Raw genomic sequence first — 56,490 nt, forward strand, 5'->3', positions numbered from 1 at the left:
GACGCTGTCGCTACGCAGATAAGGCTCGGGTGAGGGGATCGTGCTGAGCTCTGTCTTGAAGGCTAAGGGCAAGGACAGCAGTGGACAGTGGTAGTCAAACGCAGGAAGGGCTTGCCCGCTCTCCACCAATTCATCAACACCTTCCAAGCCTTGTAGCAACGGCACTAGAGCAGCGGGAGACTCCATCACCACATGAGCACCCAGTGCTTTGACCAATTTGGCATAGCGGCAAAACTGGATGGTGTCACCCAAGCCTTGCTCGCTATGCAGCAGGATAGTTTGCCCCTGCAATGATTCCACCCCTAGCCACAGGGGTTGAGAACTGACTAGCGGAATACCTCGTTGTTGGCTGCCACGCCAGCCATATTCGTATAACTGCCAACCTTCGTAGAGTTTTCCAAGTAACAAAAGCGACAAGCTTTTATTCCAATAAATTTTATCGTTGTCACGGTTTAATGAGATTGCGCTGTCGTAGCTTTCAACCGCAGATAACGGCTGTGCATTGGCATGTAAAGCTAATCCGTAGTTAAAGAACGCATCAGAATTCGATTTATTTTCGATCAAAGCTTTGCCGATAAGAGAAACAGAAAGATCAGCATCGTTCCACGTCAGTGCAATGACGCCCAGCATATGTAGTGCATCAAAGTACGTAGGTTTAATTTGCAATACAGCCTCATAAATTGCTTTTGCCTGGGCTAACTGACCCTCTTTGTGAAAAGACAGTCCTTTCGTAAATAGCTGGAGGAGTTGGACTTCAGACGAATGCTCGGTTTCACCAACAACTTGCAATTCCAGCATGAAATTTTTTGCGATCTGCTGCACGCCTACACTGTTGGCCACCGGTAGTCTGGCTTGGCTCAACAACGAACGACTTACTCTTTGCAGCACTGAAGACCAAGTTCGATCAGCGTCCTGTCTGTACAACTTGACCGATCCATACCAAGGACTGTCCTCTCTGTCCAACAACCAGCGCCAATCAGGAGAATATGACAACAACACCCAAGTTGGTTTGCCCAATGCCCCTGACAAATGCGCCACGCTAGTATCCACGCTGATCACCACATCCATCAGCTCACACAATGCAGCCGTATCTGCAAAGTTCTCAAGCTCATCGCCAAAGTATTGAATGCTTGATTGCTGGAGCATTTCTTGGTCGACCTCCCGGATTTCTTTTTGCAGACACACATACTCAAAACCATCCGGCAAATACGGCAGTAATTCTTCTAGTTTGAAGCTGCGGTTGTGGTCGTTTGTGTGCCCTGTACTACCGCTCCACACCAAACCTACGCGTGGCTTGGTTTTGCGCCCCAGTTTGGCACGCCATTGTTTGACCTTGGCCTTGTCGCTACGCAGGTAAGGCTCTGATGAGGGGATCGTGCTAAGCTCTGTTTTGAAGGCCAAGGGCAAAGACAGCAATGGACAGTGATAGTCAAATGCAGGCAATGCTTGCCCCCTCGCCACCAATTCATCAACACCTTCCAAGCCTTGTAGCAACGGCACTAGAGCAGTAGGAGACTCCATCACCACATGAGCCCCGAGTGCTTTGACCAACTTGGCGTATCGGCAAAACTGGATGGTGTCACCCAAGCCTTGCTCGCTGTGCAGCAGGATGGTTTGCCCCTGCAATGACTCCACACCTAGCCACAGGGGTTGAGAGAAATTGGGAAGCTTTAGCCCTAAACCTTCATGCTTCCAACGCCATTCATACAATTTCCAACCTTCTTCGAATCGACCGGAAAGTAAAAGAGTAAATGACTTATTCCAGTAGACCCCTGCGTAGTCTGGGTTGATGCTGATCGCTTCGTCGTAACTGGCTAATGCAGCCTCAATCTGCCCAAGATCTTTCAGCACGACAGCACGGTTCGAGTAAGCCTGCACAAAATCTGGTTTAATGCTGATCGCCTTGTTGTAACTATCCAATGCGGCATCCAACTGTTTTAGCTTTGATAGCACAGAACCGCGGTTGAGATAGGCATTTGCAAAGTCTGGCTTAACGCTGATGGCCTTGTCATAACTGGCAACAGCAGTTGGCAGTTGCTTGAGCTCTTGCAACGTAAGACCTTTCTTGAAATAGGCATCTGCGTAGTCTGGCTTGGTGTTGATCGCTCGGTCATAGCTGGCTAATGCAGCCTCAAATTGTTTGAGCTCCATCTGTGCATTGCCTCTATTGAAATAGGCCTCTGCGTTGCCCGGTTTGATGCCAATGGCCTGGTCGAAGCTAGCGATAGCAGCTTCAAACTGCTTAAGTTCCATGAACGCAATTGCACGGTTCAAGTAGGCCACAGCGTAATCGGATTTGATTGCTATCGCTGCGCTACTTGAGACTATCGCTTCCTCATATTTCCCAATATCTCGCTGAGTTTTACTTTTATTGTTCAATGCACTGAAATTTTTAGGGTCTAGCTTCAAGCATTCATCGTATGCCTCAATAGCTTGCGCTTTTAGGTTCAGTCCATCCAGCCCAAGTCCTAAGTTGTAATAGGCCTCTGCTGATTTCTTGTTTTCTAAAAGCGCAGAAGATATGAGATTGACAGCTTCTCTATAATTTTCAAAATTTATCTCAGCAACACCGAGTGCATTCAATGCATCGAAGTGCTTAGGATTTTTTTTAAGCACAGCCTCATAAAGCATCTTTGCTCGCACCAACTGACCTTGTTTGTGCAAGGCCAGTCCTTGTTCAAACAATTTACCGACATCCTCTTGTCCCTGTTGACTTGGTGCTGGTAAAGAAAGCTGTTGCTTTACTCGCTTGACCAACGCACCAATCTCCAGCTCAGTCGGAAATTGACAGACGTAATCCACGTTCAAAGGGATAGACCCATTGCCTTCAGCGTATCGATCACCCACAAAGTCTTTGCGAACGGAGGTATACGGCAGCATCTTTTCTATAACTTTGCCAGCATAGACAGATCCATAGTCTTGCTGGGTGATGCGTTCATAAGTGTCAAATTGATCTTCGCAAACCACCTGAATGGCTATTTCCTCACATTGCCAGCGTGGGCACCAAAATGTGGTCCACCCTGTTTGGGAATTGTTGACAAAATCAAACATCCTCGTTGACATGAGGTAGGCGTCGCTCTCAATGTGAACGATCTTGGTGAATTGATGCGCCTTGGCGTATTGCGCAGCAAAACCAAAGCTACGAAACCAGCCGGGATGGTGCAGGTTGCTCTGTCGCCCCAAGTTGTTTGAAAAATGAAACAACACTTTTTTAGCCGACGGACGCTGCGCTGGCAACTCGGTCAAGACTTCAAAGTCTGACCACTCCGGCAAGACAGGACTGCCGTCATCCACCATCAACATTTGGTCGAATTCAAGCGACGAAGACGCAAAGTAGTCAACCCACTTTCGGTATCTTTGCTGCCAATGCTGTGGGTTGTTCGAGAAGGATGTGCAGAATATTAAGGTGCTCATATTTTAATTTTAATACCATTAAAGTATTAAAATTAAACGGAAGCACTAAATTTGATAGCTAAGCTAGTCTACCCGCCTCTATCGTGATGGCTTGGTCGCAACGCGCTGCTAGCTTGGGGTCATGGGTGACCAAGACCAAGGTGGTACCAAGTTCTTGGTTGAGGGCGAACATCAAGTCCATGATGCGTTCACCACTCGCATGGTCCAAACTGCCTGTGGGCTCATCCGCGAGCAGCAAGGTAGGCTTGACCACAAAAGCACGAGCCAAGGCCACGCGCTGTTGCTCTCCGCCAGACAGCACTTTGGGGTAATGGTTGAGGCGCTCCCCCAAACCCACACGCTCCAGCATCTCGCGTGCCGCCAGACGCGGGTTGGGTTGTCCAGCCAACTCCAAAGGCAGCATGACGTTTTCCAGCGCGGTCATGTTGCCCAGCAACTGAAAACTTTGAAACACAAAACCAATTTGGCGCGCCCGCAAGGCAGCACGGGCATCTTCGCTCAAAACAAACATGTCTTGCCCGGCCAACACCACCGTGCCTTGGCTGGGTGTATCCAAGCCCGCCATGATGGACAACAAGGTGCTTTTGCCCGAGCCTGAGGCTCCCACAATCGCCAGCGACTGGTGCGCAGCAAGTGTGAAGTTGATATCGCGGAGAATGTCCAACGTACCGGTGGCGTCTTGCACCGACTTGAAAACATGAGAGACAGAAATCAATGGCGTGGGATATGAGGTCAAGGGCGTGGTCATGAAAGGCAATGGCATGTGGAGACGACACTTTAACGTGGCGGCGCTGGGCAGCGCGCTCACAGGGCTTTTGGGCCTGCGCACAGCAGCGGCCGATCAAAAGGTGATCACCTCCACTGGGCAAGGCATGGAGGGCGAAATTTGGTCTACCGGCCCGCACCGTCGTGTGCAAACCAAAAGTGCCGTGCCCCCTCCCGGCTCAGCGCCTGCGGCAACTATTTTGGTGGTGGGTGATTCACTGAGCGCCGAATATGGCATTCCACGTGGCACCGGTTGGGTCAGCCTCTTAGCCATGAAACTGCGTACTGAACGACCCGATGTGCAGGTAGTCAACGCCAGCATCAGTGGCGACACCACAGCTGGAGGCCGCTCGCGCCTGCCCGCCGCCTTGGCGCAAGTTCGCCCCGTGTTGGTGGTGATTGAGTTAGGCGGCAACGACGCCCTGCGCGGCCTGGACCTCAACAGCAGCCAACAAAACTTGGAAGCGATGATCGAAGCCTCACGTGCCGTCAACGCGCGCGTGGTGCTGGTGGGCATGCAAGTACCGCCCAATTACGGGCCTGACTACAGCGCCAAGTTCTCAGCCATGTTTGCCAACCTGGCCAAAAAGTACCGTACGGGCTTGGTCCCGTTCTTTTTGCAAGGCATAGCCGATCGGCCTGACGCAGCGCAGCTGTTTCAGCCAGACCGCATCCACCCACGCGAAGAAGCGCATCCGCGTATGTTGGCCAATGTGTGGCCTGAAATCAAAAAACAGTTGTAAGAGAGTTCCGTGAGCGTTCAATTCATTTCGGCGCAAGACGCCATGGCCCGCATGGCCACGCCGCTGGGCGCCCCTGGGGGCTTTAGCACCATCATCGACGCGCGCAGTGAAGACGAATTTGCGCTCGACCACCTGCCCGGTGCCGTCAATTGGCCGTCTCTCAACAACGAAGAGCGCATCGTGATTGGCACCATGTACAAGCAAGTCAGTGCCTTTGAAGCGCAAAAGCACGGCGCGGCATTGGTGGCGGCCAATATTGCACGGCACATCCAACGCGAAGTGCTGCCGCTGCCGCGTACTTGGCAGCCCTTGATTTACTGCTGGCGGGGTGGCAAACGCAGCGGTTCGCTGGCCATGGTGCTGGGACAAATTGGTTTCAAGATTCACTTGATCGAAGGCGGCTACAAAGCTTTTCGCGCTGCGCTGCTGGCCTCTATTCCCGAGCTGGTGGCCCCCATTCAATGGCGCGTTGTGTGTGGGCCCACGGGATCAGGCAAAACCCGTTTGCTGCATGCCCTGGCAGCGGAGGGTGCGCAGGTGCTGGACTTGGAGGGCTTGGCCAACCATCGCAGTTCTGTGCTGGGCCATATTCCGGGCGTACCGCAACCCAGCCAAAAGCACTTTGACACCTTGGTGTGGACCGCCTTGAAAGGCTTCGACATCTCACGCCCGGTGTATGTCGAATCTGAGAGCCGTAAAGTGGGCAATCTGTCTGTGCCCGAAGTGCTGATGCTGTCCATGCGCGAAAGCCCCTGCCTGGATTTGCGTTTGAGTGATGACGAACGCGTGGCTTTGTTGATGGAGGACTATGACTTCTTCGTCAAAGACCCAGACTACTTTTGCAAACGACTCGACGCCTTGGTGGACCGGCGTGGTCGCGCCGTGGTGGAGGCCTGGAAAACACAGGTGATGGCGGGTGACAACGAGCCCGTGGTGCGCGAGCTACTCACCCTGCACTACGACCCAGGCTATGCCGAGTCCACTCGCCGCAACTTCAAACAGTTTGGGCAAGCCGCCGTGGTGCAACCTAGCGACCGCTCCATGGACGCCATGCGCGCCCTGGCACGCGACATCATGCGCCAGGGCTAAAGCGCACCGACGCACGGTAAGCATGCCAGGTGGCAAAGCCCAGCCATGGACCCACCAACAACAAGCCTGCGGCTGAGGGCCACAAAGCCAGCAACACCAACACGGTGATGAGTGCGCCCCACCACAGCATGACGCCGGTCTGGCTCAAAAACACTCGCAAGCTGGTGATGCCCGCGGTGATGGCGTCGGTGTCACGGTCCAAGATCATGGGAATGGAAACCGCCATCGTGGCAAACACCAAACCCGCAAAGAAGCCCCCCACACACAGATAGGCGACCATAAATTCCCAGTTCTGTGGGTTGAACACAGCATCGATCACACTGGCGGTGGTGGGCATGCCACCGGTGTTGAAAAACACCGCAAAGACCACCAACGACGCACGCCCCCACAACAACTCCAACACCACCACGACCATGACCAACATGCCCATGCTACGCACATGCGGCTCCCAGCAAGTGAGCGAACTGCCCAAGGTCGGACGGTGACCGCGCTCGCGGTTCATGCTCACGTCGTACAGCCCCATCGCCAAGAACGGGCCCAACAACAAACAGCCAGAGATGGCCGACAAGGTGAACTCCGGGTTGCTGCGAAACACGGCACTCACGATGAGCGCCATGAGCCAAAAACATGACCCATAAAACAAAGTCACCAGGGGCTGTGACAGCAGATCACGAAACCCCAAGCCCAACCAACGCAAAGGATCAGAAAAACGCAAATCGATCACATCGATACGTTCTGGCGGCGTTTCGGTCGGTGCAGCAGCTTCGCTTTGCTCAGGCGTATCAACAGACATGGACATGACTCCTTGTTTCAAAGACACAGGTGTTGCAAAGCTTGCGCAAGATCTTGCTGCAAGTCCCGCACATCTTCCAGACCTATGCAAAAACGCACCACACGCCCCGTTTGAAGATGCGGCGTGGCAAGTTGGCGCGCAGCGCTCAGGTGATAGGGCACCACCAAGCTCATGGGGCCGCCCCAGCTATAGCCAATTTTGAACAATTGCAGGGCATCGCAAAATGCATCTATCTGCTGCGTGGTGTAACGCGTATCCACCACCACACTGAAAATACCTGCCGCCAAACCTTGAGGCTCTTGGGGCGTCACACACAGCTGCTGCCAATGCGCATGTCCGGGTGCGCCATGAAAAGCCGGGTGCAAGACTTGAGAAAACTGGGTCTGTTGACTGCACCAATTCGCCAGGTGTCGAGCTGCTTGGTCCTGTGCCCGATAGCGCAATGCCAAGCTGGGCAAAGCGCGCAACACCAGCTCGGCATCGTTGGCCGCCACCCCCGTGCCCAAACGCATGTGGCTGAGCTTGATGGTTTTGGCCAGTGCGTCACTGCGGGTGACGATGCTGCCCATCAGCACGTCACCGCCGCCACTGGGGTATTTGGTGAGGGCATGGATGGTCAGGTCCACGCCCAAGGGTGCATCGCCCTGCCCTGATGTCAAGTCAAACGCATTGAAGGCCAAACCTGCACCCCACGTGTTGTCGAGTGCGCAACACACGCCACGGGCACGACACGCACGAACCAGTGCAGGCAGATCAGGAAACTCCATCGACACCGAGCCTGCCGCCTCCATCCACACCAAGCGCGTGCGTTCGTTGATACGCGCGGCCAAATCGGCGGGGTTCATCGCGTCGTAGAACTGATGGCTGATGCCAAAGTGCGCCAACTCGCCCTCCGCCAAGGCTTTGTTGGGACCATAAGCGTTGTCGGGGATGAGTACCTCATCGCCTGTCTTGAGCAAAGCCAAATCCACCTGAGCAATGGCTGCCAGGCCACTGGGCGTCAAGATGCAGTGCGTACCCCCCTCCAGCGTGGCTAGGCGCTCTTCGAGGGTGAACGTGGTGGGCGTGCCATGCAAGCCGTAGGTATAGCTCGATTTATTCAACCACTCGCGTGTGCGCATGGCCGCGACATTAGGAAAAATCACCGTCGATGCTTTGAACACCCCAACCTGTGGCGCATCAAATTCAGACGGCGGTTGGTAGGGGTGATGAATAAGGTCGGTGCTGCGGGTCATGGGCAGATATTAACCAGCCCTGAAACGAAAAACTCCGCCAAGGCGGAGTTCTTAAAACAAAGCAAGCAAAAGGCGAATTAAACCTTCCACTTCTCCATCAATGCTGCTGGACGCATGTTGTCATACGGCTCAAACGGCTGATGAATCCAGGGGTTGGTGGGCAGATAGTCCACCGAGTAATCGGGCGCAAACGCTGATACGCCTTTGGTCCAAATCACGGCAGTGCGCAATTCGGTGATGGGTTGGTAGTTGTTCTTGAGTTGGTCCACCACAGCTTTGAGGGTGTGACCGGTGTCGGCCAAGTCGTCAACCAACAACACCTTGCCAGCGATTTCGCCTTTGGGGGTGGTGATGAAGCGGGCAATGTCCAAGTGGCCTTGCACGGTCCCTGCATCCGCACGGTACGAGCTGGTCGACATGATGGCCAAGGGCTTGTCGAAGATGCGCGACAAGATGTCCCCTGGACGCATGCCACCACGGGCCAGGCAAAGAATGGTGTCGAACTGCCAACCCGATTGGTGGATCTTGATGGCGAGTTTTTCAATCAGGTTGTGGTACTCGTCGTACGACACGTACAGGTGTTTGCCGTCTTCGGTCAACATGTCAAAGGTCCTTTAAAAAATTAAGCAATGTAGGGGTGGGTCAGCAAGATCGTGTGGTCACGGTCTGGGCTGGTCGACACCATGTGAATCGGCACACCAGTCGTCTCGGCAATGCGGTTGAGGTAGTGCTGTGCGGCCTTGGGCAGCTTGGCGTAATCGGTCACCCCCACGGTGCTGTCGCTCCAGCCAGGAATGCTTTCATAGATGGGTTTGCAGCGTGAAATCTCATCCGCGCCCATCGGCAAGATGTCTATTCTTTGTCCATCCAACTCATAGCCCACACACAACAGCAACTCGGTCAAGCCATCCAGCACGTCGAGCTTGGTGATGCACAAACCACTCAAGCCGTTGACTTGTGCGCTGCGCTTGAGCAAGGCGGCATCGAACCAACCGCAACGGCGGCTGCGACCGGTGGTCACGCCTTTTTCAGCGCCCACGGTGCTCATGTGGTAGCCAGGGTTGCCAGGAGTTTCCCAGTCCAACTCGGTGGGGAATGGGCCACCGCCCACACGGGTGCAATAGGCTTTGGTGATGCCCAAGATGTAGTGCAGCAAACCGGGGCCAACGCCCGCACCAGCAGCGGCATTGCCGGCCACACAGTTGCTGGAGGTGACAAACGGGTAGGTGCCGTGGTCCACATCCAGCAAGGTGCCTTGCGCGCCTTCAAACAGCAAGTTGGCGCCTTGGGCATGGGCGTCGTTCAACTCACGCGACACATCGGCCACCATGGGCAAAATTTCTTTGGCGTAAGCCATGGCTTCGTTGTAGACGGTGTCGTAGTCCACCGCTGGGGCGTGCAAGATGTCTGTCAAGACATGGTTGTGCAACTCTAAGTTCTCACGCAGCTTGGTGGCAAAACGCTCAGGGTGCTTGAGGTCTTGCACGCGCAAAGCACGACGAGCGATTTTGTCTTCGTAGGCCGGGCCAATGCCGCGACCCGTGGTGCCAATCTTGGCGGTACCGGCTTTTTCTTTGGCCGCTTCGCGCGCAATGTCCAAGGCCGCGTGGTAAGGCAAGATCAAGGGGCAGGCCTCGCTGATGCGCAGGCGTGAACGCACTTCTACGCCCGCTTTTTCAAGGCCTGCAATTTCTTCCAACAGTTTGGTCGCCGACAGCACCACGCCGTTGCCGATGTAGCACTTCACACCCGGACGCATGATGCCGCTGGGGATCAGATGCAGTGCAGTTTTTACGCCATTGATGACCAAGGTGTGGCCCGCGTTGTGACCACCTTGAAAGCGCACCACACCGGTGGCGGTTTCGGTCAGCCAGTCGACCAACTTGCCCTTGCCCTCGTCGCCCCATTGGGTGCCGACGACGACCACGTTACGACCTTTGGTAGCAGCCACGGCTTGTCCTTTGCTAGTGCTCATATCAAGTTCAATTGGAATTTAAAAAATTAAAGGGCCTGAACGACCCACTGGCCATTCACATCGACCAAGACGCGGTCGCAGTCGAATTCATCGACTTCGCTTTCATGCCCAGGCATCACGCACACCACAGTGTCTCCGTGCGCGCGCAAATGAGCAATGGCTTCGCGCAAACCTTTGGCCGTGCCCCAAGGCGCACGAATGGCGGCTTTCAAGGCACGGGCAGGAACCACACTGACCAACTCTTTCAGGTCCAGGCTGAAGCCTGCTGCCGGACGCTTGCGCCCAAACACAGCACCCACTTCGTCGTAGCGACCACCGCGCACCAACGCGTCACTGGCACCCGAGACATAGATAGCAAAACGAACACCGCTGTAATAAGCGTAACCACGCAAGTCGGCCAAATCGAAGGTTGTGGGCACGTCCCCCAAATCAGCCGCCACCTGGCGCAGCTCGGTCAAAGCTTGTTGCACCTTGGGCCAGGCCGCAAAGGTTTGCTCAGCCTGTGCCAGTACCGACGCATCACCATACAAGCGCACCAGGGCCACCAAAGCAGTCTGCACAGGAGCAGGCAAGTTGGCCGTCAAGGCACGCACCGCTGGCACGTCTTTGCTGGCCAAGGCGGCATGCAAGGCGTCGCGGGCATCAGGAGTGAGCGTGACGCCTTCGAGCAAGGCGGGCACGATGCGGGCATCGCTCAAGTCCACCGAAAAGTTGTGCAGGTTCACAGCCTTGAGACTGTCCAAGGCCAGCTGCAAAACTTCCAAATCGGCCTCTAAACCTGCATGGCCATAAATTTCAGCGCCAAACTGCAAGGGTTCGCGGGTGGCAAACGGACGGTCAGGACGGGTGTGCAATACCGGACCGCAGTAGCACAAACGTGTCACACCGGCGCGATTGAGCAAGTGCGCATCGATACGCGCCACCTGAGGTGTGGTGTCGGCACGCAAGCCCAGCGTACGACCCGAGAGTTGATCCACCAGTTTGAAAGTTTGTAGATCGAGTGCCCGACCCGTGCCTGACAGCAAGGATTCGAGGTACTCCAACAAAGGCGGCATGACCAGCTCGTAGCCATAGCCACGTGCTGTGTCGAGATAAAGACGACGGAGTTCTTCGATATGCCGGGCCTCGGAAGGCAAAACATCGGCGATGTGATCCGGCAAGACCCAAGCGGACATGAGATGAGGGGGGCTGTTAAAAAAGAGATTTTACCGGGCTTATGGGGGCGTTTCCCATCAACCCAGCCACCACAAGATCAAAACACCGGTCAAGACACAGGCCAAGCCGAAGAATCGGATCTGGCCATTGTGCAAAGCCAGGATTTGCATCATTTTGTTGCGCCACCCTTCGGGCGACACAAAAGGCATCAAGCCTTCAAACACCAGCATCAGGCCAAAGGCCGTCCACAGCACGTCGCTGTTCAAGTCCATGCGTGAACCTTGTTATTTCTTGGCCGGAGCAGCCGACGAGGCACCGCTGCCACGAAAGGCCTTGAAGAAGTCGCTGGAGGGGTCGACCACCATCACATCGCTCTTCTTGCTGAAGGTGGTTTTGTAGGCTTCCAGGCTGCGGTAGAACTGCGCAAACTGTGCATCACGACCAAACGACTCGGCGTAAATTTGAGCCGCTTGGGCATCGCCCTCACCTTTGATTTTTTGTGCTTCACGGTAGGCGTTGGCCACGGTAACTTCACGTTGACGGTCGGCATCGGCACGAATTTTCTCGCCTTCAGCAGCACCCGTTGATCGCAACTCATTGGCCACACGTTTGCGCTCGGCCTCCATGCGGCGGTACACCGACTCGGTGATGGCATCGACATAGTCGGCACGGGTGATGCGCACATCCACCACGTCCACGCCCCAAGGCTTGGCCCCTTTGACGGCTGCCAGCACTTCGCGTTTGACGTCTTCCAGCAAGGCTTCGCGCTTGAGCGACAACAGCTCTTTCACGGTGCGCTTGTTGATTTCCTCTTGGAACGCGTTGCGCACCACGCGGCTGAGTTGTATGGCGCCCGCGTTTTCATCCAGACCCACGTTACGGATGTACTGTGATGGATCGGTGATGCGCCAACGGGCGTACCAGTCAATCACCACGCGTTGCTTTTCAGCGGTCAACATGGGCTCGGTGTCGGCGTTGTCCAGGGTCAACAAGCGTTTGTCGATGTAGGTGACGTTTTGAAATGGCGGTGGCAACTTGACGTTGAGTCCAGGTTCGGTGATCACATCCTTGATCTGGCCCAAGGAATACACCACACCAAACTGGCGTTGGTCGACCACAAACAACATCGAGCTGATGAGGGCCAAACCAACCAAGGCCGATGAAATATAAAAACCAATTTTGCTATTCATGTTCTTGCTCCCTGATCAACGGCCATCACGGTCACGGCTGCGGCCATCACGGGCACGCGCGTCGAGGGTGGCTGCGCTGGCCGCATTGGGCGTCGCAGGAGACGTGTTGTTCTCGGTGGTTGACACGGGGGCAGCAGGTGTTGCTCCGCCCGACGCTTGTTGAATGATTTTGTCGAGCGGCAAATACAGCAAGTTGGAACCCTGTTTGGAGTCCACCAACACCTTGGTGACGTTGCTGTAGATCTGTTGCATGGTGTCGATGTACAAGCGATCGCGTGTGACCTGCGGTGCTTTTTGGTACTCGGCATACAGCGACTTGAAACGTTGCGCGTCACCCTGTGCTTGCGCCACGATGCGAGCTTTGTAACCATCGGCCTCCTGCTTCAAGCGCGAGGCGGTACCCACGGCGCGTGGCACCACGTCGTTGGCATAGGCTTCGGCTTCGTTCTTGGCGCGTTCGCGCTCTTGGCCGGCTTTGAGCACATCGTCAAAAGCAGCTTGCACTTGTTCTGGAGGACGCACGCCACCTTGTTGCAAGTTGATGCCCACCACCTCGATGCCGACCTTGTAGTGGTCCAAGATTTGTTGCATCAAGCTGCGAATCCGCGGACCAATCTGGTCGCGCTCTTCCGACATGGCCGAGTCCATCTTCATTTTGCCCACCACTTCGCGCACCGCTGTTTCAGCAGCTTGCACCACGGTGTCGGTGGGGTTCTTAGTTTCAAACAAATAGGCCCGCGCATCGGTCAAGCGGTATTGCACGGCAAATTTGATTTCCAGAATGTTTTCGTCTTCGGTCAGCATGGCCGACTCGCGCAGCCCCGTCGACTTGATGACGTTGTCACGCCCCACATCGACCGAGCGAATCTGTGTCACAAACACCAGCTCATGGCGCTGGAATGGGTACGGCAAACGCCAGTTAAAACCCGCGCCCACTGTGGCCTTGTAACGACCGAACTGGGTGATCACCGCTTGCTGGCCTTCTTGCACAATGAAAAAACCTGTGCAAAACCAAATCACCAACAACACGGCCGCCACCACGCCCAAGCCCACACGTGCCCCCGGCAGACCAGGCCCTGTTGGCATGCCACCTTTAGGGGGCTCAGAGCCTCCTTTACCGCCACCCAACAAGCCTGAGAGTTTGCGGTTGAAGTCGCGCCACAACTCATCCAAATCAGGTGGCCCACCCGCCGTGCTGGGGCGTTGGTTACCAGGAGGTACTTGGTCCGGCGCTGGCTTGTCTTCAGGCGCACCGTTGCCACCCGAGTTAGCCCCCGTTGGCGTGTCGCGGCCCCAGCGTCCATCGTTGAGATTGAACATGCCGAGCAGGCGAGCCAGCCAGTACGGGCGGCGTTCAGCTTTGGAGTTGGAGTTCATGCGCATGGTTGTGATTGATCAGAAGTCTTGATTGTGCCTAATTGCCACCGGGTTCAATCTAAAACCGGTGGTGTCGTCAGGTCATCGGGCATGTGTTGCATAGCCTCTTGAGCCAGGTACTCACGCAAAGCCAACAGCCCCTCGCCCGTTCGGGCGCTGACAAAGAAACGAGGTACAGCTTGGCCGTCTACCGTGTAGTGGTCATGCAACTGCATAGGACGCTTGTCCTCACTGATGGCGTCGAGTTTGTTGAACACCAGGACTTGCGGCACATCGGCGGCACCGATCTCTGCCAGCACCTTGTGCACCTCGTCCATTTGTTCTGGGAAATTCGGGTTGGAGGCATCCACCACATGCATCAGCAATGTGGCATCAGCGGCTTCTTGCAGCGTGGCTTGGAACGCATCGATCAAGCCGTGCGGCAAATCACGGATGAAACCCACCGTGTCAGACAAAGACACCGAACGCCCGCCCCCTTGCTTGTCGCCCAAATAGAGCTGCCGCGTGGTGGTGTCGAGGGTGGCAAACAGCTGGTCCGCGGCATAAGCGCGTGCCTTGACCAAGGCGTTGAACAAAGTGGACTTGCCCGCGTTGGTGTAACCCACCAGAGAAATCGTGAAGGCGTCGCGCCGCTGGCGTTGCCGACGTTGTGTGCTGCGCTGGCGTTTGACTTTTTCCAAGCGCTCACGGGTGCGTTTGATGGACTCGCCGATCATGCGACGGTCTAACTCGATCTGGCTCTCGCCGGGGCCACCGCGCATGCCGATACCACCGCTTTGTCGCTCCAAGTGCGACCAGCGTCGCACCAAGCGTGTGCTGAGGTATTGCAGCTTGGCCAGCTCCACCTGCAACTTGCCCTCGTGGCTGCGCGCACGCTGAGCAAAGATTTCCAGAATGAGCAAGGTGCGGTCATTGACCGCTATCCCCATGTGACGCTCTAAGTTGCGCTGCTGGGCGGGGCTCAAAGACTGGTCGAACAAAATTTCTGTGGCCCCGTGCAACACAGCTAGAGCTTTGATTTCATCGGCCTTGCCACTGCCCACAAACAAGGCTGCATCCGGTGCTTTGCGTTTGCAAGTAACGCGTGCCACGGGCCGCAACCCAGCAGTTTGAGCCAGTAGGCCCAGTTCTTCGAGTTCGCCATCAAAATGTGGCAAACCAAAATCTACCCCAACCAAAATGGTGGGTGCGTCGTTGTTGTGGCTGGAATCGGTCAAATGGTCAGTCTAAGAGTTCAATGTCAATGATGCATAAAAAAAGGGCTGTAACAGCCCCTTTTTCAGAGTACTCAGGTTCAAACTTCGGGCGAACTGCCTGTGCCGTCGGCGGCATTGAAGTTCACCGCACGACCCGGCACGATGGTTGAAATCGCGTGCTTGTAAACCATTTGGGTGACCGTATTCCGAAGAAGTACCACGTATTGATCAAAAGATTCAATTTGGCCTTGGAGCTTGATGCCATTGACCAAGTAAATGGAAACCGGCACATGTTCGCGACGCAATATGTTGAGGAAAGGATCTTGCAACAGTTGGCCTTTGTTCTTTGAGTTGTCGGTGTTCATGTTCACGATATTCTCCGTGTTTCAGTGGTTGTAAAAGAAGCCTCACCTTACCACAGCGGCAAGACTTTCTAACTCATTCAGGCGTCCTTGTCCTTGTAGGGATTGCTGGACGTGCGCATCTGAATGCGTAAAGGCGTCCCTTCCAAAGAAAACGCTTTGCGAAAACGCCCTTCCAAGAAACGCTTGTAGGCCTCGGTCACGTGCTCCAACGAGTTGCCATGAATCACGATGACAGGTGGGTTCATGCCCCCCTGATGGGCATAGCGCATTTTGGGGCGGAACATGCCGGCACGCTGCGGGCTTTGGAACTGCACAGCCTCAAGCAGCAAGCGCGTGAGCACCGGCGTCGACATCTTGCACATGGCCGCCCGGTGCGCTTGTGCGATGGCGCCCCACAGAGGCCCCAAACCTTGGCGCTTTTTGGCCGAGATGAAATGCAAAGCAGCAAACTTTAAAAATGGCAGCCGTGTTTCAATGGAGCGTTGCAACATCTCACGCTGGTATGCGTCAACCGCATCCCATTTGTTCACCGCCAACACCACGGCCCGACCGCTCTCCAAGATGTAGCCCGCAATGTGGGCATCTTGATCGGTCACACCCTGGGTGGCATCGAGCAACAGCAACACGACATTCGCAGACTCAATGGCTTGCAAGGTCTTGACCACCGAAAACTTTTCAATGGCCTCAAACACCTTGCCCTTGCGGCGCAAGCCGGCGGTGTCGATCAATTCAAACTTCTGACCATCGCGCTCAAACGGCACACTGATGGCATCACGTGTGGTGCCGGGCAAATCAAACGCCACCAAACGCTCTTCACCCAACCAGGTGTTGATGAGGGTTGATTTGCCCACGTTGGGACGACCAGCCACGGCCAGCTTGATCGTGCCGTCGTCGACATGCTCGGCGTCTTCGTCCACATCCGGCAGATGCAAAGGCGCGAGAGCCATTTCAACCATGGAGCGAATGCCCTGACCATGTGCCGCGGACACAGGCAACACTTCGCCCAAGCCCAACTCATAAAACTCCACCAATTGCATGCCTTCGCGCATGCCCTCGGCTTTGTTCGCCACCAACAAGCAAGGTTTGCCCAAGCGGCGCAAGTACTTGGCAATGTCATGGTCTTGCGCTGACAAGCCCCCACGGGCATCCACGACAAACACCACCACATCAGCCTCAGCGACGGCTTGCTGGGTTTGGCGAGCCATTTCCTTGTAAATGCCTTCTGTGGCATCGGGCTCAAAGCCACCGGTGTCGATGACGATGAATTCAAGCTTGCCAAACTTGGCGTTGCCATAGTGGCGATCACGGGTCAGACCCGCGTAGTCAGCCACAATCGCATCACGCGATTGGGTCAGACGATTGAACAACGTGGACTTGCCAACGTTGGGGCGACCCACCAGGGCCAAAACGGGTTTCAAAACATATTCCTTAACGACCCGCGATCACGGGATTTGCAAGCCCATCACGCGACCTTCGCGTGTGACCAACACTTGAGTTGTCCCTGCCTGAACAGGTGCTGCGGCCAACTCGCTGCCATCGAGTTTGACGCGGTTGAGCAAGGCACCATCGGCCAAGGACAACAGATACAACCAGCCACCGTTGTCTGCCAGCAAGACGCCCCTAGGCGTGACCAAAGGTGCGCTCAGAACACGGTATTTCAAACGTTCGGTGTCCCACAAGCGTTCACCATTGCTACGGTTCCAAGCCTGCACCACGCCGTTTGACAAGGTGGCAATCAGCAATTTGTCGTTGCCACTGACACCACGATCTCCGTTGGAAACACGGGTCCACACAGACTGACCACGTTCGGCATTGACACACCCAATTTGTGCCTGAAAAGCGCGTGCGCACACCACATCACCCTGTCGGTCAACAGGGCTGACCAAATCCACCAAGCGCTCCATGTCGTTGGTTCCGCGTGGTGTGGCAATGGCCGATTCCCAGCGAATCGCGCCGGTGTTTGGATCTAAACCTGCCAAGCGTCCCGACAAACCCGCCAGCAGCGTATTTTTGAAGGGCACCAACACGCCCGCCTGCTTGAGCACCAACGGTTCGCCCGGGCGCTGTTGCGTCCAAAGCTGGCCACCCGTGGCACCGTCAAAAGCCAACACCGAACGATCGGCCGTCAACACAAACACACGGCCACCCGCCAGCAATGGAGGCGTGAACGACGACGAGGTCAAATTTTGGCGCCATTGCACCTGCCCATCTTTGAGAACCACCAATTGGTTGTCACGCGTGACCACGGCCACTTGTTGACCATCGCTGCCCACGCCTGCGGCAATGGCTTGGTTCAGGTTGACACGCCAAATGTCTTGGCCGGTTTGCGCAGACAACACGACCACCGTGCCTTGGCTATTGGCCAAGGCCACGCGATCTCCGCGACTGGCCACCACCAACGGAAAGTTCACTGTCCCAATCTGTGCGCTCCAGGAAGTCCGCACGTCTTGCAACACGGTCACGTTGGGAAAATCTTCGGGTTTGGGGCGAGACGTGCCGCAGGCAGCCAAGCCCATGCAAAGCCCAAACACGGCAAGCTTAGAAATCACGGACCGAAAGGTGGTGTTCACTTGTTAGGTTCCTTGGCTGATGTTTCTTCAGGATCGGCGCCCAATGCGGATAACTTGACCGCCACCAAACGGCGGTATTCAGCATTCGCATCAAAGCCTTTCCAGGCTTGTTGGTAATGTTTGATCGCGTCAGCAGGCTTGTTCTCGAGCATGTCGATGTCGCCCAAGCGATCTGCCACCAAAGGTTCAAAAGACGCAGGCACCTTGGCAGCCAGTTGTTGGCGCGCCGCATCAAACGCTTTGTCTTCGATCTGCAAGGCGGCCAGACGCAAACGGGCCAGTGCTTGATAGCCCGCGTCATCGGATTTGTCGATCACCCACGTCAGTTGCTTGCGCGCATCGGCGGGACGAGCTTTGTCTTGGTAAATGCGTGCGGCCAACAAGGCCGCTTGCTGCGCGTAGCTGGTGCTGGCAAATTTGTCTTCGATGTCTGCCACTGAACGATCCAGCAGGGCCATGTCCGCGCTGATGGCGGCGCGCTCGACGGTGTCGTACAGCGCGGCCGACTGCGCCGCTTGCTTGGTTGACCACGACTGCCAGCCCATCCATGCTGCGTAGCTGCCCAGTACAGCAATGGCCGCCCAGGTGATCAGATCGCCCCAGCGCTTCCAAAAGTGCTTGAGCTCATCGATTTGTTCTTGTTCTTCGAGGTCGAGGTGAGATGCCATGGTGGTCAGTGCTTGCTAAAAAGTTAGGCGGATTGTAGGCGTGCGCTCTCTTGAGCCAGACGTTGCGTCACCGCATTGAGCACACCCGCCAAGGGGATGGCATCTTGTGCGCCGGCTCCGTCACGCAAGGACTTGAGTGTGACCTCGCCACGGGCCAACTCATCGCCGCCAAAAATCAGTGCCAACCGCGCGCCACTGGCGTCAGCCTTCTTGAATTGCGACTTCATGCTGCCCATGCCCTCACCCGCTCCAGCATGCATTTGCGCCGACAGGCCTTGGGTACGCAAGGTTTGCAGGGTGGCAAACACCACGGGCAAAGCCGAGGCATCGGGCACGATGGCGTACACATCCGGCCCCACTGCGTCTGGCAAGGTGCCTTGCTCCTTGAGCAACTCCAACACACGCTCAACGCCCAGGGCCCAGCCCACTGCAGGCGCGGGTTTGCCGCCGACTTGTTCGATCAGGTAGTCGTAACGGCCGCCACCGCAAATGGTGCCTTGTGATCCCAAACGGTCGGTCACAAACTCAAACACCGTGAGGTTGTAGTAATCCATACCGCGCACCAAACGCGGGTTGATGCGGTAGCTCACGCCGCTGGCATCCAAAATCGCACGCACCGCGTTGAAGTGAGCCAGCGAGGCTTCGCCCAAAAAGTCGATCAACTTTGGCGCGGCTTCCACCACCGCTTGCATGGCCGGGTTCTTGGTGTCCAAGATGCGCAGTGGGTTGCTGTGCAAGCGGCGTTTGGCTTCTTCGTCCAGCACCTCCAGATGCTGCTCCAAATGCGCAATCAGGGCGGCGCGGTGAGCGGCACGCTCAGACGGTTGGCCTAGGCTGTTGAGCTCCAGGCGCACGTCTTGCAAGCCGAGCTCTTGCCACAAGGTGGCGGCCAACAAAATCAATTCAGCATCCACCTCGGCCCCTGGAAAACCCAAGGCTTCTGCGCCGATCTGGTGGAACTGGCGATAGCGGCCTCGTTGCGGGCGTTCGTGGCGAAACATCGGCCCCATGTAGTACAGACGCTTGCCGCCGTCGTACAGCATGTTGTGCTCCACCACCGCGCGCACCACACCGGCCGTGGCTTCAGGGCGCAAGGTGAGCTGCTCGCCATTCAAGCGGTCTTCAAAGGAGTACATCTCCTTTTCCACAATGTCAGTGACCTCACCCAGGCCACGCACAAACAAGGCCGTGGGCTCCACGATCGGGGTGCGCAGGTTACGGTATGCATGGCGCGTCATCAAGCCACGCACCTTCTCTTCCAGCCATTCCCAGTGGGCAGATGCGGGGGGCAGCAAATCGTTCATGCCTTTGACGGCGGTCAAGGCTTGCTGCTTGGCCGGTTTGGCGACGGGTGCTTGGGGTTTGTCGTTCTCTGAAGTCACAGTGTTTCCATGGCACTTTGGCGTTCAACCAAAGCGTTTTTCGATATAGGTTTCAACAATTTGGTGGAACTCGCGGGCAATGTTCTCGCCGCGCAAGGTCATGGCCTTTTCACCATCGATGAACACGGGGGCCGCCGGTGCCTCACCGCTGCCCGGCAAGCTGATGCCAATGTCAGCATGTTTGCTTTCGCCTGGGCCGTTGACGATGCAACCCATCACCGCCACCTTGAGGTTCTCTACCCCTGGGTATTGGCTGCGCCAGACGGGCATTTGGGCGCGCAAAAAGTCGTCGATTTCTTTGGCCAACTCTTGGAAGGTGGTGCTGGTGGTGCGGCCACACCCCGGACACGCGGTCACACTGGGCACAAAGGCGCGCAGCCCCAAGGCTTGCAAAATTTCGGAAGCAATCACCACCTCTTGGGTGCGCGCTTCGCCGGGTTGCGGTGTCAGAGACACGCGGATGGTGTCGCCAATGCCTTCTTGCAACAAGATCGACAAGGCGGTGGCGCTGGCCACCGTGCCACGTGTGCCCATGCCAGCTTCGGTGAGCCCCAAGTGCAGCGGGTAGTTACAACGCTGGGCCAGTTCGCGGTACACCGCGATCAGGTCTTGCACGCCACTGACTTTGCAACTGAGCAAAATTTGCTCGGGCGCCATGCCCATCGATTCGGCCAACTTGGCGGAATCAATGGCCGAGGTGATGAGGGCTTCGTACATCACCTGCTTGGCATCAAAGGGCTGCGCACGCTGGGCATTGGTATCCATCAGTTGAGCCAGTAGCTCTTGGTCCAAGCTGCCCCAGTTCACACCGATGCGCACCGCTTTGTTGTAGCGCATGGCCGCTTCGATCATTTGGCCAAACTGCTTGTCGTGTTTGTCACCTTTGCCCACGTTGCCGGGGTTGATGCGGTATTTGGACAGGGCTTGAGCACAGTCGGGGTAATCGGTTAATAGGCGGTGGCCGTTGTAATGAAAGTCGCCAATCAGCGGCACCTGAATGCCCATGCGGTCGAGCTGTTCGCGCACATGCGGCACAGCTTGCGCCGCTTCAGGGGTGTTGACCGTCAAGCGCACCATCTCCGAGCCAGCCAAAGCCAGTTCTTTGATTTGAATGGCGGTGCCAATGGCGTCCACCGTGTCGGTGTTGGTCATCGACTGCACACGCACGGGCGCATCGCCACCCACGGTGACGACATGGTCACCCCAGGCCACGCGTGCTTGCAAACTGCGACGCGGTTTGGGATGCGACAACGAAATAGCGTGCGACTCAACGGCCATTGGCAGCTCCTGAAGCAGAGGGTGCAGGCACCGCGATGGCGGCAGACTGAACGGGCGTGATCACCATGTGACCGGTATTGACTTCAGCGGGGGGAATGACATCCACCACAGGCGCAGCAACAGGGGCCACAACAGGCACATCCACGGCGGCGGCAGGCGCCACCTCTTTGGCGCCGCCCAACCAAACTTGAATGTCAGGCCAAACCGCCAGCAGCAGGGCCAGCCCCAACACGGCCACTGCAGCCCCACGCAAGGGTGAGAAAAAGCCTTGAATGGCCAAAAAACTCGACTGTGGCAGCAACGAAGGACGGTGCAGTGGGCTGTCCAAGCCACGCTCGTCTTTGACGGCCAAGCGCGACACATCATGTCCTGGCAACAACGCCAACACCGGCGCTGGATCTGATTTGAGCTGGCGGCACACCGCCAGCGCCAAAGCGCGAGCAAACACAGCATCGGGCAACAAATCCAAACGGTCGTCTTCCAAAGCTTCAAGCTTGGCCACGGGCACACGCAGGGTCGAAGCCAGGGCCTCCAGTTTCAAACCATCGGCCTCACGGTAGCTGCGCAACACAGCCCCTGCAGTTTGGGCCACAGCAGGGGCAGCCCGCTCAACAGAGACGTCTGGGGCAGGTGTGCGGGTGTCTTGGGTCATTGAACTTCAAATTTCTGTTGGGCCAAAGCTTGTGCTTCAGCCGAATGTGGGAAACGCTGCAGCAGCTGTGCAGACAATCGTTGTTGGTCTTGGGGCTGCGCCAAGGCACGGGACAAACGAATGCCTAGCCACAGACTGGCGGCACTGGCTTGCGCGCTGTTGTTGAGAGGTGCCAAGGTGGCTTGTGCTTCGCTTGGGTGGCTGACTTGCCAGTCCAAAACAGCCAGTTGGTAACGTGCGATGGGGTGGTTGGGTTCGAGCGTGAGGGCTGTGTGCAAACTATTGCGCGCTTCGCTCAAACGACCTGCGCGCTGTTGGCACAGGCCCTGTGCCATCCAAGTCTTGGCTTGCTGGCGGTACATCGGTTGCGCCAAAGCCTGGGCAAACAGGGCTTGTGCTTCGTCCAAACGGTTTTGTTGACACAAAAACCACGCTTGGTTGTGCTGCACAGCAGCCAACTCCGCAGGACGTGAGGCAGCAGAGGCCAGGCGCAGGGCTTGCGCAAAGCTTTGTTGGGCCAACTCAGGGGCGTTGTCGCGCTGGTGGATGAGACCGAGCAGGCTGTACGCCTCGGCAAACTGGGGGTCAATCTGCAAAGCCGCCCTCACCTCTTGCTGGGCAACGTCGTTTTGGCCTTGCTCGAAGTAAGCCGTGGCCAAGCTCAAGCGACGCATGGCCCGCACGCGCAAGGCATCGGGCTCGGGTGTGGTCAAAGCGTCGAGACGGTTGGACTCGGACGTGGCACAACCCGCCGTGTTGAGCAACACCAGACCTAGACAGGCCATGGCGATCCAACGCAGGCAAGCGTGCAAGCCAGACCGGTTCATGACGGCACCTGCGTGAGCGAAATCACGCGCTGTTTGGCCATGCGCGCGTCGACTTGGGTGCGGTCTTTCACATCCCCTGCCAACTGGCCACAGGCTGCATCGATGTCATCCCCACGGGTTTTACGCACCGTGGTGATGATGCCTGCCGCACTGAGTTGCTCAGCAAAGGCTTTGACCGTGGCCGCACTGGAACGCGTGAGGCCAGAGGCTGGGAACGGATTGAATGGAATCAGGTTGAACTTGCACGGCACCGGCTCGCCAGCGCCACGCTTGGGCTTGACCAAATCGATCAAGGCCTGGGCATGTTCAGGCTGGTCGTTGACGCCATCGAGCATGCAGTATTCGAAGGTGATGAAGTCGCGCGGTGCATGGGCCAAATAGCGACGGCAAGCATCCATCAGCTCATGCAAGGGGTACTTGCGATTGAGTGGCACCAAGTTGTCACGCAATGCGTCAGTGGGCGCGTGCAGCGACACAGCCAACGCCACGGGACAGTCGTCGCCCAAACGGTCCATCATGGGCACCACGCCCGAGGTGGATACGGTGACACGACGGCGCGACAAACCGTAGCCATGGTCGTCCAGCATGGTGCGCAAAGCAGGCACCAAGGCATGGTAGTTTTGCAGTGGCTCGCCCATGCCCATCATCACCACGTTAGAGATCACGCGCTCGGTGGTGTTGAATTTTTTGCGCAGGAAATGCTCAGCAAACCACAGCTGCGCAATGATTTCGCCCGCCGTCAAATTGCGGCTGAAGCCTTGGTGACCGGTGGAGCAAAAACGACAGCCCACCGCACAACCAGCCTGAGATGAGACGCACAAAGTGCCTCGGTCATCTTCTGGAATGAACACGGTTTCGACGGCGTTGCCGTCTCCCACGTCGAACAGCCACTTGATGGTGCCGTCAGCAGAGTCGTGTTGCGAAATGGGGGTCAGGGGCTGAACCTGGGCACAGGTTTTGAGCTTTTCACGCAAGGACTTGGCCAGATCGCTCATCTGGTCAAAATCTTGCGCGCCCTTTTGGTGGATCCAGCGAAACAGCTGGGTGGCGCGGAAGCGCTTTTCACCCAGGCGCTCACAAAAAACGGCCAAACCGTCGAGATCAAAGTCAAGCAGGTTGGCCGTCATGTGTGTGCTGTGATGAAGCTGCCAAAAGCAGCATCACCGTTTGCCTCTTAGTGACCGTAAACGTTCATGCCAGCGAAGAAGAAAGCGATTTCAACCGCAGCGGTTTCAGCGGCGTCAGAGCCGTGCACAGCGTTGGCATCGATGCTGTCTGCAAAGTCAGCACGGATGGTGCCAGCAGCAGCTTTCTTCGGATCGGTCGCGCCCATCAGGTCGCGGTTTTTCAAAATCGCGTTCTCACCTTGCAACACTTGGATCATGACGGGGCCAGAGACCATGAAGTCCACCAAGTCTTTGAAGAAAGGACGCTCTTTGTGCACGGCGTAAAAAGCCTCGGCTTCGCCACGTGACAGGTGGGCCATGCGAGCAGCGATCACTTTCAAGCCAGCGGCTTCGAAACGAGCGTAGATCTGGCCGATCACGTTCTTGGCCACAGCGTCAGGCTTGATGATGGAGAGGGTGCGTTCGATGGTCATTTACTTTTTTCCTATGGAGTTGTTTTAGAAACTTTGGTTCGTCAAGTGCGAAGCCCGCTATTTTAACCGTTCTGCGTTGCCCAAAGGGGTTTACCCACAGGCATGCGGGTGATCAGCGCGAACCTCGCCCGCCACGCTTGGGGCCTGAAGGCGGACGCGGTCCAGTTGCGGGTTTGCCACCTCGCACCAAACCTGCTTTGAAGGCTCGCTGGCCGGCTTGTTTGCGCTGGCGTTCCATGTCAAAACTATCGGCGCCGATGTAGCCCACCGAGGTTTTCATCGGATCGGGCTGGGCATCACGCACAGGTGCCTGCGTGTTCTTGCCGCCCCGCTTGCGTTCGGTACGCACCAGGCGCTCTGGCCCCGTATTGCGTTCTTCTGGCGCACGCGGGTAGGAAGGACGCGGCCCCACACTGTTGCCGCGACGACGGCTGCTGGCGCGCTCGGTGCGGTGGTTGTGGGCGGGCCCGCTTTCCAGCGGCGCTTGGGCACCGGCAGCTTCCATCAGGGCGCGGATGTCGCGCTCGCCCAACTCCACGAATGCGCCACGTTTCAAGCCACGTGGCAGCACCATGGCGCCGTAACGAATGCGAATCAAACGGCTGACCGCGTGGCCCACCGCTTCAAACATGCGGCGCACCTCGCGGTTGCGGCCTTCCGAAATGGTCACGCGGTACCAGCAGTTAGATCCTTCGCCGCCGCCTTCTTCGATGGAGCCAAACTGGGCCGGGCCATCGTCAAGCTGAATGCCGTCAATGAGTTGTTGCTTTTGCTCCATGCTGAGTTTGCCCAAGGAGCGCACGGCGTATTCACGTTGCAAGCCAAAGCGCGGGTGCATCAATTGGTTGGCCAACTCGCCCGAGCTGGTGAACAGCAGCAAGCCTTCGGTGTTCAAGTCCAGGCGCCCGACCGACTGCCACTTGCCTTGGTACAGGCGCGGCAAACGGCGGAACACGGTCGGACGATTTTGCGGGTCGTCATTGGTCACCACTTCGCCCGCAGGCTTGTGGTACGCAATCACACGCGGAGGCGGCGGCGCAATGCGCACTTTGAGTTGTTTGCCATTGACCTTGATTTGGTCGCCAAACTGAACTCGCTGCCCCACGTGGGCGGGCTCGTTGTTGACCAACACATGGCCTTCGGCAATGAGTTTTTCCATCTCAATGCGCGAACCCATGCCCGACTGCGCCAACACCTTGTGCAGCTTGGGCGACTCGGGTTGGGGCAGCAGCACGCGTTTGCTGGGCAGGTCGTCTTCGCGGGTGGCTTCGACGTCAAATTCGCCCGACACGACGTCGGCGAACTCGATCACCGGCTCGTGGGGCAGCGTGGCCCCGTCGTCGTGGTTTTCAGGATGCATGGGGTTCTTCTTCGCCGTCTGAGGCAGGTTCAACAGGGTCTATCGGTTCGCTGGTGACAGCGGATGAGGGGGTGTCATTGGGCAAGGCCTCAGCCAGACTGGCGTCAACCTGCGCCAGTGCGGTCTCCAGCAAGACAGGGGCTTCAACGATGACAGGGTTGTTCTGGGCATTCACCGCATCTTCAAGCGCCATCAGCATTTGAGACTCGGGCGCTTCGTCGCTCAAGCGGGCAAAGGCATTGGCCTGCGCTTGCGCGGTGTCGTAGATCGGCAGTTGATCCAGTGAAGCCAAGCCTAAGTCGTCCAGAAACTGGCGCGTGGTGGCATACAGGGAGGGACGCCCCACGGTTTCACGGTGGCCAATCACCTCCACCCAACCGCGGTCTTCGAGCTGCTTGAGCACCAAAGAGTTGATGGTCACACCCCGGATGTCTTCCATGTCACCGCGCGTCACCGGTTGACGGTAGGCAATGATGGCCAATGTTTCCATGGCGGCACGGCTGTATTTGGGGGGCTTCTCGGGGTTCAAGCGATCCAGGTACTCGCGCATCTGGGGGCGGCTTTGAAAGCGCCAACCGGTGGCCACCTCCACCAATTCCACGCCACGCTGGGCCCAGTCTTGTTGCAGGTCTTCCAACAAGGTTTTGATCGTGTCGGCACCCAGCGCGTCTTGGAACAGAACGCGCAGCTCACGCACGGGCAGCGGTTGGTGCGAACAAATCAACGCGGTCTCAAGGACACGCTTGGCATCGACGGTATTCATCGTCTGCTGTTTCCGGGGTCATGATTGAAGGATGGGCCCCGAAAATCTGTCTCGGGGCGGTGGGTGGCAATGCAACAGGGGGAGGCCCACCTGGGTTTAAGAGCAATCGCAAGTCAGAGCCAAAGGGCTCACCGCTTTCACAAGCGTGAGCCCTGATTGTACTGGCAGACGCCGAATCAGGCTTGTTCAGGACTGTGCAGCTTCATTGCAGCCAACAAAGACGTCATGTCAGTTGGCAAAGGTGCCTCAAACACCATGGGCTGGCCGGTGATGGGATGCGCAAAGCTCAAGCGAAACGCATGCAAGGCTTGGCGGGCAATGCCCATATTCATGGGCCCCGCGTACAAGGAGTCACCCAACAGGGGATGTCCAATGTGCGCCATGTGTACCCGAATTTGATGGGTGCGACCGCTGTGCAGCGTGCATTGCACCAGACATGCGTCGTCTTGCGTGTCCAGACAGTCAAACGTGGTGTGGGCTTCTTTGCCACTTTGGCGGGTCAAATCGACCACCGCCATGCGCAAGCGATTACGCGAGTCACGGCCCACCGCAGCCTCCACCTCGCGACGCTTCGCGCCATTCCAGGTGCGGTAGGCCACGGCCAAGTACTCGCGATGCACCTCGCGCGCACCGATCATGGTGACCAAGGCGTCCATGCAGCGTCGGCTGCGTGCCACCACCATCAAGCCGCTGGTGTCTTTGTCCAAGCGGTGCACGATACCTGCCCGAGGCAGCATGACCGCTTGTGGGTCCAAGGCCAACAAGCCATTGAGCAAGGTACCGCTCCAGTTACCAGGGGCGGGGTGGACCACCAAACCGGCAGGCTTGTGGATCACACGCAGGTCGTCATCCTGGTAGACCACGTTCAAATCCATGGCCTCGGGTTTGAAGGCTTGGCTTTGCGGTGTGGGACGCAAGGTGACTCGGTAGCGTTCCCCCATTCGTACGCGGGCAGAAGCCTTGCTGACCACCCGGGACTCAGGCAGCAGACTGCTGACGCAACCCTCGCTCAAGAGCTGCTGAGAAAAACTGCGTGAAAACTCAGGCAACAAGATCGCCAGCGCACGGTCTAAGCGCTCGCCGTGCAGGGTGGTCGGAATATCCAACTCACGCCATTCCACTTCGGGGCCGTCTACCACATCGACGGTGTCGTCCAGCAAAGCATCCTCCTCGGTTGGGACAAGAGAGTGCGGCTGAGCCGATAGAATGGTTTGTCTTTGCTTCAAGAAAGTAGCCTGTGGTGTTACGACTCAAATTATCGGTGGTGTGGATGGCTTTCGGCTTGGTCTGTGCCATTCTTTTGTCTGGCTGTGCCGCAGAGAAAGATGCCACCGCGAACTGGAGCGTGGACAAGCTCTACAGCGAAGCCAAAGACGAGATGGCTGCGGGTGCCTATGACAAAGCCATTGGCTACTACGAAAAACTGGAAGGCCGCGCCGCAGGCACCGCCTTGGCGCAGCAAGCACAACTCGACAAAGCATGGGCACAGTACAAAACCAGCGAGCCAGTGCAGGCCGTGGCCACGCTCGACCGCTTCATCAAACTCCACCCGGCCAGCCCAGCGCTGGACTACGCGCTCTACCTCAAGGGCGTGGTGAACTTCAATGACAACTTAGGGCTTTTCTCGTCATTGACCAACCAAGACTTGGCTGAACGCGACCCCAAGCAAGCCAAAGATTCGTTTGAAGCATTTCGCGAATTGACCACGCGCTTCCCAGACTCCAAGTACAGCCCGGACGCACGCTTGCGCATGGCCTACATCAAGAACTCGCTGGCACGCTCCAACGTGTACGTGGCGCGCTACTACTTCAAGCGTGGGGCATATGTGGCAGCCATCAACAGAGCCCAGATCACCGTCAATGAATACCGTGATGTGCCGGCGGTGGAAGAAGCCTTGTTCATCATGGTGCAGTCGTATGACCGTTTGGGTCTGGAGCAATTGCGCGACGACACCCGCCGCGTGCTCGAGACCACCTACCCTGACAGCACGCTCTTGTACCCAGAGCGCGCTGCAGCGGCTAAAAAGCCGTGGTGGAAGCTGTGGTGAGCGCGGCCAGCTTGAGCGCTTCGAGCGCTTGAGCCAAGTCAGCCTCGCTCTCCAAGCGACGCATCGGCGGCATGGCCGCCATCAAACGCTTGCCATAGCCCGTGGTGACCAAGCGGTTGTCACACAACACCAGCAAACCCTGGTCGGTTTCGCGGCGAATCAAACGTCCGGCACCCTGCTTCAAAGCCACCACCGCCTCGGGCACAAAGTAGTCGTTGAACGCGCTGCGACCTTGGGCCTCTAAACGCTTGCTGCGCGCTTCCACCAAGGGGTCGTTGGGAGGCGGGAACGGCAGCTTGTCGATCACCACCAGTTGCAGCGCATCGCCAGGCACATCAAAGCCTTCCCAAAACGTGGCCGAGGCCACCAACACGCAACCGCCCTCGCCCGCCTGTGCGCCTTCGCGAAAGCGCTCCATCAAATGACGCTTGGGCCACTCGCCTTGCACCAAGACCTCAATGCCGCTGCCATCGAGCTGCTGCTTCATCAACTCGCCAATGGCACGCAAGGCGCGCAAGGTGGTGGTCAGCACCAAGGTACGCCCCCCTATACGACGCACCGCATCACTGGCCAACTGGGCCACTTGCGCGCTGTGCGCCGGGTCATTCGGGCGCACCACGTGGCGCGGCACATACACACTGGCCTGGTTGGGGTAATCAAAGGGGCTGCTGACGCGCAACACCTTGGCCGACTCCAGACCACACGGTTCGGTGAACCACGTCAGACCTTCGTCGTCGCCCAGCGTGGCAGAAGTGAACACCCAAGCACGCGCACGCTCGTCGGTGGTGGCACCTGACGTGGATGCGTCTTGCGGTTTGGCGGACATCAGTTTGTCGCGCACGCTCTGGGCAATGTCCAATGGGGCCTCCATCAAACGCATTTGCGACGCGGTCACATCGACCCAGCGTACCGCTTCGGGCGCGCAGGGCTTCAAAAAGGCATCCACTTGTTGCGCAATGTCAGCCACACGCTCAAACATGCGCACAAAGTCGGGGGCCAACTCACTCACGGTTTCCAGGGCACGCAAGGCCTGCACACAGGCCGCACCGAGGTCTTGCAACGCCAAACTCCAGGCCTCTGGGTGAATGCCCTCGGGGGCATCGCCCGTCCAGCGCAACTTGAGTGCGCCGGGGCGCTTGCCCGCCACCAAGCGCAGTTCACGCGTGGCACGTTCCAGCAAGGAGGAAACACCTTGCCAATCGGCCAGACCTCGGGCCAACTGTAAGCCGGTGGCCAACATGTCCCGCGTCAAGTCGAGCAATTGGGCGGTGCCCAACTGGTGGCCTAAAAACTGAACCCCGGTTTCGTTGAGCTGGTGTGCCTCATCGAAGATGACCACACGCACCGTGGGCAGCAACTCGGCCATGCCGCTTTCACGCACCGCCATGTCGGCAAAAAACAAATGGTGGTTGATGACCACCACATCGGCGCCCAGGGCTTCGCGACGGGCCGCATTGACGTGACAGCTCTTGAACTTGGGGCACTGCGAGCCCAGGCAGTTGTCGCGGTTGGAGGTGATCAACGGAATCAAGGGCGAACGCTCGTCCAGCCCCGGCAGTTCGGCCAAGTCGCCGGTGGTGGTCGCGTGCGACCAGGTTTCGACTTTGGCCAACAAATGCACCGTGGTGCGGTCGGGCAGGCTGCTGCTTTGGCGCGCCATCTCCAGGCGGTGGGTACACAAATAGCTGCTGCGCCCTTTGAGCAAGGCCAAGCGCACCGGCAGATTCAAGGCTTGTACCAAGCGCGGCAAATCACGCGCAAACAATTGGTCTTGCAAAGCTTTGGTGGCGGTGGACAACAACACGCGTTCGCCACTGAGCAAGGCTGGCACCAGATAGGCAAAGGTTTTTCCCACGCCTGTGCCCGCCTCCACCACCAAGCTGCCACCGTGTGCCACCACATCGGCCACCGCCAACGCCATATCGGTTTGGCCCTGACGGGGTTGAAACTGATCCGTGGCACGGGCCAACACCCCCAGCGGTGCGAAGGCTTCTTGCACCATGTCGCGCAACGGGTTGTCCATCAGGCAGGCTCTTTGGGTTCGAGATCGCGCTCGATCTGCTGAATCTGATCGCGCAAACTCAAGCGGCGTTTTTTGAGTCGGCGCAGCATCAACTCGTCTTGCGGCACCATCTCACTCAAGCGGTCGATGCTGGCATTCAAATCGGCATGCTCCATGCGCAACTCAATGAGTTGGCGCTCGGGCGAGCGCAGGTTTTCATGACTCATCGTGAGGCCCCTGGCACAGGCAATGGGGCCGCAGGCGGTTTGTCGCGTTCACGTCGTTTCTTTTCAAGATTGTCACGGTGGGCTTGGGCCTCGCGTTGTTTGCGTTCATAAGCTTCGCGCTCGCCACCTTTGGCATCGTGCTCGGCCTGTTTTTCTACTTGACGTTGCGCACGTGCTTGCGCGTTTTGCACCGCTTGCTCGCGTTCACGTTGGGCTTGCTGTTGCTGTGCTTCGTTGTTTCTGTCAGCCATGCGCTGCGCGGCTTGCTCGGCTTTGATGCGTCGCTCCAGGTCTTTGAGCGCCAACTCTTCTTTGCGCAGCTCGACGTTGGCTTCGATGCGACGGTCACGTGCTTGCAAGCGACAACTGGTCACATTGAACTGCTGGTAGCACAGGCGCATGTCTTGGTTGTAGGTGTCCTCCAACTGCTGACGTCGCATGTCGAGTCGACTGCTTTCGGCCTGTCGTTCGGCTTCGCTGGGCCATTGCGCCTGTGCAGCGCAAGCAGCCGCCCACAGAAGCCAAAAAATCAAACCACGGGTCATGTCAGCGCCGTATCCACCGTGCGGCGCTCCAACGCCAAGAATTCGGCTGACTGCATTTCGTTCAAACGCGAGACGGTGCGCGGGAACTCGTGCGCCAGAGGACCTTCGGTGTAGAGCTGCTCGGGTGGCACCGCTGCCGACATGATGAGCTTGACACGGCGGTCGTACAGCACATCCACCAACCATGTGAAGCGTCGCGCCTCGGACGCTTTGTTCACCGGCATGAAAGGCACATCGCTGAGCATGACGGTGTGAAACTGCGTGGCAATTTCAAGGTAATCGTTTTGCGAACGTGGGCCACCACACAGGGTTTTAAAGTCGAACCACACCAAACCACCCGCGCGCCGACGTGCCTTGATTTCGCGCGACTCGATGTGCAACACCGGGTCTTCGTCAGGGCACTCCGCCAAGCGGTTGAAGGCATCGGTCATGGCCGCATCGGCCTGGGGGCCCAAAGGCGTGTGGTACAGGTCGACCTGCTCCAACACACGACGGCGGTAATCGGTGCCGTTGTCGACGTTGATCACTTCCAACTGCTGGTTCAACAAGGCGATGGCCGGCAAGATGCGGTCACGGTGCAGGCCGTTGGGATACAAATCGTCGGGTTTGAAGTTGGAGGTGGTGACAAAGCCCACCCCGTTGTCAAACAAGGCATCGAGCAGCCGATGCAAGATCATGGCGTCGGTGATTTCAGCCACATGGAATTCGTCAAAGCAAATCAGCTTGTAACGCTTGGCAATTTTTTGCCCCAAGATTTGCAAGGGATTGGCCGTGCCAGACAGTTCGCGCAACTCGCGATGAACCTCGCGCATGAACTCGTGAAAGTGCAAGCGCGTCTTGCGCTGAATCGGCACAGCATCGAAAAAACAATCCATCAAAAAGCTCTTGCCGCGTCCGACCCCGCCGTACATGTAAACACCACGTGGAATGGGCGGACGGTTCACCAACTTTTTGAGCTTGCTGGAACGTTTGGTTTTGTAGGCCGCCCACTCGGTGGCGCAACGCTCTAATTCGTCAATCGCACGCAACTGCGCAGGGTCGCTTTGAAAGCCGCGGGCTTGGAGTTCTCGTTGGTAGTTTTGATGCACTGACATAGCGGGGGTATTGTGCCTTGGACCTTGCGCGGCTCGGTACGAAGGGTTGATTGACTTGGATTTTTAAATCAAAAAACCCGCCATCTCTGGCGGGTTCCCTTACTGAACATGAGCCGATAAGGCTTAGAAGTTCAGTGTGCGCTTATCCACGGCCAAGGCCGCTTCTTTGGTAGCTTCGCTCAACGATGGGTGGGCATGGCAAATGCGCGCGATGTCTTCAGCCGAGGCCTTGAATTCCATCGCCACCACAGCCTCAGCAATCAGCTCGCTGGCCATAGGGCCCACGATGTGAACGCCCAAGATTTCGTCGGTCTTGGCATCGGCCAAGAACTTGACCATGCCCGTGGTGTCGCCCAAAGCACGGGCACGACCGTTGGCCAAGAAGGGGAAGGTGCCCGCCTTGTAGGACACGCCGTCAGCCTTGAGTTGCTGCTCGGTGCGACCGACCCATGCGATCTCAGGGCTGGTGTAGATGACCCAGGGAATGGTGTTGAAGTTGACATGGCCGTGTTGACCGGCAATGCGTTCAGCCACAGCCACGCCCTCTTCTTCGGCCTTGTGGGCCAACATGGGGCCACGCACCACGTCACCCACCGCCCACACGCCGGGCAAGTTGGTTTTGCAGTCAGCGTCGACCACGATGGCACCACGCTCGTCCACTTGCAGGCCCACGGCTTCACCGTTCAAACCCGTGGTGTTGGGCACGCGACCGATGGAGACGATCAGTTTGTCGGCATCCAGCGTGACAGCTTCGCCTTTGGCGTTGGTGTAAGCCACCGACACGCCTTTTTTGCCATTCTTGATCTCACCGACTTTGACGCCGAGTTCAATCTTCAAGCCTTGCTTGTCGAAGGCTTTTTTGGCTTCTTTGGCGATTTGTTCGTCCACAGCGCCCAAGAAGGTCGGCAGACCTTCGAGGATGGTGACGTCAGCACCCAGACGGCGCCAGACCGACCCCATCTCCAAACCAATCACGCCTGAGCCAATCAGGGCCAATTTCTTGGGCACCGCACCGATGCGCAAAGCGCCGTCGTTGGACAGCACATTCACTTCGTCAAACGGCACACCAGGCAAAGCGCGTGCGCTCGAACCCGTGGCGATGATGATGTGTTTGCCGGTGATGGACTCTTCGGTTTTGCCGGCCACTTTGATCTCGTAGCCGCCTTCGGCCTTGGCCGCAAAGCTGCCACGACCGTGGAAGAACGTGACCTTGTTCTTTTTGAACAGGTACAAGATGCCGTCGTTGTTTTGCTTCACGACATTGTCCTTGCGGGCAATCATCTTGGTCACGTCCATCTTCACGCCAGTGGCGCTGATGCCGTGCTCTTCAAAGTGGTGGTTGGCATGGTCAAAGTGCTCGCTCGATTGGAGCAAAGCCTTGGAAGGAATGCAGCCCACGTTGGTGCATGTGCCGCCAGGGGCTGGACCACCGGCTGCGTTTTGCCACTCATCGATACAAGCCACTTGAAAGCCCAGCTGGGCGGCACGGATGGCGGCGATGTAGCCACCGGGGCCAGCGCCGATGACGACCACGTCAAATTGATTACTCATATGCGTCCTTTGATGTTTCAAACAACCCGCGGAACTGGCTTGGCCAGGCCGCTGGGTTGGCCCCCTCGAGGGGGGATTCGGCGACACGCAGTGCGCCGTAAACGGGGGTGGTTAGATGTCAAACAACAGACGTGCTGGGTCTTCCAGTGCTTCTTTCATGGCGACCAAGCCCAGCACGGCTTCGCGACCGTCGATGATGCGGTGGTCATAGGACATGGCGAAGTAGTTCATGGGGCGAACCACCACTTGGCCGTTTTCCACCATGGCGCGGTCTTTGGTCGCGTGCACGCCCAAAATGGCCGATTGGGGTGGGTTGATGATCGGGGTCGACATCATGGAGCCGAAGGTGCCACCGTTGCTGATGGAGAAGGTGCCGCCGGTCATCTCTTCCATGCCCAGCTTGCCGTCTTTGGCTTTGGCACCAAATTCAGCAATCTTTTTCTCGATGTCGGCAAAGCTCATTTGGTCGGCGTTGCGCAGGATAGGCACCACCAAACCACGGGGCGAACCCACGGCGATACCGATGTCAAAGTAGCCGTGGTAGACGATGTCGTTGCCATCGACCGAGGCGTTCAACACGGGGAATTTCTTCAAGGCATGCACCGCTGCCTTGACGAAGAAGCTCATGAAGCCCAACTTGACGCCGTGTTCTTTTTCGAAACGCTCTTGCATGCGCTTGCGCATCTCCATGACCGGGGCCATGTTGATTTCGTTGAAGGTGGTCAAGATGGCGTTGGTCGACTGCGACTGCAACAAACGCTCGGCCACGCGCGCACGCAAACGTGTCATGGGCACGCGCTGCTCAGGACGATCGCCCAAGTTCACGGCAGCAGGAGCAGCCACTTGTGGCAATGCCTTGGTGGGTGCGCCCGTCGGAATGGCGCTTGGAACAGCCACGGCGGCCAACACATCACCTTTGGTGACGCGGCCATCTTTGCCGGTGCCAGACACTGAGCCAGCAGCCAGGTTGTTGTCGGCCATCAGCTTGGCAGCAGCGGGCATGGCCACGCCGGCTTTGCTGGTGGATGCAGCAGCTGTAGCGGCCACAGGTGCCGCTGCAGTTGGGGCTGCGGCAGGTGCAGCGGCGGGCGCTACAGCAGCCACTTTGCCATCGGTGTCGATGCGGGCAATCAGCTGCTCAGCAGCCACGGTGCCGCCATCGGCCACCACGATTTCAGCCAACACACCTGCGGCAGGTGCGGGCACTTCGAGCACCACTTTGTCAGTTTCGATTTCGATCAGGATTTCGTCAGCCGCAACAGAGTCACCGACTTTCTTTTTCCACTGCAACATGGTGGCCTCGGCCACGGACTCGGACAACTGCGGAACTTTGACTTCTACGATAGCCATATGAATTCTTTCTGGATTTGTTTCTTTATTCTGGAACGAGGTTTACTTGGTCAGCACGAAGCCTTTGAGCTTGCCAAACGCGCCTTCAACCAGCGCTTTTTGTTGCTCTTGATGCAGGTGTGAATAACCCACAGCAGGCGACGCCGAAGCGGCACGACCTGAGTAGCCCAGTTTTTGACCTGCGCTCATGTTCTCGTGGATGTAGTGCTGCACGAAGAACCAAGCACCTTGGTTTTGTGGCTCGTCTTGCGTCCACACCAACTCAGTGGCGTTGGGGTATTTCTTGAGTTCGGCCGCAAAGGCTTTGTGCGGGAAGGGGTAGAGCTGTTCCACGCGCAAAATCGCGACGTCGTCAGCACCCAACTCTTCGCGCTTTTTCACCAAGTCGTAGTAGACCTTGCCTGAGCAAGCCAACACGCGTTTGACCTTGTCGGCCTTGAGCGCTTTGTTCTCAGGAATCACGGTCTGGAAGCTGCCTTTGGTGAACTCAGACACAGGCGATGTGGCGTCTTTGTTACGCAGCAGCGACTTCGGTGTGAAGATGATCAAAGGCTTGCGCAAGTCGCGCACCATTTGGCGACGCAACACGTGGAAGATCTGGCTGGCCGTGGTGGGCTGCACGATCTGCATGTTGGTGTCAGCCGCCAATTGCATGAAACGCTCCAAGCGTGCCGAGCTGTGCTCTGGGCCCTGACCTTCGTAGCCGTGTGGCAGCATCAAGGTCAGGCCGTTGACGCGGCCCCACTTGACTTCGCCTGAGGCAATGAACTGGTCAATCACCACTTGGGCGCCGTTGGCGAAGTCGCCGAACTGGGCTTCCCAGATCACCATGGTGTTGGGGTCGTTGGAGGCGTAGCCGTATTCAAAGCCCAGCACAGCTTCTTCAGACAAGATCGAATCGATCACCACAAACGGGGCTTGTTTGTCAGCCACGTTTTGCAAGGCCACATAGGTGCCTGTATCCCACTTTTCACGCTTTTGGTCGTGAATCACGGCATGGCGGTGGGTGAAAGTGCCACGGCCGCAATCTTCGCCCGACAGACGCACCGGGTAGCCGCTGGCCACCAAGGAGGCGAACGCCATGTGCTCGCCCATACCCCAATCCACAGGAACTTCACCACGGCCCATCGCAGCGCGGTCGTCGTACACCTTTTTCACCAACTGGTGCGGGGTGACGGACTCAGGGATGTGTGTCACGCGCTCAGCCAAGCGTTTCCACTCGGCCATTGGGATGGCGGTGTCGCCCGCGTCGGTCCACTTCTTGCCCAAGAAAGGCGCCCAGTCCACGGTGAACTTGGTTTTGAAGTTGGTCAACACAGGGTCGGTGGTGTTCTTGCCAGCGTCCAAAGCGGCACGGTAAGTTTTGACCATCTCGTCGCCCAAACCGTCACCCAAACCTTGAGCCGCCAATTTGTCGGCAAACAGTTTGCGAGTGCCAGGGTGGGCTGTGATTTTTTTGTACATCAGCGGCTGGGTCAGCGCTGGGGTGTCTTGCTCGTTGTGGCCCAACTTGCGGAAACACACGATGTCGACCACCACGTCCTTGCGGAAGGCCATGCGGTATTCCAGCGCCAGCTGCGTGGCCAACACCACGGTCTCAGGATCGTCGGAGTTGACGTGCAAGACCGGTGCTTCGACCATCTTGACGATGTCGGTGCAGAACACGCTGGAGCGCATGTCACGGGGGTCTGATGTGGTGAAACCGATTTGGTTGTTGATGATGATGTGCACCGTGCCACCCGTGGAATAACCACGGGTTTGGGCCAATGCAAAAGTTTCTTGGTTGACACCTTGGCCGCCAAAAGCGGCATCGCCGTGGACCAACACAGGCAGCACTTGGCTACCCGTGGGGTCGTCACGACGGTCCATGCGTGCGCGCACAGAGCCTTCAACCACAGGGTTGACGATTTCCAGGTGTGAGGGGTTGAACGCCAGCGACAGGTGCACGGGACCACCCGCGGTGCTCACGTCAGAGCTGAAACCTTGGTGGTATTTCACGTCACCGGCAGGCAATTCTTCGGGTGCGGTGTGGTCGAACTCGGCAAACAGATCCGCAGGCAACTTGCCCATGGTGTTGACCAACACGTTCAAGCGGCCACGGTGGGCCATGCCGATCACCACTTCTTGTACGCCCTTGGCGCCCGCGAGTTGGATCAGTTCGTCCATGGATGCAATGAAGCTCTCGCCACCTTCGAGCGAGAAGCGCTTTTGCCCCACGTACTTGGTGTGCAAGTAGCGCTCCAAGCCTTCAGCGGCGGTCAAGCGATCGAGGATGTGCTTTTTCTTGTCGGCATTGAAGTTGGGCTTGCTGCGGATGCTTTCCAACTTTTGTTGCCACCAACGCTTTTCACCTTGGTCGGTGGCGTACATGTACTCAGCACCCAAGGTGCCGCAATAGGTTTCGCGCAGTGCATTGAGCAGCTCGCGCAAGGACATGTTGTTCTTGCCAAAAAAGGTGTTGCTGGTGTCGAACACGGTTTCTTGGTCGGCATCGGTGAAGCCGTAGAAAGAGGGATCGAGATCAGGAATGGCCGGACGCTCGGTGCGCTTCAAGGGGTCGAGGTCAGCCCAGCGTTGGCCGACGTTGCGGTAAGCGGCAATGAGTTGTTGCACAGCGGTGCGCTTGCGGCCCATTTCGGCGTCGGCACTGGCCATGACCACCTTGGTGCCGCCAGCTTTGGCGCGCTCAGCAAAGGCGTTGATGACGGGCAAGTGGGGCACGTCTTTGGCATGGGTGCCATCGACTGCGGGCACGTGCTGCAGTGCATCGAAGTATTCACGCCAAGAATCTGGGACGCTGCCGGGGTTGGCCAAGTAGTTCTCGTACATCTCTTCGACGTACGGAGCATTGCCCCCGAACAGATAGGTGTTGCCTGAATAGGCTTGGTAGACGTTTGTCTCGCTCATTGCGCTGACCTCCGTTCCCCTTCAGGGAACATTAGCTGGTTGAAAAAAACCTTCCGCGACACGGCTGAACCGATTGGCGGATGCGTTAGTGGCTGGAAGGGCCTGAAAACATCCAACATTGTGCCATCGATCCGCGGCGTGCCCGCGATCTTTATTTGTGTGGGATTCAGTCTGCTGTCAGGCTATTTGATCCTGAATTTGCTTCAAGGCCGTTGGATCATCGATGGTGGTCAGGTCACCCGGATCACGCTTTTCACACACCGCCTGAATGGCGCGACGCAGCAATTTACCGCTGCGCGTTTTGGGCAAGGCCGTGACAAACAACACCCGCGATGGACGCGCCACCGCGCCGAGTTGCGAGTCCACCACCTTCATGACCTCGCCTTCGAGCTTCAAGCGCGCAGCAGGGTCGCCCAGGGCCGAGGCGTCTTTGGCAATGGCGAAAGCCATGGCCACCTGGCCTTTGAGCTGGTCGGCCACACCGACCACCGCGACTTCGGCGATGTTGGGGTGGCTGGAAATGCTCTCTTCGATCTCACGGGTGCCTAGGCGGTGACCGGCCACGTTGATCACATCGTCGGTGCGACCCAAGATGAAGAAGTAACCATCTTCGTCCCGCACCGCCCAGTCGAAAGTGCTGTACACCAGTTTGTTGGGCACGGTGTTCCAGTAGGTGCTGACGAAACGCTTGTCGTCCCCCCATATGGTTTGCAGGTTGCCTGGGGGCAGCGGACCTTCGATGGTCAGCACGCCTTTTTGATTGGCACCGGTCAACTCCAGCCCTGTTTGGTCGTCCACCAGCTTGACGTTGTAGCCATAGACCGCTTTGCCAGGCGAGCCAAACTTGCTGGGGGCTTTTTCCACGCCATTGCAGATGGTCAGAATGGGCCAGCCAGTTTCGGTTTGCCAGTAGTTGTCGATGATGGGTTTGCCGCCCAAACCTTCGGAAATCCACTTGGCCGTGGGTTCATCCAGCGGCTCGCCTGCCAAGAACAGGGCTTGTAAGCTCGAGAGGTCGTACTTGGTGAGCAGCGCCGGGTCTTGCTTTTTGAGCACGCGAATGGCCGTGGGCGCACTGAACATGACGTTGACTTTGTACTTTTCAACCAGGCTCCACCAGATGCCCCCATCGGGACGGATGGGCAAGCCTTCGTACATGATGGTGGCCATGCCACCAATCAGTGGGCCGTAGATGATGTAGCTGTGGCCCACCACCCAACCAATGTCGCTGGTGCAAAAGAAAGTGCCACCGGGCTTGCCTTGGTAAATGTGGGGGATGCTGGCGGCCAGCGCCACGGTGTAGCCGCCCGTGTCACGTTGCACGCCTTTGGGCTTGCCCGTCGTGCCCGAGGTGTAGAGCGTGTAGCTGGGATGGGTGGACTCCACCCACTCGCAGGGCACCTGGGTGTCCATGTGCTTGGCGCGCTCGGTGGCGTAGTCCACATCGCGCCCAGCCACTGGGTTGAAGGCCGCAAGCTTGCGGTCGACCATGATGACGTGACTGGGCTTGTGCGCCGACAGCTTGATGGCCTCGTCCAACAAGGGCTTATAGGGCACGCCTTTGCCGCCACGTGAACCGGCGTCGGCGCTGATGATGACTTTGGGCGACGCATCTTCAATGCGTGTGGCCAGCGAGTGCGAGGCAAAGCCCCCAAACACCACCGAGTGGATGGCACCCATACGGGCACAAGCCAACATGGCAAACGCCGCCTCAGCGATCATGGGCATGTAAATCAGCACCCGATCGCCTTTGACCACGCCCAGGTCTTTCAAAATGGCGGCCATGCGCTGCACTTCGGCATGCAGATCGCGGTAGGTATAAATTTTTTCTTGGTCGGTCTCGGTCGACACAAAGATCAGCGCAGGCTGGTCGGCGCGGTCTTTCAGATGACGGTCCACCGCGTTGTGGCACAGGTTGGTGGTGCCGCCGACAAACCATTTGGCAAAAGGCGGGTTGCTGTAGTCGCAGATTTGCTGAGGGGGTGTTTTCCAGTCGATGTGCTGGGCCTGTTCGGACCAAAACGCATCGCGGTCCTCGATGGAACGGCGGTGAAAATCTGCGTACGCAACCATGCTCATGTCTCCTCTATGACGTCATACTGAATTCATAATTATGAGAAGACTGGACTTGCAGCAAGCTGACTTTGCGCCTGTCTGCCGCGCTGGATTATTTGATCAATGCTTGAATTTCTTTGAACGGGTCCGCTTCAGCGGTGCGCAACCACTCAAACAGCACCATCTCGGTGGTCACCAGCTCAGCGCCAGCACCAGCCAGGCGGTCAAACGCGGCATCGCGATTGCGTTCGGTGCGTGAGCCGCAGGCATCGGTCACCACCCACACCTCAAACTCTTCTTCCAACAACTCCAACGCCGTTTGCAGCAAACACACATGGGCCTCTACCCCCGCGATGACGATGCTTTGGCGGCTGGGGTCTTGTGGCACGGCTTTTTGCAAGTGCTTGGGCAAACTGCGGGCGTTGCCACCGGCAGCACGTGCAGCGGGCCGCAACACCTCCACCAAACCTTCGGCACAGGCGCTGAAACTCATCTTGGGCAAGGTGCGACGGCACAAAGCACGCAACTCGGCAGGGTTTTGACCCAGCTTTTCTGGGTTTTGCTCGGTGCCCCATGTGGGCACTTCCATCCAATGTGCAGCCTGGGCCAAGCGCATGGCATTTGCCAACACCAGGTCTCCTTCATGAATGGCTGGCATCAGGCGGGCTTGGTAGTCCACCAGCACGAGTTGAGAGTCTTGGTCATCGAGCAACATACGGGGTATTCGTTAGATTTAAAACAGCTGCAAGTATCGACGATGTTGTTGCTCGGCACCTACCCAACGCCGACACAAAAGGATTAACCCTAATGAAATCAAATACTTAGCGATAAGTTCTGGATCTTGCAAAAAACCTGAGCACGTTAGAATGGCACGATGTTCAAACGCGCCCTCCTCGTCATTTGCTGTGTTGCCAGCGCCCATGCGGCGCCCAGCAACAATGCGGCGGACGACATTGAGCGCTACCTGTCTGACCGTGGCGTGTTGGCCCAAATGGCCCAGTTGCGGGATACGGTGGGCGACAAAGCTTCTGAATTGGTGGTCAATGCCATGGGCTTTTTGGGTGTGCCCTACCGCCGTGGTGGAACAAACGCTGACACAGGATTTGATTGCAGCGGCTTTGTGCGTTCGATGTTCGAACAAAGCGTGGGCTTGGTGTTGCCCCGCCGCGCCCGCGATCAAGCGGCAGCGACTGAAAAAATCGACAGAAAAGACCTAGAACCCGGCGACCTGGTGTTCTTCAACACCATGCGCCAAAAGTTCAGCCACGTGGGCATCTATGTGGGGGACAACAAGTTCATTCACGCCCCCAAACCTGGCCAGCAAGTGCGGGTGGAAGACATGCGCCAAGCCTATTGGGAGCGCCGCTTCACCGGTGCGCGGCGTGTGGCAGGAGCTGAAAAAAACGACGCCTCCAACAACTGAGCCGTTGGCCTAGCCAGCAGCGCTGGTTTTTTTGAATACGCTGACACGCTTAAAAACGTTCGTCACTGGCCATGTAGCGCCAGGTTCCTGGCTCTAAATCGCCTAAGTTGACTCGCCCCAAACGCAGGCGTCGCAACGCCAAAATTTCAAGGCCCACCAACTCGCACAGGTACGACGCCAGTCCTAAGTGCGAGCCCTTCACCGCCAAGCGCAATTTGCTGCGCTCGGGCGATGAACTGCTCAGGCTGATCTTGGCCTGAGGCAAGCGAAGTCGCTCGTCTTTCAAAGCACGCTCGATGGGGCGCAGCATGTCGGGCGTGACCTCACCCACCACATCCACCATCAACTCGTGCTCCATGGTGGCCATGTCTTCCATCAGTTTGCGTTGGGTGCGCCAGTCTTGGGTGAACACCACCAAGCCACTCGCGCCCTGCTCCAGCGGCACACTGAATTGCAAATCTCGCAAGTGGGGTTTGAGCAGGCGCACCCCACTGCGGTCTTGCGTGCTGCGGTGCGCCGGGGTCAACACGCTGCGCAGATTCTTGGGGGCTGTTTTGTGACGCGTAGGTTTGTCTTCTTCACGGCCATCCAGCCAGTCGGCGGGTTTGTGAAGGATCAGGGTGACAGGCGTCAGGTTGAGCAAACTGGCGTTAGGGTCGATGCTGACCTGCTGGGTACTCACGCGGTGCTGCGGCTCTTGCACCACCACGCCATCCACCTTGACCCAACCGCCCTCGATGTATTGCTCGGCCTCGCGGCGAGAACAGGCACGCAGTTGCATGACGCGTTTGGACAGGCGTTCGCCGTCAGAAGATGTGGGATGCATGAAAGAGATGTTTTTAACCAAAGCACGCTGAAAGCGCAGGCCCCAATGGTAAGGTGTGCCCATGAAAACACAGATGGATCACTTGGTGGTGTTGGCCGCCAACTTGGAAATGGGCGTGCAATGGTGCGAGGCCACCTTGGGTGTGACACCCGGCCCCGGCGGCGAACACGACAAATACGGCACCCACAACCGCCTGTTCAAAATTGCCACCCCGGCTTATCCCACCGCGTATTTGGAAATCATCGCCATCAACCCGCACGCGGTGCGGCCCAAAAAAATGCAGCCGACGCGTTGGTTTGACATGGACGACGCCACCCTGCAAGCCGCCGTCAAAACCGAGCCCCGCTTGGTGCACTGGGTGGTCAACACCCCTGACATGCAAGCCGCACGCATGGCGCTGCGCATGCAAGGCATTGACCGTGGACCCGCCGTGTCGGCCAGCCGCCGCACGTCCAAAGGGGTGTTGAACTGGCAAATCAGCGTGCGTGCCGATGGCCAACGCCTGTTCGACGGCACCCTGCCCAGCCTGATTCAGTGGGGCAAGCCTGAGGCCACCGACCCGATGCGTTTGCACCCCCGCAACACCCTGCCGCGCTCAGGAGTGAGCCTGCAAAGTGTGGCCGTGACACACCCCAGCGCGGCCAAGCTGCAAGCCGCCTATGACGCGATTGGCTTAGAGGGCGTGACGGTGGCGGAAGGCCCGGCCAACTTGTTGGCCACGCTGCAAACCCCCAAAGGCCTGGTGCAGCTGCAAAGCTTGGGGGCTTGAGAGCGCTGAGCGCATTCACCCCTCATCCGGCAAGGTGGCCAACAAGGCCATGCCCGCAGCCATCACCCCAGCCGTGAGCCACAAAGCCCCACGAAACGTGCCCGTGCTTTGAGCCATCAAGCCAGCCACCACCGGGGCAATCATTTGTGCAGCACCATAACTTAGCGTGAGCCGTGCCATGGCTTTGCCCGGGTTGTGGGGGGAGCGTCGCCCCACCAGCGCCAGGGTCAGGCTGACGATGCCAATGAAGGTCGCGCCGTACCCCACCGCGCCCGCCATGGCCGCTGCCAGCGAACCCGACAGGGCGGGCAACACCACCGACACGGTTTGTAAACCCAGGGCCAACAGCAAGGCACGGGTGTCGCCGATGCGGCGTGCCACACGGTCCCACACAAACACCGCCGGCATGGCGGCCAAACCCACCAGCGCCCAGGCCCAGGGGCCTTGGCCCGCGAGCGCGGGTTCGCGCTCGACCATGGCCACGGTGAACGTGGCGCTGATGACAAAGCCCCAACCCGCCGCAAAGTAGCTGCCCAGCATGGTCCACAGCCAACGGCGCGAGACCGTGTTGACACCCTCATCGGCCTGCGCAGCGGCAACCGCCGGTGGCACGGGCGGACGCCACATCCAGGCCGGTACAAAAAACACCACGCCCAACACCGCAAACGCCACCCATTGGCGCCACCATTCGGGCCACACCTGTGCCAAGCCCCAAGCCCCCAGCGCCGACACCACAATGCCTAAGCCAATGCCCATGAAGTGCAGCCCCAACTCGGGCCGATGGCCGTGGCGCATCAACCACCCCAGCACCAAGCCAGAGCCCAGCAACATGCCCGTGGCTCCGCACAAACCACCGATGTAGCGCCACAGCGCCCAAGCGGGCATCCAAGTGGACAAGGCCATGGCCGCCGTGGTCAACAACGCCATCCACAAACCCATGCTGTAGAGGCGGTGGCGCCAGCGCACGTCGTCAATCCAGGCGGCGGCCAACGCGCCGCTCATGTAGCCCGCGTAATTGATGGCGGCCAAAGCCCCTGCCCCGGCGTCACTCAAGCCGGTTTGCGCCTGCAAACTGGGCAACAAGGGGGTGTAGGCAAAACGGGCCAAGCCAATGGTCAAAACCAAGCCACACACACCACCGGTGGTGACTTGCCAGGCTTTCAAAAGCCACCCTCCACCCAGACCTGGGCGCTGCTGCGGTTGAACTTGAACGACGCTTGCACACGCTTTTCAGCCAAGCACTCGCCCATCTCGTCATAGGCACTCAGCAGGGCGTAGGGGTGTTCGTCGTCGGGCACGATGTCAAAGCGCACCGTGAGGCGGCCCTGTGGGCTGTTCAGGTCCAGGCTCTGGTGCAAGCTGGCGTGCAGTTGCTGCTCATGGCGGCGCACAAACTCGTGCGCGGTTTTCACCAAGGTCAGAAACGCGTTGTTGTCCAGGGGCTTGGGGTTCTTTTTGTCGCGCCCCATGGTCCAGGGGCCCACCAAGGCGGCTTCAGCTTCGCCGTCTTTGAACATGGCCACGGCCCAGCCGTCGTCATCGTCGTTGTTGATGACGCGGGCGGTCCAGCCCTCGCCCTGCCAGACGCGGGCTTCTTGGATGAAGGGGATGTCTTCGGAGATGGAGGAATCTTGGGTCACAGTGATCTCGGGTGAATCAATGAATCGTGGCACATGCAGACGGTGCTTTGTGCCTCAAGGCGTGGCGGCCTGCTGCATGCGCAGTCGCCGGGCGGCGTCTTCAGCACGGGCGTCGTCGATCTCGCGCATCACAGCGCTCAGGTCGACATCGGCGGTGCTGCGGTCGAAGCGCCCTGTCAGCACAGTGTCTTGTGCCAACACACCTTGTTGGTAGAGGCTCCAAATTTCAGGGCCAAAGTCGGTGCGCAGCAACTCGGGGGCGAATTGGCCAAAGAAGTCGCGCAAATTGGCCACATCGCGCAGCAGCATGCGCTGCGCATGGTTGTTGCCCGCTGCGTCAACGGCCTGCGGCAAGTCGATGATGACGGGCACGTCTTGTCCCGCCTCATCGGCCAGCAAGATGTTGAACTCCGACAAATCCCCATGCACCACGCCCGCACACACCATGCGCACCACCTCGCCAATCAGGGTGCGGTGGTGCTGCAAGGCTTGCTCAGGTGTGAAGGCCACATCGTTGAGGCGCGGGGCAGCGTCGCCGTGGGCATCGGTGACCAGCTCCATCAACAGCACGCCTTCGTAAAAGTTGTAAGGCTGGGGCACGCGCACACCAGCACCCGCCAGTCGGTACAGCGCATCCACTTCGGCGCTTTGCCACGCGGCTTCTTGGGCTTGGCGGCCAAACTTGGTGCCTTTGGCCATGGCACGGGCCTGACGCGAGTTTTTGACTTTGCGGTTTTCGGTGTAATCCACCGCTTGGCGAAAACTGCGCTGGGTGGCCTCTTTGTAAATCTTGGCGCAACGGGTGTCGTCGCCGCAGCGCACCGCATACACCATGGCTTCTTTGCCGCTCATGAGCTGTCGCACCACGGTGTCGATCAGGCCTTCGTCAACAAGGGCTTGGAGTCTGGGGGGTGCTTTCATGCCACCATTTTGCGCGCTGCGTTGGCCGCCAACCACTCGGCCATGCGCTCGGGTTGGGTGACGGTGCGCAAGTCCATGTAGGCGTCTTGGGCTTGGGGGTAGTGCTTGCGCAAAAAGTTCAGCCACTGCTTGAAGCGCCCGGCTTGGTGGTGGCGCTGAATGCGGGTGCAGGTGATGGCCCAAAACGCCGCCAAGTGCGGCCCCAAGTCGTCCCAGCTCACGCCCACGGTCGGCGCATCGGGGTCGGTGGTACCGGCATCCCAGGCTTTGATCGCCAGGCCCAAGCCTGGGTTGGTCACGATGCCGCGCCCCACCATCAAGGCATGACAGCCCGACTCGGCGCGGGCCCGCAACGCGTCGGGCACATTCCAGATTTCACCGTTGGCCACCAGTGGGGTCTTGACCACGGCGCGGATGTCTTCAATGCGCGGCCAATACGCCGGTGGCCGATAGCCGTCGGCCTTGGTGCGCGCATGCACCACGATTTCGCTGGCCCCACCTGCCTCCAGCGCTTGGGCGCAGGCTTCGGCACGGCGGTCGTCGTCAAACCCCAGGCGCATCTTGGCCGACACCACTTGGTGCGCAGGCACGGCGCGGCGCACCGCACGCACGATCTGAAACAACACCTCGGGGTCTTGCAACAAGGCGGCACCGCCGCCATGGCGGTTGACTTGCTTGGCCGGACAGCCAAAGTTCAGGTCCACGCCATCGCAGCCCATACCCGCCACACGGGCAGCGTTGTCGGCCAGGCAGTCGGGGTCGGAGCCCAGCAACTGCGGGCGCACTGGCACACCGGCAGGTGTGCGCCCGCCGTTGGCCAACTCGGGCACCACGCGCAAAAACGTGCGCTCGGGCAACAAGGTGTTGGTGACACGGATGAACTCAGACACGCAGCGGTCAATGCCGCCCACACGGGTCAACACATCGCGCAGCACGCAGTCGAGCAGGCCCTCCATGGGGGCAAGGATGATCATTGGGGGAAAGTCTTTCGCAAGGGGGCTGGCAGTGTAGATCAGGCCACGGTAGTGGGCTGCACGCTTGCATTTCACACCCTTGTTCTTGCAGTTCGTCGCAAGAAGCTTGAGACCCGCAAAGTCTGCGGGCACAGTGGTGGCATGGGTGGGTCAACAAGGCCAGCCCACATCCAACCAGAGAGGTATGCCGCAGGTCAAATCATGAGAATCAGCCATTTGAAAAAATATCTTGCACTTGGGCTTGTCAGCCTGTGCGCGAGCACCGTCGCTTGGTCGCAAGTGGGCATGCGCGAGGTCGTGACGCAAGACATGCACATCACCTTGGTGTATCCCACGCAAACCGCCGTGAGTCGAACCACGCGCGGGCCGTTTGAAATTGAGGTCGCCTTGAATGCACCACTTGCATCGCAAGCTCGCCATGTGGTGGTCATGTCCCACGGCACTGGCGGCAGCGCTTTGAGCGACTTCACCTTGGCCGCCACACTCGCGCGTGCGGGGTTTGTGGTGGCGCAGCCCGAACACCGTGGTGACAACTACCGCGACTTCAGCAAGGCGGGGCCACCGTCTTGGCTCACGCGCCCTCAGGAAATCACGGAAACCATCGACTGGTTGGCCCAAGATAAGGCGTGGAACATGCAGCTCGACTTGCAGCATGTGGGCGTACACGGCATGTCGGCAGGCGGCGTGAGCGCCTTGGTGATGGCCGGGGCGCAGTGGCACATGATGCAGTTGATTCGACACTGCGCGCAACACCTGGACGAAGACATCGGCTTTTGCATGAACGGTTTAGCCCAGCAACCCGACAAGCAAGCGCTACGCCGCAGACAGTTTCAAACCGCCTCTCAAACCGATGACACGTGGTTGCCTGAAGATCTGAAAACACCCCATGGTGGCCGCACCTCTTCCGCGCAAAACCCCGACCCACGCCCAGACGCTCGTGTGGTGGCCGTGAGTGCTTTGGTGCCGCTGGCAGCCATATTTACACCCGAGAGCTTGGCGCGTATCCAGATTCCTGTTGGGTTGACAACGGCCGACAAAGACGAGGTGTTGCTGCCGCAATTTCATGCCCAGCATGTGTTGAAAAATTGCACCACGTGCACTGTCTTGAGCGCCAACGCCCCGGCGGGGCACTTTGACTGGCTTTCGCCTTGGCCAGCACCACTGGCACAGCAAATTGCTGCGCAGCAAATTCGCGGGGGGTTACCGCACGACAACTTCACAGAGGCACAACGACAATGGGCTTTTGATCGCATTGCCGATTTTTTCAAGAGCTCGCTCGCGCCATGACCATGCGTTTTTCTTTCTCACTGCCACCCCATCAGCGCAAACCTTTGTTGCAACGCGCGCTCATTGTCTGGGCCGTGGCGCTGGTGACCGCGTTGTTGCAATGGATAGGCGCCAATTTCGACCCTCACCGTTTGGCCATCGCCTTGGTGTACTCCTACGCCATCAGCAGCTTCATCTGGTTCTTGAACGACCCATTGCGCTACTTTTTTCTAGATAGCACTTTGGCGAAGAAGTCGAATTTTTGGTTTGCATGCGCCGCAACCTTGCTGGGTTATGTTATAGGCACGTGGGTGGGCGACGTGTACGCGGGTTGGTCCACCCTAGATTTGCTGGCCATTGCCCCAGGGAAATTTATGGGTCTATTGCTTGGCACATTGACCATTAGCCTAGGCTTTGGCTACTACTTCACGCAGCGCATCAAGGCCGAACAAATCAAGCGTGAAAGCACACAAGCGCAGCTGCGTTTGCTGCGCTCACAGCTTGAACCACACATGTTGTTCAACACATTGGCCAATTTGCGCGCATTGATTGAACACGATCGCCAACAAGCGTGTGCCATGCTCGACCACTTGACTGACTTTTTACGGTCCACATTGCAAGCCTCGCATCAAAGCCATCAACCTCTAGCGCAAGAGTTTGCCTGCCTCTCAGACTATTTGCGGTTGATGCAAATGCGCATGGGACACAGACTGAGTTTTGCAATCGACCTGCCGCCCGAATTGGCAACGCTCCAAATTCCTTCGCTCATTCTTCAACCTTTGGTTGAAAACAGCATTCGTCATGGGCTTGAGCCTCAAATCGCTGGCGGTTTTGTGCGCATCAGCACAAACCTGCAAAACAATCTGTTGTGCTTGCGCGTTCAAGACAACGGCTTGGGTTTTCAAACCCAAGCCAACACGCACGGCACATCCATCGGCTTGCACCATGTGCGAACAACGCTGCACACCCTGTACGGGGATCGCGCGCATTTGCTCATCGAATCTCCCGTTGAGGGCGGTGCTTGCGTCACGGTGCAAATCCCAATCTCAGCAGCACCATGAAGCAACCCTGCGCTATCGTCGCCGAAGACGAGCCACACTTGGCGCACAGCTTGCAGCAAGCGTTGCAACAGCTATGGCCTGAACTTCAGATCGTGGCCAACGTACGCGACGGTGTGTCTGCCCATGCACAAGCCTTGAGCCACTTGCCTGATGTTTTGTTTTTGGACATCCGCATGCCGGGCATGAACGGATTGGAAGTGGCCAATGCCTTGGCGGAGGACTGGCCAGATACGCATGCGTTGCCTCACATCGTGTTTGTGACGGCGTATGACCAATACGCATTGCAAGCGTTTGAAGCCCAAGCGCTGGACTACTTGGTCAAACCTGTGCGAACAGAGCGACTGGCACGCACCATCGAACGACTGCAACGAGCACCTGTTGCGGCAGTCAGTACCGAACAAAGCGCCCATGCTCTGCACACTTCCCTCCACCAGATCGAGCGCGCACTCACCACGCGTGACGTCCAGTTGCCCCGTTTACAAGCCATCCAAGCGTCGATCGGCACAGTGCTGCACCGTGTGGCACTGGACGACGTGTTATTTTTTGCAGCCGCCGAAAAATATGTGCGCGTGGTCACTGCTGAACGCGAATACTTGATTCGCACGCCCATCAAAACCTTGCTGCAACAGCTCGACACCTCACAGTTCTGGCAAATACACCGCAGCACTGTGGTGCAGTCGAGGGCCATTGCTTGGGCCAATCGCGACGCCAACGGCAAGATGTGGCTGCGCTTGAACCAGCACCCTGAGCCCCTAGGCGTCAGCAGACTTCACACCGACTTGTTCAAAGCCATGTGAGGCAAAACTCAGCCCATCGATTTACTGGGACAATCGACCCTTTGCAAAAATTTGCATTCCTAGTTTGTCTTTGATCCATGTCCAGCACCCTCTCTTTCCAAGTACGCCCCGCCTCCCCTCAAGACGCAGCCCACATCGCCGAACTCTACGCAGCCACAGCCAAAGAAGCGTTCCAGTCCATGCGCACCGGTTCCTCGGTGCCGCCAGTACCCGTCGTCAAAAGCACCGCCTACTGGCGTGAAGCCATTCAATACGCCGAGCCCCAAGTACAGGTGGCTTTGGCGGCTGGCGAATTGGTGGGCTTTGTGGGGTTTGACCGTTCACGCGACCCAGGCACGCCCAACACCATGGGCGAGATTTGGGACATTTACGTCAGCCCCAGCCACTGGTCGCAAGGTGTGGGTCTGGCCTTGTGGGACGCGGCACGCGAAGGCCTGCAAGAAGAAGGCTGCACCCATGTGTCCATCTGGGTGCCGATTGCCAATGACCGCGCCATGCGATTTCACGAGTTGGCTGGGTTCAAGCGCGAGATGAACAGCGCCAAAACCGTGCCCATGGGCCCCGTGAAGGTGGAAGAAATTCGCCTCAAGCAAGCGCTGTGATGGGCAAGCGGTAGAACCACGTGTCAGAACATTACGCAGCCCTGGGGCTCAAGAGCGATGCCAGCCTGGCTGACATCAAAAAAGCTTTCCGCCAAAAAGCCTCGCAATTCCACCCCGACCGCAACACGGACGAGGACGCACCCGCACGCTTTCGTGCTGCGCAAGAGGCCTACGAGGTGCTGTCCGACGACGCCAAGCGCCAAGCCTATGACGACAACCGCCGCCGCAACCTGCTGGACGACCCCGCACAGACGGCACGCGAGATCTGGCACAGCTACTTTCAGCAACTGCTCAACCGGGCTTGACCATGCACATTTCTCCCTTCTTTCAAGAGCTGCGCTCGGCCTACCAAGCTGAGTTGGACGACCTGAGTTTTGACTCGGAAGGCCAACACGTGCTGCACAAACGCTTGGCTGAAAAACGCCAGGCCATGACGTTTTTGCTGCAAATGATGGACCTCAACCCCGAGATGGTGGCGGTGGTCTTGCACCAAGCCTTTCAGTTCAACGCCCCGGCCATGATGGACCACTTGTTGAGCCGCGACGCCGACGAGCTGCTCAGTTGGGAAGAACTGTCTGACAGCTTGCACATCGCCCCCTGGGCCCAGCCCATGGTGCAAACCGCGTTGAGCGAGCCCACGGGTGCCTGGTTTTTGACGGTGGCCGCTGGTCTGGAATACATGCACCAAAAACCCATGGGCGCCGCCGCACAGACAGCCCGTACAGACGCCGACGACGATGCCACCGAGCGCGCGCACGCCGGACCAGAGGACGAAGAAGAACGCGAAGCCCGTGAGCGCGAGGAAGCTGGCAACGCCTGGATGGTGGAACAAGGCTTTGACAGCAAAGAATAAACAAGGACACACGCCATGAACGCACTCGCCCTGATTGCCAAAACCCAAAGCCTGATCGCCAGCGGCGACATCGTGGCCGCCGAAGCGGCCTTGGTGGAACTGGCCGACACCGAGGGCGACCAAGCCCTGATGGTGGTGCTGGAGCAATTGCCGCCCAAAGATATCTTGGCCGTGATTCGCGAGTACGACAACTCCAAAGAGTCGGTCATCAACCTGTTGGTCTCGCCCGAGCAGTTCGCGCGTGCCGTGGTGATTGAAAAACAATACAAAGACCTGACGCGTACCCACCTGCGCGGCATGATGAACGCCATCATCTTCCGCGAAGACGCAGACACAGTTGAGTTTTTGACTGCGATTGGCGACCTCGAAGGTGGCGCAGAAGCCCTGGCGGATTACTTCTCAGAGAAGTGGAGCCGCGTGGAGGCTTTTGCCCGCACCGGCACCTTTGAGACGGTGGAAGACGACGGCGACATCTTGTCTGAGTCCGCCCTGTTGGGCTCGGCCTACATCAAGCCTCGGGTGGAAGAAGACGAAGTGGCCGACCAAGACTGGATGCAACTGGCTTGGATATTGCGCCACAAACTGCCTGATTTGTTCATTGAGATGCTGCTGGTGCTGCGCGCCAAGGCACGCGCCCATGACCTCGGGCTGTCTGAAGAAGAAGGCTCTGACGAGGACGACAACAAGGTCGAGACCAGCGCCACCGACCGTGGCCAAGCCACGCCGGCGGCACGCGACTCGGACGAGGAGTCGGCCATTTGACGCGCAGTAGCGCACCCTACAAACGCCCTGTTGAACCCCCTGGCTGCAACCTTTCAAACCATGTCTGACACCGGTTTACCCAACCCCACCCAATCCAACACAGCCACCCACGTGGCGATGTTTGATGGCCGTGCATTTTTTGAAAAGGCCTTGGTGTTTGGGGTGCAACACGGCATCTTGGACCAAGCCCGGCTCGACGCCATCGCCACCGATGCGCCAAAAGGCATGGTGCAAATTGCGCGCTACTTTGGCAGCGAATTTTTACGCCCCGAGATTGAAAAGGCCAAAGACCGCATCGTCAATCTGGTGAGCCTGAATCTGGAGCTGCTCAGTGGCGGTGACTTGGCCCAAGCCGCTCAAGCCCTGCGCGAGCACTCGTTCATGTCGCGCTCCAAGGCGGCCTCTGACATGCTCAAAGCCCTCATCGTGATGCCCCAAAACACCCACTTCGGCATGAACGAACACGGCGGCTTTGGCGACAAACACATTCCCCAATTGGCCAAGTGGTCGCTGTGTACCTTGGCCGACTACCAAGCGGAATTGGCCAAGCGCCAACAGGTGGCCCACGTGATCGAAGCGGCCATCTGGCTGGCCGAGCCGATGGGCCTGGGTGCCGACGACCTTGAAGAAGCGGGTTGTGACGCAGAAGCCGTCATTCGCACGGCCTTGCTCGCTGTGGCGGCCCGACAGACCCAATGGCCCGACTGGGTGGCCTTTCAAAAAATCGTCGCAACCCTGCGTACCGCCAGTGCCAAGAAAAGCATCACACTCGCCGGCCCCAAGGCTCTGCCTGTGGCGTACAAGTCGGCGGTCGATACCGTGCTTGCCAACGTGCAAGCTGACTTGCCCAAAATCTTGGATGCCACCCTCACCCCCCACAAACTGTTCCAGCAAACGCCCGCTTTTGTGGGCCGCTATTTTTGGCTGGAAGACGGTTTGTCCGAGGTGGACCACTTTGACCGCCAAGCCTCTGCCGCTTGGCACAAAGCCACCGCCGGCCACAGCGACGACAGCTCCTTGCTGACCCTGTTCTTGTGCATTGCCGCAGGCAGCCCAGGCAAAACCTTGCTCACCGAAAAAACTGCGGCCACGCTGGTGCGCAAAATTCGCAAGTCGGGCATGAACCCGACCTTGGCTCAGCAGTTCATCGCAGAGCACGCCCCCGTGCAGCACCAAAGCGACTACCTGCGCATGTGGCACAGCTTTGTGGACGACGCACAGGCCACGCTCCAGAGCGACCACGACTACAAGCTGCACGATGCCCTGGCCTTGCTGCGGCGCGAGTGCAACGTGAGCGATTGAACGCAGAGCATGCCTCACGCCGTCTCACGTCTGCGCAGCGCCCGCTTGGCGCGCAGCGTCAAACCATTTTTGGCCAGAGGCGGCCCCAAGGGCGAGCGCTGCGCGGGCTGTCGCCTCATCCTCAGCCACTGCATGTGCGCGCTACGCCACAGCGTGCCCACCACGGCTGGCATGTGCCTGCTCATGGCCGACATTGAACCGCTCAAACCCAGCAACACCGGCTGGCTGATTGCCGACGTGGTGCCCGACACCTTCGCCTTTGGCTGGGCCCGCACCGAGGTGGACCCGGCCCTGTTGCAACTGCTGGCCGACCCGCAATGGCAGGCCTATGTGGTGTTTCCCGGAGAGTTTGTGGCGCCTGAACGTGTGGTGAACCAGGTGCAACACGACCACGCACGCCGCCCACTGTTCATCATGCTCGACGGAACCTGGGCCGAGGCACGCAAGATGTTCCATAAAAGCCCTTACCTCAACCAGCTCCCCGTGCTGAGCCTCAACCCAGAGCAGATGTCGCGCTACACGCTGCGCCGCTCCAAACGTGATGACCACTTTTGCACCGCAGAAGTGGGGGCCATGTGCTTGGAATTGGCCCAAGACACGCACGCCGCAGACACCTTGAATGCCTACTTGGATGTCTACACCGAGCACTACCTCAAGGCCAAACACCAACAAGCGGTGGACTTGGACGATGCTGTGCACAGGGTCTTGCGCGCCTTGCGTTAAAGCGCTGCCCAAGGGTTCAAGAGCGTGAGGCCTAAACCCTCAAAGTGTTTGACATTGCGCGTAGCCAGCACCGCACCATGCGCCAGACAGATGGCGGCTATCTGCGCATCTGCCATGGCCAATGCGAGGCCTTGGCGCTCTTGGGTTGCCACCAACTCGGCATAGATCACCGCAGACTCTAAATCGAACGGCAAGACGCGACCCATGAAGTCCTCGTCCAACATGGCAGACACCGTCTGCGCCAATTGCCGCTTGCGCGCGCCCTCCGACAAGCGTGCAATGCCATACAACAGCTCAGACACCACCACACTGTTGAGCCACAACTCCTGCGTGGCTTGTGCATTCAACCAAGTCAAGACACCCGGCTCGGGCGCTGGTCGCATCAACTCAGACACCACATTGGTGTCGAGAACGATCAAGGCGAAACCTCGGTCTTGAAGTCCTGAGCACGGGGCAAGTCACGGCGCTCAGGCAACGCCAACTCCACGCCGCCCATGAGGGCGAATCGGGCATGAATGCGGCTTCCCAAACCCTTGGTGGCGGCAGGTTGCGTCAACACATTGCGCAAGATGGTGCGAACCTCTTCCTCCATCGATCGGCCGTGTGCGGCAGCGGCATGTCGCAGTTTGTCTTTGATGGCCGGTTCGATGTTGCGGATGGTCAAGGTGCTCATGCGGGTCTCCTGATGGCTAGAAATTATATGCAAGCACTGCTAGCAATGAAAGCAAATTTCCATTGCCCAATCATGAGCTCACCTTATCGTGACCGACAATGACACCTTTTACTTTCAGTCGGCAGCGACTTTCTATGGCGATTCAATGGTTTCCCGGACACATGCACCTCACGCGCAAAGCGATTGGGGAGCGCATCAAAGACATTGACGTGGTCATTGAAATGCTCGACGCGCGGCTGCCCGGCTCTAGTGCCAACCCGATGCTGGCCGAGCTGATCAAAGGCAAACCCGCCCTCAAGGTGTTGAGCAAACAAGACCTGGCCGACCCGGCACGCACCGCCTTGTGGTTGACGCATTACAACGCCATGCCGGGCGTCAAGGCGATTGGCCTAGACACCAGCATGAGTTCGCCCGCCAAAGCCTTGGTGGACGCTTGCCAACAACTCGCGCCCCACCGCGGCGGCATGGTCAAGCCCATGCGGGTGTTGATTTGCGGCATTCCCAATGTGGGCAAATCCACCTTGATCAACACGCTCAAAGGCAAACGCGCGGCCAAGACCGGTGACGAAGCCGGTGTGACCAAGCTGGAGCAACGCATCACACTGGCCGACGACTTTTACTTGTACGACACGCCTGGCGTGCTGTGGCCACGCATCATCGTGGCGCAAAGCGGCTACAACCTAGCGGCCAGCGGTGCGATTGGCGTGAACGCCTTCGACGAAGAAGAAGTGGCGCTGGAGCTGCTGAATTACCTGATCCCTCACTACCAACAGGCGCTGCATGCGCGCTACAAGGTCAACGATGTGCCCAGCCACAGCGACGAACAGTTGCTAGAGGCAATTGGCCGCCAGCGCGGCGCGGTGCAAAGCGGTGGTCGTGTGAACACCGCCAAAGCCTCAGACATCGTGATCCACGATTTCCGCTCTGGCGCGCTGGGTCGGGTGACGCTGGAGACGCCCGAAGAGTTTGCCCAATGGCTGACTGAGGGCAAACAAGCCGATGCCGAACGTGCGGTGCGCAAAGACGGCACTGAAAAAAACAAGCCCAAGAAAAAGCCACGCCCGTGAACCAGCGCCTCGACACCCCCGACAAAGAAGCCATCGCCCTGCTCCCACCTTTTGAGCGGCTGGGGCTGGACCGCATCACCCTGGTCACCACCGGCAAGCAGGCCCAACTTGCGCACGACGCGCTGGTGACGGCCCGTGCCTGGGGCTTTGACACCGAGTCCAAACCGACCTTCAAGGTGGGTGAGGCCTCTGACGGGCCGCATGTGTTGCAACTCTCAACCGGCGAACGCGCTTGGGTGTTTCAACTGCACGAGCCCGATTGCCGTGCTGTTGCCGCCGACTTGCTGGCACGCAGCGACATTGCCAAGGCGGGTTTTGGTTTAGGCGATGACCGCAAACGCATCATCCAAAAGTTTGGTGTGGAGCCAGCGGGTGTTTTGGAACTGAACACGATTTTTCGTGTACAGGGTTACCGCAAGGAAATGGGCGTCAAAGGCGCAGTGGCGGTGCTCTTCAACCAGCGGTTTCAAAAGTCTAAAAAGGCAGCCACCAGCAACTGGGCCAACCTACGTTTGAGCGAATCGCAGCTCATCTATGCGGCCAACGATGCGTATGCGGCGTTTCGGGTGTGGGAAGCGCTGGGGCTTTGAAGACGGCGTGATGTTGCAGGACCGCCCCGAGAACTTGCTCACGCACGAGACGACGGCCATAACCGC

Annotated in this window: 57 protein-coding genes (2 of these 57 running past the window's edge); 16 read left to right on the forward strand and 41 right to left on the reverse strand. The window is 58.2% G+C overall.

All coding sequences use genetic code 11. The features are described from left to right. Positions 1-3,414 carry the 5' portion of a tetratricopeptide repeat protein gene (locus tag B9Z39_RS06180; RefSeq protein ID WP_108301068.1) on the reverse strand. Its footprint begins 2,268 nt before the window's first position, so the window shows 3,414 of its 5,682 coding nt (coding positions 1-3,414); it begins with the start codon at positions 3,412-3,414; its stop codon lies off the left edge, out of view. A 58-nt stretch (positions 3,415-3,472) separates the two neighbouring features. Continuing rightward, on the reverse strand, positions 3,473-4,162 hold the full coding sequence (locus tag B9Z39_RS06185) for an ABC transporter ATP-binding protein (protein ID WP_108301069.1): 690 nt from the start codon (positions 4,160-4,162) through the stop codon (positions 3,473-3,475). A 124-nt stretch (positions 4,163-4,286) separates the two neighbouring features. Between B9Z39_RS06185 and B9Z39_RS06190 the strand changes: the two genes are divergently transcribed. Both B9Z39_RS06190 and mnmH read left to right on the forward strand, forming a co-directional pair. Beyond that, complete coding sequence (locus tag B9Z39_RS06190) at positions 4,287-4,922, forward strand: arylesterase (RefSeq protein WP_108301223.1); 636 nt, start codon at positions 4,287-4,289, stop codon at positions 4,920-4,922. Positions 4,923-4,931: 9 nt separating this feature from the next. Next, positions 4,932-6,011 (forward strand): tRNA 2-selenouridine(34) synthase MnmH, encoded by a 1,080-nt coding sequence (gene mnmH / locus B9Z39_RS06195; RefSeq protein ID WP_108301070.1) that lies wholly within the window; start codon positions 4,932-4,934, stop codon positions 6,009-6,011. Here mnmH and B9Z39_RS06200 read toward each other — a convergent pair. From B9Z39_RS06200 to B9Z39_RS06305, 22 genes are all read right to left on the reverse strand, one after another. Then, positions 5,995-6,804, reverse strand: coding sequence for a DUF2189 domain-containing protein (locus B9Z39_RS06200; RefSeq protein ID WP_108301224.1), 810 nt, complete (start codon positions 6,802-6,804; stop codon positions 5,995-5,997). The two genes, mnmH and B9Z39_RS06200, sit on opposite strands and share 17 nt — an antisense overlap. Positions 6,805-6,821: 17 nt before the next feature. After that, positions 6,822-8,039, reverse strand: a complete 1,218-nt coding sequence (locus B9Z39_RS06205) for a PLP-dependent transferase (RefSeq protein WP_108301071.1) — start codon at positions 8,037-8,039, stop codon at positions 6,822-6,824. Positions 8,040-8,116: 77 nt separating this feature from the next. Further along, a complete protein-coding gene (locus B9Z39_RS06210; protein ID WP_100148079.1) occupies positions 8,117-8,641 on the reverse strand; it encodes a phosphoribosyltransferase in 525 nt (174 codons plus the stop codon). Between the two features lie 20 nt (positions 8,642-8,661). Then, complete coding sequence (locus B9Z39_RS06215) at positions 8,662-9,990, reverse strand: adenylosuccinate synthase (protein WP_100148092.1); 1,329 nt, start codon at positions 9,988-9,990, stop codon at positions 8,662-8,664. 50 nt (positions 9,991-10,040) lie between these two features. Continuing rightward, on the reverse strand, positions 10,041-11,189 hold the full coding sequence (locus B9Z39_RS06220) for an ATP phosphoribosyltransferase regulatory subunit (RefSeq protein ID WP_108301072.1): 1,149 nt from the start codon (positions 11,187-11,189) through the stop codon (positions 10,041-10,043). A 57-nt stretch (positions 11,190-11,246) separates the two neighbouring features. Continuing rightward, positions 11,247-11,441 (reverse strand): DUF2065 domain-containing protein, encoded by a 195-nt coding sequence (locus B9Z39_RS06225; protein WP_199173012.1) that lies wholly within the window; start codon positions 11,439-11,441, stop codon positions 11,247-11,249. A gap of 12 nt (positions 11,442-11,453) precedes the next feature. Beyond that, on the reverse strand, positions 11,454-12,359 hold the full coding sequence (gene hflC, locus B9Z39_RS06230; protein ID WP_100148077.1) for a protease modulator HflC: 906 nt from the start codon (positions 12,357-12,359) through the stop codon (positions 11,454-11,456). Between the two features lie 15 nt (positions 12,360-12,374). Next, positions 12,375-13,736 (reverse strand): FtsH protease activity modulator HflK, encoded by a 1,362-nt coding sequence (gene hflK / locus B9Z39_RS06235; RefSeq protein ID WP_108301225.1) that lies wholly within the window; start codon positions 13,734-13,736, stop codon positions 12,375-12,377. 53 nt (positions 13,737-13,789) lie between these two features. After that, positions 13,790-14,953, reverse strand: coding sequence for a GTPase HflX (hflX, locus tag B9Z39_RS06240; protein ID WP_108301073.1), 1,164 nt, complete (start codon positions 14,951-14,953; stop codon positions 13,790-13,792). A 77-nt stretch (positions 14,954-15,030) separates the two neighbouring features. Further along, a complete protein-coding gene (gene hfq, locus B9Z39_RS06245; RefSeq protein ID WP_100148075.1) occupies positions 15,031-15,297 on the reverse strand; it encodes an RNA chaperone Hfq in 267 nt (88 codons plus the stop codon). 77 nt (positions 15,298-15,374) lie between these two features. Beyond that, positions 15,375-16,715, reverse strand: a complete 1,341-nt coding sequence (gene der, locus B9Z39_RS06250) for a ribosome biogenesis GTPase Der (RefSeq protein ID WP_100148074.1) — start codon at positions 16,713-16,715, stop codon at positions 15,375-15,377. Between the two features lie 24 nt (positions 16,716-16,739). After that, entirely contained in the window at positions 16,740-17,846 is a 1,107-nt protein-coding gene (gene bamB / locus B9Z39_RS06255) for an outer membrane protein assembly factor BamB (protein WP_233248931.1), read from the reverse strand. A gap of 17 nt (positions 17,847-17,863) precedes the next feature. Continuing rightward, a complete protein-coding gene (locus tag B9Z39_RS06260) occupies positions 17,864-18,535 on the reverse strand; it encodes a tetratricopeptide repeat protein (protein ID WP_108301075.1) in 672 nt (223 codons plus the stop codon). Positions 18,536-18,558: 23 nt separating this feature from the next. After that, on the reverse strand, positions 18,559-19,839 hold the full coding sequence (gene hisS, locus B9Z39_RS06265) for a histidine--tRNA ligase (protein WP_108301226.1): 1,281 nt from the start codon (positions 19,837-19,839) through the stop codon (positions 18,559-18,561). Between the two features lie 102 nt (positions 19,840-19,941). After that, complete coding sequence (gene ispG / locus B9Z39_RS06270) at positions 19,942-21,195, reverse strand: flavodoxin-dependent (E)-4-hydroxy-3-methylbut-2-enyl-diphosphate synthase (RefSeq protein WP_100148071.1); 1,254 nt, start codon at positions 21,193-21,195, stop codon at positions 19,942-19,944. Next, complete coding sequence (locus B9Z39_RS06275; RefSeq protein WP_108301076.1) at positions 21,185-21,847, reverse strand: RodZ family helix-turn-helix domain-containing protein; 663 nt, start codon at positions 21,845-21,847, stop codon at positions 21,185-21,187. Before B9Z39_RS06275 ends, ispG begins: the two co-directional genes overlap by 11 nt. Further along, positions 21,844-22,674 carry a type IV pilus biogenesis/stability protein PilW gene (gene pilW, locus B9Z39_RS06280; protein WP_108301077.1) on the reverse strand — a complete coding sequence of 277 codons (831 nt, stop codon included), beginning with the start codon at positions 22,672-22,674 and terminating at the stop codon, positions 21,844-21,846. Before pilW ends, B9Z39_RS06275 begins: the two co-directional genes overlap by 4 nt. Next, complete coding sequence (gene rlmN / locus B9Z39_RS06285; RefSeq protein WP_108301078.1) at positions 22,671-23,801, reverse strand: 23S rRNA (adenine(2503)-C(2))-methyltransferase RlmN; 1,131 nt, start codon at positions 23,799-23,801, stop codon at positions 22,671-22,673. Before rlmN ends, pilW begins: the two co-directional genes overlap by 4 nt. Before the next feature lie 47 nt (positions 23,802-23,848). Beyond that, the gene (gene ndk, locus B9Z39_RS06290) at positions 23,849-24,274 is read right to left on the reverse strand and encodes a nucleoside-diphosphate kinase (protein WP_100148067.1); all 426 of its coding nucleotides are present in this window, start codon (positions 24,272-24,274) and stop codon (positions 23,849-23,851) included. A 112-nt stretch (positions 24,275-24,386) separates the two neighbouring features. Next, positions 24,387-25,634: a pseudouridine synthase gene (locus B9Z39_RS06295; RefSeq protein WP_108301079.1), complete on the reverse strand. Its 1,248-nt coding sequence runs from the start codon at positions 25,632-25,634 to the stop codon at positions 24,387-24,389. Then, complete coding sequence (gene scpB / locus B9Z39_RS06300) at positions 25,624-26,397, reverse strand: SMC-Scp complex subunit ScpB (protein ID WP_100148065.1); 774 nt, start codon at positions 26,395-26,397, stop codon at positions 25,624-25,626. Before scpB ends, B9Z39_RS06295 begins: the two co-directional genes overlap by 11 nt. A gap of 176 nt (positions 26,398-26,573) precedes the next feature. Beyond that, the gene (locus B9Z39_RS06305) at positions 26,574-27,557 is read right to left on the reverse strand and encodes an RluA family pseudouridine synthase (protein ID WP_233248932.1); all 984 of its coding nucleotides are present in this window, start codon (positions 27,555-27,557) and stop codon (positions 26,574-26,576) included. Positions 27,558-27,637: 80 nt separating this feature from the next. Between B9Z39_RS06305 and B9Z39_RS06310 the strand changes: the two genes are divergently transcribed. Next, positions 27,638-28,444 carry an outer membrane protein assembly factor BamD gene (locus B9Z39_RS06310; protein ID WP_233248933.1) on the forward strand — a complete coding sequence of 269 codons (807 nt, stop codon included), beginning with the start codon at positions 27,638-27,640 and terminating at the stop codon, positions 28,442-28,444. Here the strand turns inward: B9Z39_RS06310 and B9Z39_RS06315 are convergent. The 9 genes from B9Z39_RS06315 to B9Z39_RS06355 form a co-directional block, all read right to left on the reverse strand. Next, positions 28,416-30,467, reverse strand: coding sequence for an ATP-dependent DNA helicase (locus tag B9Z39_RS06315; protein WP_108301081.1), 2,052 nt, complete (start codon positions 30,465-30,467; stop codon positions 28,416-28,418). The two genes, B9Z39_RS06310 and B9Z39_RS06315, sit on opposite strands and share 29 nt — an antisense overlap. Continuing rightward, positions 30,467-30,673, reverse strand: coding sequence for a YdcH family protein (locus tag B9Z39_RS06320; protein WP_100148062.1), 207 nt, complete (start codon positions 30,671-30,673; stop codon positions 30,467-30,469). Before B9Z39_RS06320 ends, B9Z39_RS06315 begins: the two co-directional genes overlap by 1 nt. Continuing rightward, positions 30,670-31,218 carry a hypothetical protein gene (locus B9Z39_RS06325; protein ID WP_108301082.1) on the reverse strand — a complete coding sequence of 183 codons (549 nt, stop codon included), beginning with the start codon at positions 31,216-31,218 and terminating at the stop codon, positions 30,670-30,672. The genes B9Z39_RS06320 and B9Z39_RS06325 overlap by 4 nt, the downstream gene beginning before the upstream one ends. Then, positions 31,215-32,312 (reverse strand): cell division protein ZapE, encoded by a 1,098-nt coding sequence (zapE, locus tag B9Z39_RS06330; RefSeq protein ID WP_108301083.1) that lies wholly within the window; start codon positions 32,310-32,312, stop codon positions 31,215-31,217. Before zapE ends, B9Z39_RS06325 begins: the two co-directional genes overlap by 4 nt. Positions 32,313-32,435: 123 nt before the next feature. After that, the gene (gene lpdA / locus B9Z39_RS06335) at positions 32,436-33,863 is read right to left on the reverse strand and encodes a dihydrolipoyl dehydrogenase (protein ID WP_100148059.1); all 1,428 of its coding nucleotides are present in this window, start codon (positions 33,861-33,863) and stop codon (positions 32,436-32,438) included. Positions 33,864-33,974: 111 nt separating this feature from the next. Next, positions 33,975-35,213, reverse strand: a complete 1,239-nt coding sequence (gene odhB, locus B9Z39_RS06340; RefSeq protein WP_100148058.1) for a 2-oxoglutarate dehydrogenase complex dihydrolipoyllysine-residue succinyltransferase — start codon at positions 35,211-35,213, stop codon at positions 33,975-33,977. A 42-nt stretch (positions 35,214-35,255) separates the two neighbouring features. Further along, on the reverse strand, positions 35,256-38,120 hold the full coding sequence (locus tag B9Z39_RS06345; RefSeq protein WP_100148057.1) for a 2-oxoglutarate dehydrogenase E1 component: 2,865 nt from the start codon (positions 38,118-38,120) through the stop codon (positions 35,256-35,258). A gap of 177 nt (positions 38,121-38,297) precedes the next feature. After that, the gene (locus tag B9Z39_RS06350; RefSeq protein WP_108301228.1) at positions 38,298-40,193 is read right to left on the reverse strand and encodes a propionate--CoA ligase; all 1,896 of its coding nucleotides are present in this window, start codon (positions 40,191-40,193) and stop codon (positions 38,298-38,300) included. Between the two features lie 94 nt (positions 40,194-40,287). Beyond that, entirely contained in the window at positions 40,288-40,890 is a 603-nt protein-coding gene (locus tag B9Z39_RS06355; protein WP_108301084.1) for an isochorismatase family protein, read from the reverse strand. Positions 40,891-41,049: 159 nt separating this feature from the next. Here B9Z39_RS06355 and B9Z39_RS06360 point away from each other — a divergent pair, with 159 nt between their 5' ends. Further along, positions 41,050-41,598, forward strand: a complete 549-nt coding sequence (locus tag B9Z39_RS06360) for a C40 family peptidase (protein WP_108301085.1) — start codon at positions 41,050-41,052, stop codon at positions 41,596-41,598. Positions 41,599-41,647: 49 nt separating this feature from the next. On the opposite strand, the gene B9Z39_RS06365 is transcribed toward B9Z39_RS06360, so the two are convergent. Beyond that, entirely contained in the window at positions 41,648-42,424 is a 777-nt protein-coding gene (locus B9Z39_RS06365) for an RNA pseudouridine synthase (RefSeq protein WP_108301229.1), read from the reverse strand. A 61-nt stretch (positions 42,425-42,485) separates the two neighbouring features. Between B9Z39_RS06365 and B9Z39_RS06370 the strand changes: the two genes are divergently transcribed. Further along, the gene (locus B9Z39_RS06370) at positions 42,486-43,193 is read left to right on the forward strand and encodes a VOC family protein (protein WP_108301086.1); all 708 of its coding nucleotides are present in this window, start codon (positions 42,486-42,488) and stop codon (positions 43,191-43,193) included. 15 nt (positions 43,194-43,208) lie between these two features. On the opposite strand, the gene B9Z39_RS06375 is transcribed toward B9Z39_RS06370, so the two are convergent. The 4 genes from B9Z39_RS06375 to B9Z39_RS06390 are packed head-to-tail and all read right to left on the reverse strand — an operon-like array spanning position 43,209 to position 46,728. Further along, complete coding sequence (locus B9Z39_RS06375) at positions 43,209-44,357, reverse strand: YbfB/YjiJ family MFS transporter (RefSeq protein WP_233248934.1); 1,149 nt, start codon at positions 44,355-44,357, stop codon at positions 43,209-43,211. Next, entirely contained in the window at positions 44,354-44,833 is a 480-nt protein-coding gene (locus B9Z39_RS06380) for a hypothetical protein (protein WP_108301230.1), read from the reverse strand. Before B9Z39_RS06380 ends, B9Z39_RS06375 begins: the two co-directional genes overlap by 4 nt. A 54-nt stretch (positions 44,834-44,887) precedes the next feature. Then, positions 44,888-45,754, reverse strand: a complete 867-nt coding sequence (locus B9Z39_RS06385; protein WP_108301231.1) for a PA4780 family RIO1-like protein kinase — start codon at positions 45,752-45,754, stop codon at positions 44,888-44,890. Next, on the reverse strand, positions 45,751-46,728 hold the full coding sequence (locus B9Z39_RS06390) for a tRNA-dihydrouridine synthase (protein ID WP_108301232.1): 978 nt from the start codon (positions 46,726-46,728) through the stop codon (positions 45,751-45,753). Before B9Z39_RS06390 ends, B9Z39_RS06385 begins: the two co-directional genes overlap by 4 nt. Before the next feature lie 201 nt (positions 46,729-46,929). Between B9Z39_RS06390 and B9Z39_RS06395 the strand changes: the two genes are divergently transcribed. From B9Z39_RS06395 to B9Z39_RS06435, 9 genes are all read left to right on the forward strand, one after another. Further along, the gene (locus B9Z39_RS06395; protein ID WP_158269463.1) at positions 46,930-48,015 is read left to right on the forward strand and encodes a prolyl oligopeptidase family serine peptidase; all 1,086 of its coding nucleotides are present in this window, start codon (positions 46,930-46,932) and stop codon (positions 48,013-48,015) included. A 2-nt stretch (positions 48,016-48,017) separates the two neighbouring features. After that, positions 48,018-49,055, forward strand: coding sequence for a sensor histidine kinase (locus B9Z39_RS06400; protein ID WP_158269464.1), 1,038 nt, complete (start codon positions 48,018-48,020; stop codon positions 49,053-49,055). Beyond that, positions 49,052-49,852 (forward strand): LytTR family DNA-binding domain-containing protein, encoded by an 801-nt coding sequence (locus B9Z39_RS06405; RefSeq protein ID WP_108301090.1) that lies wholly within the window; start codon positions 49,052-49,054, stop codon positions 49,850-49,852. The genes B9Z39_RS06400 and B9Z39_RS06405 overlap by 4 nt, the downstream gene beginning before the upstream one ends. Before the next feature lie 77 nt (positions 49,853-49,929). Continuing rightward, complete coding sequence (locus B9Z39_RS06410; protein WP_108301091.1) at positions 49,930-50,454, forward strand: GNAT family N-acetyltransferase; 525 nt, start codon at positions 49,930-49,932, stop codon at positions 50,452-50,454. Between the two features lie 20 nt (positions 50,455-50,474). After that, on the forward strand, positions 50,475-50,759 hold the full coding sequence (locus B9Z39_RS06415; RefSeq protein WP_100148050.1) for a DnaJ domain-containing protein: 285 nt from the start codon (positions 50,475-50,477) through the stop codon (positions 50,757-50,759). 2 nt (positions 50,760-50,761) lie between these two features. Continuing rightward, entirely contained in the window at positions 50,762-51,307 is a 546-nt protein-coding gene (locus tag B9Z39_RS06420; RefSeq protein WP_108301092.1) for a hypothetical protein, read from the forward strand. A 15-nt stretch (positions 51,308-51,322) separates the two neighbouring features. Beyond that, positions 51,323-52,069 carry a hypothetical protein gene (locus B9Z39_RS06425; RefSeq protein ID WP_108301093.1) on the forward strand — a complete coding sequence of 249 codons (747 nt, stop codon included), beginning with the start codon at positions 51,323-51,325 and terminating at the stop codon, positions 52,067-52,069. Between the two features lie 60 nt (positions 52,070-52,129). Continuing rightward, a complete protein-coding gene (locus B9Z39_RS06430) occupies positions 52,130-53,371 on the forward strand; it encodes a hypothetical protein (RefSeq protein ID WP_108301233.1) in 1,242 nt (413 codons plus the stop codon). Positions 53,372-53,380: 9 nt separating this feature from the next. Then, positions 53,381-54,094: a tRNA-uridine aminocarboxypropyltransferase gene (locus tag B9Z39_RS06435; protein ID WP_108301094.1), complete on the forward strand. Its 714-nt coding sequence runs from the start codon at positions 53,381-53,383 to the stop codon at positions 54,092-54,094. Here B9Z39_RS06435 and B9Z39_RS06440 read toward each other — a convergent pair. Together B9Z39_RS06440 and B9Z39_RS06445 are read right to left on the reverse strand one after the other, a co-directional pair. Next, positions 54,091-54,513 carry a type II toxin-antitoxin system VapC family toxin gene (locus B9Z39_RS06440; RefSeq protein WP_108301095.1) on the reverse strand — a complete coding sequence of 141 codons (423 nt, stop codon included), beginning with the start codon at positions 54,511-54,513 and terminating at the stop codon, positions 54,091-54,093. The genes B9Z39_RS06435 and B9Z39_RS06440 overlap by 4 nt on opposite strands. Next, positions 54,510-54,767 (reverse strand): Arc family DNA-binding protein, encoded by a 258-nt coding sequence (locus B9Z39_RS06445; RefSeq protein ID WP_100148045.1) that lies wholly within the window; start codon positions 54,765-54,767, stop codon positions 54,510-54,512. The genes B9Z39_RS06440 and B9Z39_RS06445 overlap by 4 nt, the downstream gene beginning before the upstream one ends. Positions 54,768-54,901: 134 nt before the next feature. Here B9Z39_RS06445 and ylqF point away from each other — a divergent pair, with 134 nt between their 5' ends. After that, the gene (gene ylqF / locus B9Z39_RS06450) at positions 54,902-55,834 is read left to right on the forward strand and encodes a ribosome biogenesis GTPase YlqF (RefSeq protein WP_108301096.1); all 933 of its coding nucleotides are present in this window, start codon (positions 54,902-54,904) and stop codon (positions 55,832-55,834) included. Next, complete coding sequence (locus tag B9Z39_RS06455; protein WP_100148043.1) at positions 55,831-56,424, forward strand: 3'-5' exonuclease; 594 nt, start codon at positions 55,831-55,833, stop codon at positions 56,422-56,424. Before ylqF ends, B9Z39_RS06455 begins: the two co-directional genes overlap by 4 nt. Positions 56,425-56,462: 38 nt before the next feature. Here B9Z39_RS06455 and B9Z39_RS06460 read toward each other — a convergent pair whose 3' ends face one another. Further along, positions 56,463-56,490, reverse strand: partial view of a type II toxin-antitoxin system RelE/ParE family toxin gene (locus B9Z39_RS06460; RefSeq protein ID WP_100148042.1) — the 3' portion only. The gene runs 362 nt beyond the window's last position; the window shows 28 of its 390 coding nt (coding positions 363-390); its start codon lies beyond the right edge, outside the window — the gene reads right to left on this strand; the stop codon is at positions 56,463-56,465.

It is taken from the genome of Limnohabitans sp. JirII-29 (genome assembly GCF_003063395.1).
Classification (GTDB): Bacteria; Pseudomonadota; Gammaproteobacteria; order Burkholderiales; family Burkholderiaceae_C; genus Limnohabitans.

What these genes read in the sequence shown, in the direction of transcription:
- B9Z39_RS06185 (WP_108301069.1), bottom strand. Translation starts at nt 4,162, where the DNA reads ATGACCACGCCCTTGACCTCATATCCCACGCCATTGATTTCTGTCTCT.
- B9Z39_RS06190 (WP_108301223.1), top strand. Translation starts at nt 4,287, where the DNA reads ATGGAGGGCGAAATTTGGTCTACCGGCCCGCACCGTCGTGTGCAAACC.
- B9Z39_RS06200 (WP_108301224.1), bottom strand. Translation starts at nt 6,804, where the DNA reads ATGTCTGTTGATACGCCTGAGCAAAGCGAAGCTGCTGCACCGACCGAA.
- B9Z39_RS06205 (WP_108301071.1), bottom strand. Translation starts at nt 8,039, where the DNA reads ATGACCCGCAGCACCGACCTTATTCATCACCCCTACCAACCGCCGTCT.
- B9Z39_RS06210 (WP_100148079.1), bottom strand. Translation starts at nt 8,641, where the DNA reads ATGTTGACCGAAGACGGCAAACACCTGTACGTGTCGTACGACGAGTAC.
- B9Z39_RS06220 (WP_108301072.1), bottom strand. Translation starts at nt 11,189, where the DNA reads ATGTCCGCTTGGGTCTTGCCGGATCACATCGCCGATGTTTTGCCTTCC.
- B9Z39_RS06225 (WP_199173012.1), bottom strand. Translation starts at nt 11,441, where the DNA reads ATGGACTTGAACAGCGACGTGCTGTGGACGGCCTTTGGCCTGATGCTG.
- hflC (WP_100148077.1), bottom strand. Translation starts at nt 12,359, where the DNA reads ATGAATAGCAAAATTGGTTTTTATATTTCATCGGCCTTGGTTGGTTTG.
- hflK (WP_108301225.1), bottom strand. Translation starts at nt 13,736, where the DNA reads ATGAACTCCAACTCCAAAGCTGAACGCCGCCCGTACTGGCTGGCTCGC.
- hfq (WP_100148075.1), bottom strand. Translation starts at nt 15,297, where the DNA reads ATGAACACCGACAACTCAAAGAACAAAGGCCAACTGTTGCAAGATCCT.
- B9Z39_RS06260 (WP_108301075.1), bottom strand. Translation starts at nt 18,535, where the DNA reads ATGGCATCTCACCTCGACCTCGAAGAACAAGAACAAATCGATGAGCTC.
- hisS (WP_108301226.1), bottom strand. Translation starts at nt 19,839, where the DNA reads ATGAACGATTTGCTGCCCCCCGCATCTGCCCACTGGGAATGGCTGGAA.
- ispG (WP_100148071.1), bottom strand. Translation starts at nt 21,195, where the DNA reads ATGGCCGTTGAGTCGCACGCTATTTCGTTGTCGCATCCCAAACCGCGT.
- B9Z39_RS06275 (WP_108301076.1), bottom strand. Translation starts at nt 21,847, where the DNA reads ATGACCCAAGACACCCGCACACCTGCCCCAGACGTCTCTGTTGAGCGG.
- pilW (WP_108301077.1), bottom strand. Translation starts at nt 22,674, where the DNA reads ATGAACCGGTCTGGCTTGCACGCTTGCCTGCGTTGGATCGCCATGGCC.
- rlmN (WP_108301078.1), bottom strand. Translation starts at nt 23,801, where the DNA reads ATGACGGCCAACCTGCTTGACTTTGATCTCGACGGTTTGGCCGTTTTT.
- ndk (WP_100148067.1), bottom strand. Translation starts at nt 24,274, where the DNA reads ATGACCATCGAACGCACCCTCTCCATCATCAAGCCTGACGCTGTGGCC.
- B9Z39_RS06295 (WP_108301079.1), bottom strand. Translation starts at nt 25,634, where the DNA reads ATGCATCCTGAAAACCACGACGACGGGGCCACGCTGCCCCACGAGCCG.
- scpB (WP_100148065.1), bottom strand. Translation starts at nt 26,397, where the DNA reads ATGAATACCGTCGATGCCAAGCGTGTCCTTGAGACCGCGTTGATTTGT.
- B9Z39_RS06315 (WP_108301081.1), bottom strand. Translation starts at nt 30,467, where the DNA reads ATGGACAACCCGTTGCGCGACATGGTGCAAGAAGCCTTCGCACCGCTG.
- B9Z39_RS06320 (WP_100148062.1), bottom strand. Translation starts at nt 30,673, where the DNA reads ATGAGTCATGAAAACCTGCGCTCGCCCGAGCGCCAACTCATTGAGTTG.
- B9Z39_RS06325 (WP_108301082.1), bottom strand. Translation starts at nt 31,218, where the DNA reads ATGACCCGTGGTTTGATTTTTTGGCTTCTGTGGGCGGCTGCTTGCGCT.
- zapE (WP_108301083.1), bottom strand. Translation starts at nt 32,312, where the DNA reads ATGTCAGTGCATCAAAACTACCAACGAGAACTCCAAGCCCGCGGCTTT.
- lpdA (WP_100148059.1), bottom strand. Translation starts at nt 33,863, where the DNA reads ATGAGTAATCAATTTGACGTGGTCGTCATCGGCGCTGGCCCCGGTGGC.
- odhB (WP_100148058.1), bottom strand. Translation starts at nt 35,213, where the DNA reads ATGGCTATCGTAGAAGTCAAAGTTCCGCAGTTGTCCGAGTCCGTGGCC.
- B9Z39_RS06345 (WP_100148057.1), bottom strand. Translation starts at nt 38,120, where the DNA reads ATGAGCGAGACAAACGTCTACCAAGCCTATTCAGGCAACACCTATCTG.
- B9Z39_RS06350 (WP_108301228.1), bottom strand. Translation starts at nt 40,193, where the DNA reads ATGGTTGCGTACGCAGATTTTCACCGCCGTTCCATCGAGGACCGCGAT.
- B9Z39_RS06355 (WP_108301084.1), bottom strand. Translation starts at nt 40,890, where the DNA reads ATGTTGCTCGATGACCAAGACTCTCAACTCGTGCTGGTGGACTACCAA.
- B9Z39_RS06360 (WP_108301085.1), top strand. Translation starts at nt 41,050, where the DNA reads ATGTTCAAACGCGCCCTCCTCGTCATTTGCTGTGTTGCCAGCGCCCAT.
- B9Z39_RS06365 (WP_108301229.1), bottom strand. Translation starts at nt 42,424, where the DNA reads ATGCATCCCACATCTTCTGACGGCGAACGCCTGTCCAAACGCGTCATG.
- B9Z39_RS06370 (WP_108301086.1), top strand. Translation starts at nt 42,486, where the DNA reads ATGAAAACACAGATGGATCACTTGGTGGTGTTGGCCGCCAACTTGGAA.
- B9Z39_RS06385 (WP_108301231.1), bottom strand. Translation starts at nt 45,754, where the DNA reads ATGAAAGCACCCCCCAGACTCCAAGCCCTTGTTGACGAAGGCCTGATC.
- B9Z39_RS06390 (WP_108301232.1), bottom strand. Translation starts at nt 46,728, where the DNA reads ATGATCATCCTTGCCCCCATGGAGGGCCTGCTCGACTGCGTGCTGCGC.
- B9Z39_RS06395 (WP_158269463.1), top strand. Translation starts at nt 46,930, where the DNA reads ATGAGAATCAGCCATTTGAAAAAATATCTTGCACTTGGGCTTGTCAGC.
- B9Z39_RS06400 (WP_158269464.1), top strand. Translation starts at nt 48,018, where the DNA reads ATGCGTTTTTCTTTCTCACTGCCACCCCATCAGCGCAAACCTTTGTTG.
- B9Z39_RS06405 (WP_108301090.1), top strand. Translation starts at nt 49,052, where the DNA reads ATGAAGCAACCCTGCGCTATCGTCGCCGAAGACGAGCCACACTTGGCG.
- B9Z39_RS06410 (WP_108301091.1), top strand. Translation starts at nt 49,930, where the DNA reads ATGTCCAGCACCCTCTCTTTCCAAGTACGCCCCGCCTCCCCTCAAGAC.
- B9Z39_RS06420 (WP_108301092.1), top strand. Translation starts at nt 50,762, where the DNA reads ATGCACATTTCTCCCTTCTTTCAAGAGCTGCGCTCGGCCTACCAAGCT.
- B9Z39_RS06425 (WP_108301093.1), top strand. Translation starts at nt 51,323, where the DNA reads ATGAACGCACTCGCCCTGATTGCCAAAACCCAAAGCCTGATCGCCAGC.
- B9Z39_RS06430 (WP_108301233.1), top strand. Translation starts at nt 52,130, where the DNA reads ATGTCTGACACCGGTTTACCCAACCCCACCCAATCCAACACAGCCACC.
- B9Z39_RS06435 (WP_108301094.1), top strand. Translation starts at nt 53,381, where the DNA reads ATGCCTCACGCCGTCTCACGTCTGCGCAGCGCCCGCTTGGCGCGCAGC.
- B9Z39_RS06445 (WP_100148045.1), bottom strand. Translation starts at nt 54,767, where the DNA reads ATGAGCACCTTGACCATCCGCAACATCGAACCGGCCATCAAAGACAAA.
- ylqF (WP_108301096.1), top strand. Translation starts at nt 54,902, where the DNA reads ATGGCGATTCAATGGTTTCCCGGACACATGCACCTCACGCGCAAAGCG.